General features: G+C 59.2%; 64 protein-coding genes (1 of these 64 running past the window's edge). 34 read left to right on the top strand and 30 right to left on the bottom strand.

Features of this window, described 5'->3' with window-relative positions:
* Positions 1 to 710 precede the first annotated feature (710 nt).
* Positions 711 to 1307, top strand: a complete 597-nt coding sequence (locus tag AC24YW_RS28800; RefSeq protein WP_487485877.1) for a GNAT family N-acetyltransferase — start codon at positions 711 to 713, stop codon at positions 1305 to 1307.
* Between the two features lie 584 nt (positions 1308 to 1891).
* Here AC24YW_RS28800 and AC24YW_RS28795 read toward each other — a convergent pair.
* The gene (locus AC24YW_RS28795) at positions 1892 to 2233 is read right to left on the bottom strand and encodes a hypothetical protein (RefSeq protein WP_487485876.1); all 342 of its coding nucleotides are present in this window, start codon (positions 2231 to 2233) and stop codon (positions 1892 to 1894) included.
* 54 nt (positions 2234 to 2287) lie between these two features.
* Between AC24YW_RS28795 and AC24YW_RS28790 the strand changes: the two genes are divergently transcribed.
* Both AC24YW_RS28790 and AC24YW_RS28785 read left to right on the top strand, forming a co-directional pair.
* Positions 2288 to 2416, top strand: coding sequence for a hypothetical protein (locus AC24YW_RS28790; RefSeq protein ID WP_487485875.1), 129 nt, complete (start codon positions 2288 to 2290; stop codon positions 2414 to 2416).
* 473 nt (positions 2417 to 2889) lie between these two features.
* Complete coding sequence (locus AC24YW_RS28785) at positions 2890 to 3090, top strand: hypothetical protein (protein WP_225156185.1); 201 nt, start codon at positions 2890 to 2892, stop codon at positions 3088 to 3090.
* 861 nt (positions 3091 to 3951) lie between these two features.
* Here AC24YW_RS28785 and AC24YW_RS28780 read toward each other — a convergent pair.
* On the bottom strand, positions 3952 to 4308 hold the full coding sequence (locus AC24YW_RS28780) for a hypothetical protein (RefSeq protein WP_487485874.1): 357 nt from the start codon (positions 4306 to 4308) through the stop codon (positions 3952 to 3954).
* Between the two features lie 151 nt (positions 4309 to 4459).
* Here AC24YW_RS28780 and AC24YW_RS28775 point away from each other — a divergent pair, with 151 nt between their 5' ends.
* The 4 genes from AC24YW_RS28775 (at position 4460) to AC24YW_RS28760 (ending at position 8004) form a co-directional block, all read left to right on the top strand.
* A complete protein-coding gene (locus tag AC24YW_RS28775) occupies positions 4460 to 4648 on the top strand; it encodes a DUF6894 family protein (protein ID WP_487485873.1) in 189 nt (62 codons plus the stop codon).
* Positions 4649 to 5013: 365 nt separating this feature from the next.
* Positions 5014 to 5187, top strand: coding sequence for a hypothetical protein (locus AC24YW_RS28770; protein WP_487485872.1), 174 nt, complete (start codon positions 5014 to 5016; stop codon positions 5185 to 5187).
* Between the two features lie 1131 nt (positions 5188 to 6318).
* On the top strand, positions 6319 to 7770 hold the full coding sequence (locus AC24YW_RS28765) for a hypothetical protein (protein ID WP_487485871.1): 1452 nt from the start codon (positions 6319 to 6321) through the stop codon (positions 7768 to 7770).
* A 42-nt stretch (positions 7771 to 7812) separates the two neighbouring features.
* The gene (locus AC24YW_RS28760; RefSeq protein WP_439402603.1) at positions 7813 to 8004 is read left to right on the top strand and encodes a hypothetical protein; all 192 of its coding nucleotides are present in this window, start codon (positions 7813 to 7815) and stop codon (positions 8002 to 8004) included.
* A gap of 10 nt (positions 8005 to 8014) precedes the next feature.
* Here the strand turns inward: AC24YW_RS28760 and AC24YW_RS28755 are convergent, their stop codons facing one another.
* Positions 8015 to 8401: a helix-turn-helix domain-containing protein gene (locus tag AC24YW_RS28755; RefSeq protein WP_487485870.1), complete on the bottom strand. Its 387-nt coding sequence runs from the start codon at positions 8399 to 8401 to the stop codon at positions 8015 to 8017.
* A 79-nt stretch (positions 8402 to 8480) separates the two neighbouring features.
* On the opposite strand from AC24YW_RS28755, the gene AC24YW_RS28750 reads away from it, so the two are divergent.
* The 5 genes from AC24YW_RS28750 (at position 8481) to AC24YW_RS28730 (ending at position 11387) form a co-directional block, all read left to right on the top strand.
* Positions 8481 to 8972 carry a multiubiquitin domain-containing protein gene (locus tag AC24YW_RS28750; protein ID WP_487485869.1) on the top strand — a complete coding sequence of 164 codons (492 nt, stop codon included), beginning with the start codon at positions 8481 to 8483 and terminating at the stop codon, positions 8970 to 8972.
* A 12-nt stretch (positions 8973 to 8984) separates the two neighbouring features.
* Positions 8985 to 9371 carry a hypothetical protein gene (locus AC24YW_RS28745; protein ID WP_487485868.1) on the top strand — a complete coding sequence of 129 codons (387 nt, stop codon included), beginning with the start codon at positions 8985 to 8987 and terminating at the stop codon, positions 9369 to 9371.
* A complete protein-coding gene (locus AC24YW_RS28740) occupies positions 9371 to 10741 on the top strand; it encodes a HesA/MoeB/ThiF family protein (RefSeq protein ID WP_487485867.1) in 1371 nt (456 codons plus the stop codon). The genes AC24YW_RS28745 and AC24YW_RS28740 overlap by 1 nt, the downstream gene beginning before the upstream one ends.
* Before the next feature lie 233 nt (positions 10742 to 10974).
* Positions 10975 to 11250 carry a zincin-like metallopeptidase domain-containing protein gene (locus tag AC24YW_RS28735; RefSeq protein ID WP_487485866.1) on the top strand — a complete coding sequence of 92 codons (276 nt, stop codon included), beginning with the start codon at positions 10975 to 10977 and terminating at the stop codon, positions 11248 to 11250.
* Positions 11251 to 11264: 14 nt separating this feature from the next.
* Positions 11265 to 11387, top strand: coding sequence for a hypothetical protein (locus AC24YW_RS28730; protein WP_439402608.1), 123 nt, complete (start codon positions 11265 to 11267; stop codon positions 11385 to 11387).
* Between the two features lie 96 nt (positions 11388 to 11483).
* Here the strand turns inward: AC24YW_RS28730 and AC24YW_RS28725 are convergent, their stop codons facing one another.
* Together AC24YW_RS28725 and AC24YW_RS28720 are read right to left on the bottom strand one after the other, a co-directional pair.
* Entirely contained in the window at positions 11484 to 11717 is a 234-nt protein-coding gene (locus AC24YW_RS28725; RefSeq protein WP_487485865.1) for a hypothetical protein, read from the bottom strand.
* A 130-nt stretch (positions 11718 to 11847) separates the two neighbouring features.
* On the bottom strand, positions 11848 to 12549 hold the full coding sequence (locus AC24YW_RS28720; protein ID WP_487485864.1) for a hypothetical protein: 702 nt from the start codon (positions 12547 to 12549) through the stop codon (positions 11848 to 11850).
* A gap of 412 nt (positions 12550 to 12961) precedes the next feature.
* On the opposite strand from AC24YW_RS28720, the gene AC24YW_RS28715 reads away from it, so the two are divergent.
* Both AC24YW_RS28715 and AC24YW_RS28710 read left to right on the top strand, forming a co-directional pair.
* Positions 12962 to 13267, top strand: coding sequence for a hypothetical protein (locus AC24YW_RS28715; RefSeq protein ID WP_487485863.1), 306 nt, complete (start codon positions 12962 to 12964; stop codon positions 13265 to 13267).
* A complete protein-coding gene (locus tag AC24YW_RS28710) occupies positions 13264 to 13749 on the top strand; it encodes a M4 family metallopeptidase (RefSeq protein ID WP_487485862.1) in 486 nt (161 codons plus the stop codon). Before AC24YW_RS28715 ends, AC24YW_RS28710 begins: the two co-directional genes overlap by 4 nt.
* Positions 13750 to 13819: 70 nt before the next feature.
* On the opposite strand, the gene AC24YW_RS28705 is transcribed toward AC24YW_RS28710, so the two are convergent.
* The 9 genes from AC24YW_RS28705 to AC24YW_RS28665 form a co-directional block, all read right to left on the bottom strand.
* Positions 13820 to 14365 (bottom strand): hypothetical protein, encoded by a 546-nt coding sequence (locus AC24YW_RS28705; protein ID WP_487485861.1) that lies wholly within the window; start codon positions 14363 to 14365, stop codon positions 13820 to 13822.
* Positions 14365 to 15750, bottom strand: a complete 1386-nt coding sequence (locus tag AC24YW_RS28700; RefSeq protein ID WP_487485860.1) for a tyrosinase family protein — start codon at positions 15748 to 15750, stop codon at positions 14365 to 14367. Before AC24YW_RS28700 ends, AC24YW_RS28705 begins: the two co-directional genes overlap by 1 nt.
* Positions 15751 to 15785: 35 nt before the next feature.
* Entirely contained in the window at positions 15786 to 16427 is a 642-nt protein-coding gene (locus AC24YW_RS28695) for a cytochrome P460 family protein (RefSeq protein WP_487485859.1), read from the bottom strand.
* 35 nt (positions 16428 to 16462) lie between these two features.
* Entirely contained in the window at positions 16463 to 18082 is a 1620-nt protein-coding gene (locus tag AC24YW_RS28690; RefSeq protein WP_487485858.1) for a WD40/YVTN/BNR-like repeat-containing protein, read from the bottom strand.
* A gap of 353 nt (positions 18083 to 18435) precedes the next feature.
* Positions 18436 to 18825, bottom strand: a complete 390-nt coding sequence (locus AC24YW_RS28685) for a hypothetical protein (RefSeq protein WP_487485857.1) — start codon at positions 18823 to 18825, stop codon at positions 18436 to 18438.
* Positions 18826 to 18844: 19 nt separating this feature from the next.
* On the bottom strand, positions 18845 to 20419 hold the full coding sequence (locus AC24YW_RS28680) for a tyrosinase family protein (RefSeq protein WP_487485856.1): 1575 nt from the start codon (positions 20417 to 20419) through the stop codon (positions 18845 to 18847).
* A gap of 33 nt (positions 20420 to 20452) precedes the next feature.
* Positions 20453 to 22405, bottom strand: coding sequence for a multicopper oxidase family protein (locus AC24YW_RS28675; protein WP_487485855.1), 1953 nt, complete (start codon positions 22403 to 22405; stop codon positions 20453 to 20455).
* 134 nt (positions 22406 to 22539) lie between these two features.
* A complete protein-coding gene (locus AC24YW_RS28670; protein ID WP_487485854.1) occupies positions 22540 to 23052 on the bottom strand; it encodes a hypothetical protein in 513 nt (170 codons plus the stop codon).
* Between the two features lie 81 nt (positions 23053 to 23133).
* Entirely contained in the window at positions 23134 to 24351 is a 1218-nt protein-coding gene (locus tag AC24YW_RS28665) for a trypsin-like serine protease (RefSeq protein ID WP_487485853.1), read from the bottom strand.
* Positions 24352 to 24709: 358 nt separating this feature from the next.
* On the opposite strand from AC24YW_RS28665, the gene AC24YW_RS28660 reads away from it, so the two are divergent.
* Positions 24710 to 25075, top strand: a complete 366-nt coding sequence (locus AC24YW_RS28660; protein ID WP_487485852.1) for an I78 family peptidase inhibitor — start codon at positions 24710 to 24712, stop codon at positions 25073 to 25075.
* Between the two features lie 597 nt (positions 25076 to 25672).
* On the opposite strand, the gene AC24YW_RS28655 is transcribed toward AC24YW_RS28660, so the two are convergent.
* From AC24YW_RS28655 to AC24YW_RS28645, 3 genes are all read right to left on the bottom strand, one after another.
* Positions 25673 to 26251 carry a tyrosinase family protein gene (locus AC24YW_RS28655; protein ID WP_487485851.1) on the bottom strand — a complete coding sequence of 193 codons (579 nt, stop codon included), beginning with the start codon at positions 26249 to 26251 and terminating at the stop codon, positions 25673 to 25675.
* A gap of 479 nt (positions 26252 to 26730) precedes the next feature.
* Positions 26731 to 27039: a hypothetical protein gene (locus AC24YW_RS28650; RefSeq protein ID WP_487485850.1), complete on the bottom strand. Its 309-nt coding sequence runs from the start codon at positions 27037 to 27039 to the stop codon at positions 26731 to 26733.
* A gap of 30 nt (positions 27040 to 27069) precedes the next feature.
* Entirely contained in the window at positions 27070 to 27393 is a 324-nt protein-coding gene (locus AC24YW_RS28645) for a hypothetical protein (RefSeq protein WP_487485849.1), read from the bottom strand.
* 1619 nt (positions 27394 to 29012) lie between these two features.
* On the opposite strand from AC24YW_RS28645, the gene AC24YW_RS28640 reads away from it, so the two are divergent.
* Positions 29013 to 29888 carry a hypothetical protein gene (locus tag AC24YW_RS28640; protein ID WP_487485848.1) on the top strand — a complete coding sequence of 292 codons (876 nt, stop codon included), beginning with the start codon at positions 29013 to 29015 and terminating at the stop codon, positions 29886 to 29888.
* A gap of 4 nt (positions 29889 to 29892) precedes the next feature.
* On the opposite strand, the gene AC24YW_RS28635 is transcribed toward AC24YW_RS28640, so the two are convergent.
* Positions 29893 to 30324, bottom strand: a complete 432-nt coding sequence (locus AC24YW_RS28635; RefSeq protein ID WP_487485847.1) for a hypothetical protein — start codon at positions 30322 to 30324, stop codon at positions 29893 to 29895.
* A 98-nt stretch (positions 30325 to 30422) separates the two neighbouring features.
* Between AC24YW_RS28635 and AC24YW_RS28630 the strand changes: the two genes are divergently transcribed.
* Positions 30423 to 31949: a M6 family metalloprotease domain-containing protein gene (locus AC24YW_RS28630; RefSeq protein ID WP_487485846.1), complete on the top strand. Its 1527-nt coding sequence runs from the start codon at positions 30423 to 30425 to the stop codon at positions 31947 to 31949.
* Between the two features lie 51 nt (positions 31950 to 32000).
* On the opposite strand, the gene AC24YW_RS28625 is transcribed toward AC24YW_RS28630, so the two are convergent.
* Together AC24YW_RS28625 and AC24YW_RS28620 are read right to left on the bottom strand one after the other, a co-directional pair.
* A complete protein-coding gene (locus AC24YW_RS28625) occupies positions 32001 to 34016 on the bottom strand; it encodes a S8 family serine peptidase (RefSeq protein WP_487485845.1) in 2016 nt (671 codons plus the stop codon).
* Entirely contained in the window at positions 34013 to 34837 is an 825-nt protein-coding gene (locus AC24YW_RS28620) for a trypsin-like serine protease (RefSeq protein ID WP_487485844.1), read from the bottom strand. The genes AC24YW_RS28625 and AC24YW_RS28620 overlap by 4 nt, the downstream gene beginning before the upstream one ends.
* Before the next feature lie 183 nt (positions 34838 to 35020).
* Here AC24YW_RS28620 and AC24YW_RS28615 point away from each other — a divergent pair, with 183 nt between their 5' ends.
* The 6 genes from AC24YW_RS28615 (at position 35021) to AC24YW_RS28590 (ending at position 39314) form a co-directional block, all read left to right on the top strand.
* Positions 35021 to 35398 carry a hypothetical protein gene (locus AC24YW_RS28615; protein ID WP_487485843.1) on the top strand — a complete coding sequence of 126 codons (378 nt, stop codon included), beginning with the start codon at positions 35021 to 35023 and terminating at the stop codon, positions 35396 to 35398.
* A 27-nt stretch (positions 35399 to 35425) separates the two neighbouring features.
* On the top strand, positions 35426 to 35563 hold the full coding sequence (locus AC24YW_RS28610) for a hypothetical protein (protein WP_487485842.1): 138 nt from the start codon (positions 35426 to 35428) through the stop codon (positions 35561 to 35563).
* Between the two features lie 11 nt (positions 35564 to 35574).
* Positions 35575 to 35859: a hypothetical protein gene (locus tag AC24YW_RS28605; RefSeq protein ID WP_487485841.1), complete on the top strand. Its 285-nt coding sequence runs from the start codon at positions 35575 to 35577 to the stop codon at positions 35857 to 35859.
* A gap of 83 nt (positions 35860 to 35942) precedes the next feature.
* Positions 35943 to 36329 carry a hypothetical protein gene (locus AC24YW_RS28600; RefSeq protein ID WP_487485840.1) on the top strand — a complete coding sequence of 129 codons (387 nt, stop codon included), beginning with the start codon at positions 35943 to 35945 and terminating at the stop codon, positions 36327 to 36329.
* Complete coding sequence (locus tag AC24YW_RS28595) at positions 36326 to 37504, top strand: hypothetical protein (RefSeq protein WP_487485839.1); 1179 nt, start codon at positions 36326 to 36328, stop codon at positions 37502 to 37504. Before AC24YW_RS28600 ends, AC24YW_RS28595 begins: the two co-directional genes overlap by 4 nt.
* A gap of 91 nt (positions 37505 to 37595) precedes the next feature.
* Positions 37596 to 39314 carry a hypothetical protein gene (locus tag AC24YW_RS28590; RefSeq protein ID WP_487485838.1) on the top strand — a complete coding sequence of 573 codons (1719 nt, stop codon included), beginning with the start codon at positions 37596 to 37598 and terminating at the stop codon, positions 39312 to 39314.
* Between the two features lie 490 nt (positions 39315 to 39804).
* On the opposite strand, the gene AC24YW_RS28585 is transcribed toward AC24YW_RS28590, so the two are convergent.
* The gene (locus tag AC24YW_RS28585) at positions 39805 to 39996 is read right to left on the bottom strand and encodes a hypothetical protein (RefSeq protein ID WP_487485946.1); all 192 of its coding nucleotides are present in this window, start codon (positions 39994 to 39996) and stop codon (positions 39805 to 39807) included.
* Between AC24YW_RS28585 and AC24YW_RS28580 the strand changes: the two genes are divergently transcribed.
* The 6 genes from AC24YW_RS28580 (at position 39960) to AC24YW_RS28555 (ending at position 45436) form a co-directional block, all read left to right on the top strand.
* Complete coding sequence (locus AC24YW_RS28580; RefSeq protein ID WP_487485837.1) at positions 39960 to 40187, top strand: YbfB/YjiJ family MFS transporter; 228 nt, start codon at positions 39960 to 39962, stop codon at positions 40185 to 40187. The two genes, AC24YW_RS28585 and AC24YW_RS28580, sit on opposite strands and share 37 nt — an antisense overlap.
* Before the next feature lie 205 nt (positions 40188 to 40392).
* The gene (locus tag AC24YW_RS28575; RefSeq protein WP_487485836.1) at positions 40393 to 40743 is read left to right on the top strand and encodes a YbfB/YjiJ family MFS transporter; all 351 of its coding nucleotides are present in this window, start codon (positions 40393 to 40395) and stop codon (positions 40741 to 40743) included.
* A 437-nt stretch (positions 40744 to 41180) separates the two neighbouring features.
* Complete coding sequence (locus AC24YW_RS28570) at positions 41181 to 42572, top strand: ferritin-like domain-containing protein (RefSeq protein ID WP_487485835.1); 1392 nt, start codon at positions 41181 to 41183, stop codon at positions 42570 to 42572.
* A gap of 1 nt (position 42573) precedes the next feature.
* Positions 42574 to 43998 carry a LodA/GoxA family CTQ-dependent oxidase gene (locus AC24YW_RS28565; RefSeq protein ID WP_487485834.1) on the top strand — a complete coding sequence of 475 codons (1425 nt, stop codon included), beginning with the start codon at positions 42574 to 42576 and terminating at the stop codon, positions 43996 to 43998.
* Positions 43999 to 44102: 104 nt separating this feature from the next.
* Positions 44103 to 45074, top strand: coding sequence for an NAD(P)/FAD-dependent oxidoreductase (locus AC24YW_RS28560; RefSeq protein WP_487485833.1), 972 nt, complete (start codon positions 44103 to 44105; stop codon positions 45072 to 45074).
* A gap of 221 nt (positions 45075 to 45295) precedes the next feature.
* Positions 45296 to 45436 carry a hypothetical protein gene (locus AC24YW_RS28555; protein ID WP_487485832.1) on the top strand — a complete coding sequence of 47 codons (141 nt, stop codon included), beginning with the start codon at positions 45296 to 45298 and terminating at the stop codon, positions 45434 to 45436.
* 91 nt (positions 45437 to 45527) lie between these two features.
* Here the strand turns inward: AC24YW_RS28555 and AC24YW_RS28550 are convergent, their stop codons facing one another.
* Positions 45528 to 46166, bottom strand: coding sequence for a hypothetical protein (locus AC24YW_RS28550; RefSeq protein WP_487485831.1), 639 nt, complete (start codon positions 46164 to 46166; stop codon positions 45528 to 45530).
* Between the two features lie 43 nt (positions 46167 to 46209).
* Between AC24YW_RS28550 and AC24YW_RS28545 the strand changes: the two genes are divergently transcribed.
* Positions 46210 to 46710, top strand: a complete 501-nt coding sequence (locus tag AC24YW_RS28545) for a hypothetical protein (RefSeq protein ID WP_487485830.1) — start codon at positions 46210 to 46212, stop codon at positions 46708 to 46710.
* Positions 46711 to 47010: 300 nt separating this feature from the next.
* On the opposite strand, the gene AC24YW_RS28540 is transcribed toward AC24YW_RS28545, so the two are convergent.
* On the bottom strand, positions 47011 to 47265 hold the full coding sequence (locus AC24YW_RS28540) for a patatin-like phospholipase family protein (RefSeq protein ID WP_487485939.1): 255 nt from the start codon (positions 47263 to 47265) through the stop codon (positions 47011 to 47013).
* Positions 47266 to 47478: 213 nt separating this feature from the next.
* Between AC24YW_RS28540 and AC24YW_RS28535 the strand changes: the two genes are divergently transcribed.
* The 4 genes from AC24YW_RS28535 to AC24YW_RS28520 all read left to right on the top strand — a co-directional run bounded on the left by AC24YW_RS28535 (position 47479) and on the right by AC24YW_RS28520 (position 49969).
* Entirely contained in the window at positions 47479 to 47712 is a 234-nt protein-coding gene (locus tag AC24YW_RS28535; protein WP_487485829.1) for a hypothetical protein, read from the top strand.
* Positions 47713 to 47965: 253 nt separating this feature from the next.
* Entirely contained in the window at positions 47966 to 48763 is a 798-nt protein-coding gene (locus AC24YW_RS28530) for a hypothetical protein (RefSeq protein WP_487485828.1), read from the top strand.
* 86 nt (positions 48764 to 48849) lie between these two features.
* The gene (locus AC24YW_RS28525) at positions 48850 to 49023 is read left to right on the top strand and encodes a hypothetical protein (protein ID WP_487485827.1); all 174 of its coding nucleotides are present in this window, start codon (positions 48850 to 48852) and stop codon (positions 49021 to 49023) included.
* A 19-nt stretch (positions 49024 to 49042) separates the two neighbouring features.
* Positions 49043 to 49969, top strand: coding sequence for a hypothetical protein (locus AC24YW_RS28520; RefSeq protein ID WP_487485826.1), 927 nt, complete (start codon positions 49043 to 49045; stop codon positions 49967 to 49969).
* A 203-nt stretch (positions 49970 to 50172) separates the two neighbouring features.
* Here AC24YW_RS28520 and AC24YW_RS28515 read toward each other — a convergent pair whose 3' ends face one another.
* From AC24YW_RS28515 to AC24YW_RS28485, 7 genes are all read right to left on the bottom strand, one after another.
* A complete protein-coding gene (locus tag AC24YW_RS28515; protein WP_487485825.1) occupies positions 50173 to 51006 on the bottom strand; it encodes a restriction endonuclease in 834 nt (277 codons plus the stop codon).
* A 275-nt stretch (positions 51007 to 51281) separates the two neighbouring features.
* Positions 51282 to 52451, bottom strand: a complete 1170-nt coding sequence (locus AC24YW_RS28510; RefSeq protein WP_487485824.1) for a hypothetical protein — start codon at positions 52449 to 52451, stop codon at positions 51282 to 51284.
* A 71-nt stretch (positions 52452 to 52522) separates the two neighbouring features.
* Positions 52523 to 52789 (bottom strand): hypothetical protein, encoded by a 267-nt coding sequence (locus AC24YW_RS28505; protein WP_487485823.1) that lies wholly within the window; start codon positions 52787 to 52789, stop codon positions 52523 to 52525.
* Entirely contained in the window at positions 52786 to 53379 is a 594-nt protein-coding gene (locus AC24YW_RS28500) for a hypothetical protein (protein ID WP_487485822.1), read from the bottom strand. The genes AC24YW_RS28505 and AC24YW_RS28500 overlap by 4 nt, the downstream gene beginning before the upstream one ends.
* Positions 53380 to 53466: 87 nt before the next feature.
* Entirely contained in the window at positions 53467 to 54294 is an 828-nt protein-coding gene (locus AC24YW_RS28495; protein ID WP_487485821.1) for a metallophosphoesterase, read from the bottom strand.
* A 2-nt stretch (positions 54295 to 54296) separates the two neighbouring features.
* Positions 54297 to 54497: a hypothetical protein gene (locus tag AC24YW_RS28490; RefSeq protein ID WP_487485820.1), complete on the bottom strand. Its 201-nt coding sequence runs from the start codon at positions 54495 to 54497 to the stop codon at positions 54297 to 54299.
* 1 nt (position 54498) lies between these two features.
* Positions 54499 to 54945, bottom strand: the 3' portion of a protein-coding gene (locus tag AC24YW_RS28485; RefSeq protein ID WP_487485819.1) for a hypothetical protein. It continues 99 nt past the right edge of the window; only the last 447 of its 546 coding nucleotides appear in the window; its start codon lies beyond the right edge, outside the window; it ends in the stop codon at positions 54499 to 54501.

The following is a 54945-nucleotide window of genomic DNA, read 5'->3' as shown; positions in this document are numbered from 1 at the left end:
GCTACAGCATACCGACGTGTAGAGTGCCATCTCGTCAACCTGTATCACTAATTGTCGCGCCACTCGCGCTTGCGATCTGAATCCTCGCACGAACTTGATTTCCCGAATAGGCTTAGCAGCGCAGCGGAGGCCTGTCGCCCCCGCGAGCGGCTGCGGGGTTTAGCAACATTATATATTGAGCGGCTAAATTTACAAAAGGATCGAGAGAAAATCGTCAAGGAAGCGAGAGCGCTCTCGGAAAGGCGAATTGGCTCGTCCTGCAAAAAAAATCTCCGCACTGTGAATCTTAGAAAGCCGGTTTTCCGGTTGCGCCGGAAAAAGAGTTTGTCTTCGACTGGCTTGGTCGGTCGTTGTCTGAGACTATTCGTTCATCAATTAGTGCTCTCCTGAGAGGAGCGCTGATAAACTGGAATGAGGTCGTTTACGAATCCGTGTAGAGGGTAGGCGCGGGCAAAATGGTTCGTGCTGTCACGTGCATCAATTCGGGACGAACCTTCGGATGAATGAGGAGGCGTCGCGTTCACTTTCAAGCTTCTCGTTGTCCTTACAGCCGTCAGCGACATCAACGCCTATTGTCTCCCCATGTTGTGAACAGGGCGTCATCTGAGCGTCAATATGGAGGCATATCTGCACGAGTACGTATGCGGCGGCACCTTTTGGTCTCAGGCTGAAGGTGCGGGACGTCTCTGGTTGATGAAGGAGCTTGTGGCATGGTGAGCACGCGTGAAGTTTCTGTCGATGACGCCACAACCGTGACCCAGATGGTTGGAGCTCTACTTACAGAACTCGGCGCTCGCGACGTGCAGGCCGAACTGGATGCTCGGCTGGTGGCCAACCTGCTTGCCATGAAAGAGCGCATTCATGGATTTCTTGGTTTTGTCGAAGAGCGCGCTGTGGGCATTATCATGGTGGCGGAAAGTATCTCGCTTTTTGCGCGCGGCCGCTACGGAATCATCACCGAACTCTATGTCGTGCCGGATCACCGCTCGTCTGGGGTGGCGATGAGCCTCATCGAGGCGGCCGTGGCCCTCGGTACCGCAAAGGGCTGGGGGCAACTTGAAGTCGGGGCTCCCAAGCAACCGGTGTGGAGTCGCAGTCCGAATTCGGCGTTGTATTTGAAGGCCGGCTTTGCTGAAGTGGGTCCGCGCCTTAAATTGCCCCTCCACGACGTAACTAGTTCACGACCTCCGGCGAAACCTCCGACCCCTTCGCGATTAGAGCGTAGGCGACGACATGTGCTGCGCCGCCAAAATCCGGACACAGCTGTTGCACGGGCGGGTTGGACTGGGCCCAATTTAACCTGGTGAGATTTGCAAGGCTGGTTTGAACGGGACCGACAACTAGGGCAGGGACCGCTACCAACCTGCTACATTCCATGGAATGGAGTTCGCCGGCGCAGGGCCTTAGGCGCCGCGGCTGGCGTCTGTTGTGTCGCTCTATACGGGGAGCCATCATGCGGGTTGCAAGAAGCTGGAAAACGATCTCCTATGGCACGATCGCACGCGCGCCGGATGGCGGACCTGCCATCCACGGAGGTCAATAGAGGGGGCCAGAGCCCCTTTCGAAGTGGCAGCAGGGTCTTGGCAGCGAAGTCGAGACACCCGACTATATTATCAGAATTGCGGAGCAATAGCCTTAGGAGGATGGAGGAGGACGGTGTTCGGACTTTCTGACTTTCAGGGCACGCCTTTTCATGGTCGCGGTCAGTTTCTTGGTTTTGGATCTTTCCGGTAGTTTAGGACCTGGCCGCTCAGACGATCCAATTGACTCTCCCTCTTGATTCCTCTTCATCCGTCCCTCTCTAACAAGGGGCTTACGCCCGAGTGAATCATCAAAACATCAGGAGTCGAGATCACACAAGAATACGCCGCGCATTCAGAACATTGTCGGATTACACCTCAGGATTCTTGTTGTCTGCCAGGCAAGCTTTCTGCAGCCGGTGCCTCATCGCGGTAAGTCTGTTACCCAGCTTGCCCACCTCCTGAACAGCAAGGTCTCCAAAAACGAACCGATCGAGCGTTTCCTGCTTCGCGGCGATAATCGCGAGACGTTTGCTGGCGTTGTCTGCCAATGAAAGATGTATGACCTGGGCATCCCGCGTGCATGGCTTGATGACGCAGCAATCTCTTCCTCTCCAGCAGCTTCGATTGCGTGGTGACGAAGATGGATCAACCTTCATCAGCTTTGCAAGCACGTTGACCGGAATACCGTCGTCGTCGTCCAGGTCCCCCAACCATCAAGAGCATCATTTGCGTTCCGGTAATGCCAAGCGCGGCAGCGCGCGGCAATGAAGAAGATCATCCAGGCACGCATTGATCAACCGGATCTCGCGCGTGAAGCTACGGACCTCCTCGCCATCTTCCGCAAGTCTGTTTCCGGGGTGTGTTGTTGGGGCGAACGAGTTCAGCGCCATTGATTGTATGAAAGGTGCTCGATCCTCAACTTTGTTTGGGTTCAAAATTCGACAGAGACCAGGCTGTTGGGCCGACCGACTGCGAGCTGCGGAGTACCGGGCCTAGGTCACTATCCTATCGCTCCGCTCCCGGTAGCCGCCGCTTCGATGCACATGCGCCGCAGCTTCGCACGATCGCCAAGGTGGAATTCGCCGAAAACCTCCACTCGAGCGAGGAATTTTGGCGTTTAGGGACGCCGCGTGCGCGATGGCCGTCTCGCTAAGGCTGCAAGACTACAAGTCAAGAGTGAAGCATGGGAATTGGCCCAGCAGGCGGTAGGCACAGACCGGGAAAGGGTGGGCGGAGGTACAGGGAGCAGGGAGCTGAGGCAGACGATCGATCGAAAGCAAAGCGGTATTGGATTTTCGGTTACTCGATCAATTCAACTAGGAAACGCGCTGTGCTATCATCCCCTTCAAGTTGGGGGGATTCTCCGATGTTGGACGCCACTACCACCGCGCTTCTGCGGGAGATCCTCGAAACGGTCTGTGTAAACGTGCCTGGGAGTGATGGTGGCGTGCGGGCACATGTCGCCTCGAAGCTTCTGGAAGCAGCCAGCAAAGGTGAGAGGACGCGCGAGCGTCTCGAGCAGATTGGCCTCGATGCGCTTCGCCACGCGCCGAGCATGTGGCGGTAAGCACTAGAATGATTCCGTACGTCAGGTGAACATTCCGAATCTCAGAGTCGACCGTCTCCGAGAAAGAAGGCGCTCCACGCAATCTTAGGACAGACCGCTTACAAGAGCTCATTCACTGAACTCAGCGTTGTGGGCAGATTAAAAGCAGCCGTCCACCCAACCGACCAGGCTCCGTGCACTCGGTGTACTTGGTACTCCTGTCGATGATGCGATATGGGGTCAGGAAATCGAACTTGTGAAACTTACCAGAGTCTCAGCTCCCACGTGCTGTCATCTTGCTCCCGTTCCGGCGATCACCGTCGCGATGAGGTCGGGGCTCCCGCAAACAGGCCAGTTTCGAACGAGTTGCAACTGCCATAGACGGCGGCCATTTCGGAAAGTTGAGCTTAACGGGAGCTTAGAGGCGAGATGCCCTCGACGTAGGGCTTAAGTGCCGCTGCGCCAGTTCTGCATTCGTAAAATGACCTGGTTGACCCTGGCGAAGGCGGGCCGAGTGCTCGCGACGAAAGCTGCGGTGCAGATTCGGAAGTATTGTGGGGGGTCGCTATGTTCCCTCGGGTTTGGAAGCCCACTTAAGTTGCTGCGGCTCCAAACCTCGTTGAGCTACGGTGCATTGACCGGCGGCATGGGCGCAGTCGGTCGCGGCACGAAGTCTGTAGGGAGCTGACCGCGTGCGGACACCATGATCGCAAATGTCACAAGAAGAATGAAAAAGCTGCGCATTTGACAAAATCAATCTGAAAGTCATGTAGCAACTATGAAACGTCTCGCTCCGATGCTTTCACAAGGGCCGCGAAGCGAGAGCTACGAACCCGTGGCTCGTGAGGCGCGAACACCTTCGTTCGCAAAGCCGGTAATGCACTATGCTCGTAGTCCTGCCGACAAACAGCAAACTCGCACCTGAGAACGACGAAAACATGCATTCTCAGCCGAGAAGAGAAGGAATTTTGCGTCGGATTTGAAAAAAATGCTGATGAGCGGGAAAGCAGCGGCGGCTGCATTCGCCTCTTTGGCGCAATCGAGGACGGCTCCATGCGCGATCACGACCTTGTTTCGGGTAGCTTCTTGGCCCTGACCGCTGTCGGTATCGCGCTTCTCTGCTCTAGCTTGCTCGCATTTGCCTTGATTTAGAGAGCGGTAGCTGTAGTCAGGGAAGCGGTAGAGTTCTGCCTGCCCACCGGGGTAACAAGCGGATCGTGAAATACTCGTGGTGGACACAGCACTGCCTCCAAGAGGTAACTGGACTGCTTCGGACACGACGAGAGGGCCATCGCTATTTCGATGTGGGCAGCAGCAGATCTTCTGGAGCCGCAAGAGCTGCTTGAGTGACCATGAAAAGATATTATTCTGATGTTCGGCTCGGTGGCAATTGATCCGCGACGATGAAGGGTGTGGAGCGACCCATATCAAGGCTGCGCGCGAAGGGGCGACCACTGCGCTCTCGGAGTTAGCCCGCGAGTGGGCTAGAAGCAGGCCGCATCACTGCATGCCAGTTGAGGTTCGCGATGACCATGGCTCTGTCCTGCAGCTGGCGTTTCCAACGTTCAAGGGAGTGTGATGAACAACACGTTCCCATCCGGAGCGTTGATGCTGTTTCAACACGCGGCCGCCCCGATCTAAAGGATAAAGCAAGTCACGCACACGACAAGGCGTTACGTGTTGTCTCGTGAATTGCCGGAACTGGCAGCGCCAACACGTTTTCTGCTGCTGCAGCGGCTGGAAGGTCAAAAACATCGTGTTGCGCTAGGGAAAACGGAATTGGATGGGTCGAGACTGAACTTGACGAGTGGCTCGGGGAACAGTTAGCGGCAAGAAAGTGCCGACTCGATGAGCAGAAAGACGGCGAGTGATCGGCCATTTTCGCCGCTAATCGTCAGGGACGCAATGCTAAGTTGTTCCGCCGCGAGCGGCTGGGGGAGCAACATGGTCAACGCGTTTCGCAACACGGTCATTGCTGTCACTTTTATCGCAAGCGCCAGCGTCAGCATTTTGTGGGATTTTAACAGCTACATCGCCTGTGGCCTTGCGCTATTAGTCTCATTCGCGGCTGGCTATTGCGTCGAGCGCGCCTTCATCCATCGGTCCCATCGCGAGTGATCCACCTCCACGGCGCGGACTGGCATTCGGCAGATGACCGATACGACGGGTACATGATCGCCATCCAAGCTTGTCGGATGAGCGACCTTGAGACACGTCGCCCAGTTCACGCTGATCGGCCTTTATACCGGTACGCGTGCCGGCGCCATAGCGACTGCTTCTCCGTTTCGGGCCGAAGGGAAATCATTCGTTGACCTCGAAAGCGGATTTTCAACCGGTTGGCGATTGGCAAGCGGGCAAGCACCAAATGTCAGCCGCCCGTGCCTTTGCACTTTTGCAGTCCAAATCACGGGCGGTCTGGACGTAAGATATTCGCTCGCTTCCCCGATCTGGAATCCTGCTCAGCTCGGAGCTGCAGCCTCGTCAGTCCGGAGCAGCCAGATGTCGATCTACACAGCGGAGACGATGCAAGCTTGGCGGACGGTGCAAAGCTTGGCCTAGCGGTCAACGGTGCTCCAAAGGTGATGACGCTGGCCCGGCATTCCATACGTACGCGAGGGCGACAGCGGACGTAGCAAGCAACAGGACGCCGTCAGGTCACGGCACTCGAAGCCAAACTCAAGGATCTCGATGCTGCCGTTGCTTTGCCGGAATTGGCTGAAAGGGCGCCGGCCGATCGGGCAGAATTGCAAGTTCAACTCGACGCTTGGAAGCGCATCCAGGAGAACTTGGATCAGACCCGTCCCGTTGCGCCTGCATCATCCGGGCCGCGAAGTGCGCCCGCGGGCAACAACGTGGGTGTCTCAACGCTCCAGTTGTATATCGCCGCCACCCTAGTTGTCTCGGTCTTACGGGGCGCGGGTCTGAAAGCGTCGCAATCAGTAGTTAAGCGAAAGAACTATTGCACGTTCCATTCGGGATGTTGTACAGGAGACGAGCGGCGGTGAAAGCTGGGCGATTAAATCTGTGGCTTACGTGCGGCGTGCGACGAAACGTATTCGGTCTGCGGTTGTTGCTGGTTCATTGGGGGGGCAGTCAACGTCGACCGCTGAGATTTGACCAAGGTCAACTCGTAGCTTACACCTCCGCCTTGCCGACGATAGGAGGGAATCGTCGTGTTTTTTGATCAAGGGATTTTCGATGGCAATTTCCACGATGCATACGCATCGCTTTTAAACGCGCGGGCTTCTCATGTATAAGTGGATTTCACTGGCGACGAGCACTGACCTCGCGCAGTTGCTCAATCACATCACCTCCGAGTACAACCCGGGCAAGGTCGCCAAGACTTTGAGCCTGGGGATCTCGGATGCGGTGAAGGGCGTCCTCATCGAATATAATTACATCGATAAGGACTATCGCAGCACCTACTATAATTTCTATTCGAAGAAGGGGCAGTATTATCGCAGCGACTGCGTGCGGCTGCATTTCTTTGACCAGACGGTGACATTCGATGACGCCACCTGTGCGCTCGTTTGTCCCGATCGCCAGATCGAAGAGCATTACTTCGGTTACATGGTGTTGCGGCCGACGGGCATCGCCACAATCGGTCGGACCGTGCTTTCTCCGGACATTCGCAAGGGCGCAGGTCGGTTGATCATCACTGCCGACCATAAGGTGCACTTGCTCGGCTATAAGCTTGAGATCCGCGGGTTTCCATCGATGGATCAGCATGTCGATATTTCGGTGTGTGCGCATGCTGCCTGCTGGTCGATCTTGCGCCACTACAGCGAGCGCTACAACGTTCATCGAGAATATCTGGTCCATGAGATCACGATGATGGCGCACGATTACAATCCGGGCGGATTGGTGCCGTCAAAAGGCTTACAGATCGCTCATGCGGAACGAGTGTTCCAGGAAGCGGGCACATTCCCAATTCATATTGCGCGCAATGCTGGAAGCCATGACCCTCAGTTCTATCGGCAACTCATCGCCTATGTTGAGTCAGGCTTTCCTCTCTTTGCCGCGATGCATTCGCGGCGCCATGCCGTTGCGCTCGTGGGCTATGAATGGCGTCAACCTGTGAGAGGTCAGTCCGGGCTTCGGTATGCCTGGGACGAAGTCGAAACCCTTGCGGTTGTCGATGACAACCATCTGCCGTATCTGTGTATTCCGAAGTCTACTGGAAGTCCGTACGCCGCGGAAGCGATTGATGCCTTTATCGTGGCGCTTCCCGAGAAGGTCTACTACCCGGCCGATGCCGTCGATCGGCTGGCTCCCGCCTTGCTAAAGCTTGGCCCCGCCATTGGTCTTCCGCCCGGCAACGACGTCATCATCCGCTACTTCATCACCACTGGCTCTTCTTACCGCCATTTCGCGCGAGAGCATGCCTCGGAATTTGACCCGAAGCTCCTTCAGTGCATCATGACGCTGCCGTACGCCCAATTCATATGGGTGGTGGAGTTTTCGACGGAGGAACAGTGGGCTAATGGAAGGGTTGAGGCGCGTGCGGTCATCGACGCCACGGCCAGCTTGCGCGAGCCAATGCCGATCTGGTTGTTCCATAGCCGCGACGGTGCTCTGATCTTCGACCGGAAGAAGATTGGTCAGACCGCTGCCGGAATGGGTGGCCTGAAACTTGCCAATACCGGTCATGCAGGGTTCTCGCGGATGGACCGCAACCTGCGACCGACACAGACGAAATAGCGGACGGACGGAAAACCCGCTTCAGACTTCAGGGAGATCACGATGGCTGGCGATGCAGACGACAAGATGAATGAAAGACCTGAAGTGCTTCAGGGGCTTGCGCCTGTCGACGCCAAGCTGCTGCAGGAGTTCCTCAAAGAGATGGACGAGAACGTTATTCCCGACATCGTCAAAGTCGTCGAGGAGAGGCGTCTGCAGGCTGCTGAAAGCCGCCAGTGGCAGCTCAAATGCTGACGTGGCGCCCTTACTTGAGTGGTTTTTTCAGCCGCTCGTAGGCTGCGCGGAGGATTGCTTCAACTGCCTCTGCGGCCTCAGCGTCCAGGGCCGGATCAGCCCGCAAGAGGCTGGAAATTTGCACCATCGGTTCCGGCTGGCTCGCGCGGTAGGGCGCGTTGACAAAATTTGAGGGGTTAAGTCCAGCCCAGGCGGACAGCGCCGCCAAGCTGGCGGCATCGGGACGCCGTCCCTGCGCCATCCGCGTCAGAGTTGAAGCGCTCACGCCAGTCGCTTCTGACACCTCTTTCCAGCTCACATCGCGGGCTTGAACCGTCGTTTCCAGCGCCCGAAAGAAGGCGTCGCCATCGAAGCCTTTGGCATCGTTAGCGTTTCTTGCGCTACCGTGAATTGCCATTTAGCAATTGACTTTCTATTTCGGTTTGACTACTTATTGCTTAATAGCAATTTGAATTCGAAATCGCAAGGAGAAAGCTATGGGAATTGGTATCCTTGAGGCGGAAGGTTCCGGGCATAGTCACCTCGTCAAGGGGAAAGTGAACGAGCACCCGGTAAAGCTGCTGCCCCCGCATCAAACTGGCGAGCAGATCAAGATCGCAGCGATCGACCAAGGCGTTGAAATCGACAAGCACTATTTGCTGGATCTCATTCTCGACGACGGCACCCACCGCCGCATCGAAGACGGCGAGCGGGTGGAGCTTCACGATCACATGGTCTTTGTGGCGCGCAAGCCCGAACACATCGTCGCCGTCACCGTCAATGAACAGCCGGTAAGCCTCAAAGGCCACTCCGCCACCGGCTCAGAGATCAAGGCCGCTGCAATCGCTCAAGGCGTGGCGATCCAGCCCAACTTTGTGCTTCAGGAAGAGCTGCCCAATGGCACCAGCCGTATTGTCGGCGACAACGATGTCGTCCATCTGCGCGAACATCTTCGGTTCACGGCGATTGCGCCGGACGACAACTCCTAGGCGAGAATTGCCATGAAAGCGGAAGTTTCTGCCGCCATCGAAGATTTGAGGAAGCAGTTTCCCGCTGCCACCCTTAACACGCGGGACGATGGGCAAGGCGGGGTCTACCTCACGGTCGAACCGGTCGCGTTGAGCGACCGGTTCGTCCCAAACAAGACATGGGTGGGGTTTCATATCCCCGCGCAGTATCCTTATGCCGACATCTATCCCATGTTCATCGGTGGGGACGTCCGACGTGCGGACGGTCAGGGCTTTGCGCCGCCGGTCACTGTGGGGCACGCCTTCGAAGGAAGACCGGCTTTGCAGATCTCTCGCCGCAACAGCATGGCCCAGAACGGCAAGCAAAAAGTTTGCGCCAAGGTGCTCAAGGTTTTAGATTTTTTGGAAAGATCAGCGTGATGTCCAAGTGCAGGCTCCACATTGCCCGTTCGGACTACGAGTTACTCTGGCATCATCTCTATCAGGAAGACAGAGATGAGCACGGAGCCATCTTGCTTGCCGGTTTGTCCGAACTCGGCACGATCCCGCTCCTCACTGTCCGTGAAGTGCATCTGGCCAAGGACGGAATCGACTATGTTGCCGGAAAAATCGGTCACCGTGCTCTAACGCCCCAGTTCATTCATCGGTTGATTACGCGCGCGCGAGACGAGCGGCTTGTCTATTTGGCCGTTCACAATCACGGTAGCGATCGGCATGTCGGATTCAGCGATATCGATCTGCAATCTCACGCGCGCGGTTATCCCGCTCTGCTGCAGATCGCCAAGGGCATGCCGGTCGGTGCTCTGGTGTTGGGGCAGCGGGCCATGCAGGCAGATCTCTGGATGCCAGATGGCAGCCGTCGCGAACTCGACCAAGCGAGCGTCGTTGGTATGAAGATCGATCGCCTCGCTCCCCACCTATCGAGAAATTTGGGTTCGATGGACGATCAATATGATCGCCAAATTCGGATGTTTGGCCGCGTAGGCCAGCAGACCTTGTCGCGCGCCCACATTGCGGTGGTCGGCCTCGGCGGGATCGGTAGCCTTCTTGTGGAATATTTGGCGCGCCTAGGCGTCGGCCATTTCACGCTAGTTGACGACGATGCGGTTGAAGCGTCCAATCTCGCGCGGTTGATTGGAGCATCGCAAGCCGATGCTGAAAATCGAACACCCAAGGTTCAGCTGGCGCGACGCCTGATCCAGCAGGCCAACCCCTCCGCGCATATTGTACACTTCAATGCTGATGTGGCGAAAGCTTCAGTCGCGGACCGCCTCAAAGGCTGCGACTACGTCTTCCTTGCGGCGGACTCGATGCGGGCACGCCTGGTCGTGAACGCGTTGGTCCACCAATATCTCATTCCAGCCGTCCAGCTGGGCTCAAAAGTCCGGGCCGATGAGCAGGGGCAAGTCATCGATGCATTCAGTGCTATTCGACCTCTTCGTCCTGGTGTGGGTTGTCTTTGGTGCAATCAGCTGATCGATCCCAATCTCCTCGCGAAAGAGGCCAAGACTGATGCGGAACGAAAGGCCCAAGCCTATGGCGTTGAGGAGCCTAATCCGAGCGTGATCAGTCTTAATGCGGTCTCCGCAGGACATGCGGTGAATGACTTTCTGATGGATTACCTGGGTTTACGAGCTGATCGGCCGTTGCGCTACCAGCATATCAATGCCCTGACCGGAAAGATGCAGCTGGTCGAACCGCGTCAAGATGTTGATTGTCCGGAATGCTCGAAAGGCGGGATGCGGTTCGCGCGAGGTGATGGCGTAGATCTGCCCTGTATTGAAGGCTAACACCCGGCCCGTCCTCTTGACCTAGATTGTAACCAACGCAGCCATAAGGTATGCCTCTCGGGAAAGCCGCTTCGCTTTTCGGATATCTGCGGGGCGATCGAGCGCTTGCGGTAATCCGATAGCGCCTTGAGCCCATCCTTTGGCGGGGCCCAGCGCGGAGATCGTTAGAGCATGCGCACGTCTGCTCACTTGAACTGAGGGGACAATCGCCTCCCTCGAGGATCATCGCGACGGTGGCGACAAGAGTTCGAGGCAATGGTTGCAGGGTTGCCTCAGGAAATCATTCGCTGATCTCCGGAGAGTTAGATTACGAGCTGGAGCGGTGGATTGCTGGCGCGACCCTCGCGCACGAGACAACGCATTGGACGCGCGATGAGAAGCGTCTCAATCGCGAATCTGGCCGCAGGCGCTTCGGCGAGTATGTGGTGGAAGAACTTGTCGCCGAACTCGGGGCCGCGTTCCTTTCGGCTGATCTCGAACTGACACCGGAGGTGAGGGACGCCGCCTAGTCGGATTGTGAAAGGTGCTGAAGAACGACAAGCGCGCCATATTCACCGCTTCATCGCACGCGCAGCGCGCGGCCGATTACCTGAATGGCTTGCAGCCGAATACCGACGAGCGGCGAGGGGAGACCGAAGCCGCCTGATTGTGGATGCCAATCCGCGATAAAAGAACCGGCGAGCGTCACCGCTCGCCGGTTTTGATTTTCGTACGCGTGCACGCGACGTGGAAGGCTGAAGTGTTAGTGCGTGTAGCCCTTCACAAGCACCGGGCTCTCATTCAGAAAATCATCCGACTTCAGGCGGTTCAAGTCATAGTCGGACTGGGCAACGATGATCGGGCTCTGCACGAGGTCCGTGTCTGAGATGCTCCGGTCGATGCCGACAAGATGGCCGGCCCACACCGAACCATCCTTCGAACGCAGGAGGCTCAACTCGCCCATCACGACGCCCTTTTCGTTGCGATAGGTCAGCATGGCGCGCTTTCCGTCCGAACGGCCCGTGAGGTACCACCAGCGCGGATCGGGTTTGCCGTCTTCCGAATAGCCACGGAAGCGGCCACGAACCACGCCGGCACTATCGAGGTTCGAGATGCGGAATCCATACTTAAACTTGGTGGTCGTGTTGATTTTGCCCTGGCCGGGGGGGCTGTTCGCCCGGCTCGTTCGTAAACGCCGCCATATCCTGACGCAGATACAGGTATTCGGCGGCCGGATCCACCCACTGCGGTGCGTGGGTGGCCGCGACCTGCTGAATGCCGCCGGCCAAGACACCCGCGATGCCAAGCGTCTTCCCCAACACCAGCCCCCTGCGGACCGACGGATTGCGGATGAGCTGGCTTGCTCCCGACTTCGCCCAGGCAAGTAACTGCTTGAGCGGCGAAACCGTCGCCGCCGCTTGGGCGGCGGCCGAAGCTTCGGCGATCTCGGGAGTGGCGACTGCCGCATCGCCAGAAGCGGTCACGACGGCGGCATGCGAGATGCGCAACGTAACTTCGACCGGCGCGATCACAGCGGCATCGTGCAAGATGCGCGCGGCTGTATCGTCCGTTGCGGTCGCCGCTGTGTCGCGGGAGATACGCGCGACAGCATCGTCGGACTGCGGCGCCGCGGCATCACGGGACAGCGGCACGACCACGGCATCCATTGCCGCGGCGTCATGCGAGATGCGCGCGCTGGTATCACCCGGCGCGCGCGCCGCAGCATCGTGCGAAATCCGCGCGACTGGCGGGGTAGTGTTGGGGGAGAGTGACGCCGGCGCGTCATGCGAGATGCGTGCGGTAGAAGACTTATTCCCAAGCTTGGCCATGGCCAATCCTATTAGGGCGGTGTTGAACCTCATACCGCTGCCCTCGACGCGTATGAGGACCACGCGCCAAGGTTAAAGGATCGATTCTGAACGCAAGCTGTCCGCATCCTTAACGTGTGGTAATGATGCGCTAGGCAGACACGCGGATTTCCGGCGGCAAGTCATTGATCCAGCGGCATCAAAGCCCTTGTGGTAAAGCCCGTGGAGGTAGTGGGCGCCATCGTGTCGCATTTGGCGCAGGCAATGAGAGCGTTGGTATCGGCTTACGTCGTCATGATGCGAACCCGCTGCTATCGCGCCACCGCGCAGAAGCTCTGATTCTCCATAAGAGAGCGGCGATGCCGTTCCTTATCGTCTCAAACCAAATGGACCGGCTGATCCGGCCGGCCGACCCGCGACGTTTATAGGAATCGTGGCTGCCAAGGACCTCCTACCGGCTGCCGCCGGCGTGGCCGAATTGACGAAATTCGTGCAGCTGGACTTTGTGCGGTCGTTGCGTAATGCATGTTCGGAGCCAGGCGATCCGCTGGCGGCCCGCAGCGGGCGCGAGTGGCGCAATGCCGCCTGGATCCCCGGTCAGATGATCTGCGGTCAGCGGCAGGTCAATGGGCAGTTCCGCTCTTACGCGGCGGCTCTGGACATCATTGCGCACGAATTGCTGCATGGCTTGATCGGTTCAACCGCGCGTTTGAATTTCGATTTCAGTCGGGCGCGTTGAACGAAACCTACTCGGACATCTTTGGGATCATTGTTTCCAATCGCCACATCCCAAACATCGACAATTGGAATTGGGAGATGGGTGAGGATCTCACCGAGACCGGGCTGCCAATTCGCGATTTTCGTGAGCCGACTCGGTTCAACCAGCCCGCTCATAGGGACGACTATCTCGATGTTTCGATCGACGAGGATTACGGTGGAGTACACACCAACAGCGGCATTCACAACAAGGCGGCGTTCAACATTCTGACCGCAAGGACCGGCGGCGAGCAGCTATTCACCCCTGTCGATGTGGCACGGCTTTTCTACACGACGCTCGTGAATCATCTAACTCGCACCTCCGAGTTCTTCGACAGCAGGAGAGGGGCGATATTGGCGACAAGATCGCTGTTCCAGTCCGATCGGCACCGCGATCAAAAGGTGAAAGCCGTCCAGACCGCATTTGACGACGTCGGCATTGTCGATGCGGGCGTAGGGGTTTGAACTTCCTCACTGCCACACGCTCAACGGAACTGAATTCTGCGCTATCGCGGAAATCGCATTCGAGTGTGGCCTAGCTGGTTGGAATGCCAAGCGCATGTCGTCCGGCGCTATCCAGCACTACGACTTCATTCGTGGTGAGCGGGCCGCGAAGCCGCTCCTCGATCGTGATGGTGATCGGAGCGGGCGAATCCCCTTCCGGCGGCTCAAGGACGATCTCGTAAACCTGGGCGTCTGCGGTGGCCTGAATGATGCTGAACCAGGCCGATGCGCTGCCATCAGGTAGCAAAACATCGCAAGTAAGGGTGAAGCGGTCCGGTCCTGTCAGGGCGAGATCGAAATTCGAGCCGGCCGGCTTGATCAACCGCCCGAAGCCGGTCGTCTTCCAACGCGTGAACAAGTCGATCCATTCCTTCGGCCAGGGGCCCCCATGTGACTTCGGCGGCATCGGACTTGCCGCGTTCAGGAAGTCAAGGACGTCCTGATGCTTGTCTTTCAAGTCGTCGTAACTCGCCAAGTCCACGCGCTTTGCGGGTGGCAGCCGCAACATGTGTATCGCGTCAAGCGCGCGAAACATCGGCAGGATGTGCAGCTCGAATAGCGGGCGTCGGTCAGCCATCATCGCTCTTCCAGTGACAGAGTGCCCCAGAGTGGCCGCTGTGCGATCCGCTCGTTGGCGCTTGCGCGCGCACTTTCGAACTGATTATCAGAAGCCGGCTTAGCGTCGCTGATCAGCGTGACGGTGAACTCGTTCCCGAGCGCTGTGACGGCGTTGGTAATGTCAAAGTTCACGTTCGTGGGATGATGCGCGTGACCGTGCCCTTTCCAGACTGTCGCGGAGTCAGCGAGATAGCGCTGGCGCTCCTGCTCGCCGAGCGTCGAGATGTTTACAGCGGGCGGATGCACATAGGCGCGAATCGCATAGGTCGTGTCCGGCAGAACCGCAACGTCGCGGACACGCAAGATTCGCCGCTTCTCGCCTGCGACGCGCACTGCGCCCGTCGTCGTCATGCGCGGGCCAGCTTGCAACGACTCGAGATCCCGCTGTGTGCGGGCGGCGCTCGCGACGGGTACGGCAGGCGCATCGATCGAGAAGTCATACTGATAACCATAGGCGAAGCCGGCCGGCATTGTCGCGGTCTGAGCGGTGTCCGCCATCACCGGAGTGAACGGTTCGACCCAGATTTTGGTGTTCGGCGTCGTGAATGGTTGCGGAGACGTTGCACTGGTGTGCACACGCTGCCAGCGCGCCCAGATGAGGTCGATATATGCATGGAACGACCAGTAGATCGGATCGCGAGATGCGCTCTCCGGATTTCCCATCGTGGGGCCGATGTCGCCGTGGATGGTGTTGTGTGGCCCCTTCTCCACCCATCCATAGCTGCCGCCCGATCCATCCGGAGCAAGCGGCTCACCTGCGAACAGGAGCCAATCCGTTTCCTGCACCATCTTGATTCTGATTTCGTCCGCATCCCACTGAATACGACGAGTCAAAGGCGTAACCGCGTGCGCGCGGCCGTCATGGAATAGCGGCGAGGTCCTGTCCTCGAAGGCCGTCGGAAAACGCATCCCCGACGCTGGCTTCGTCCAGTCCCAAAACGGCAGGCTTACGTCGGCGGTACGTGGAGGATCCGCAGCGCGCAACAGCGCCTCGAAGCCAGCGAGATGCGCCCGATGCCAGGGAAAGAAAAGCTCGCTGCGGTGCTCACAAGCGCCGATAGATCCGTCTGGACGGACGCGCTCAAAATCATTGTGCAGAGCTGCCTGCCACACGTAGCCATCCTTGGCTGTGGCTGACGCGAGCCCGCGTTGGACAATAATTTTGAAGGCGTGCTTGTAATTGTCGAGCTCCGTCGGCGTGAGGTCATCGATGTTCTTGCGCTGCGGCATCGCGGCGAAGGCCGGCGTACTTCCGAGGCCGACAGGAAGCAGGGCTGCAACGCCCGCCTGGCAGGTCGTTCTGAGAAGGTTGCGCCGCGTCAATCTGCCATTGTCGTCCCGCATCTCAGCCTCCGCAGTTAATCGCTATGCAACATTTGTCACTTCAGGAGTTTGCGCAACGTCGGATAGAACTGCACCCAGACGTTATCCATGCTGGCATGCTGCCGGTGACAGCTCCCGCAGACCTGATCGGGAAATGCCGGTGCAAACTCGCGAATGTTGGACGACCGTTGTTGGTCGCTGAAATCGTAGTAAGCCCATGGCGTCGTCTGGCCGTCGGGACGCGCCGAATTCTTGACAGCAACCTCCAACCCGCGCCGTTCACCGTTGAAAACCCCGCTCGACAGTACGCCGTCCGACTCCTTGCTTGCGGCGCTAAAAACTTCCATCACGAGTATCGTCGGCTCCGGGAAAGTCCTGGTCCTCCGGAAATGCTCATAAGCCTCCGGATTGATGTAGACGTTATGGAAGAGTTGAGGGGCGGCGCGCGCGGCTTCGACGGAGGTCATAGTCGGAAGCTCCTCCTTATAGGCAAGACCCAAGTTGGAGCCGACAAAAACCCAACCCTCGAAATCGATCGGCGCTTTCAGCCTGCCGTCGGGGCCGTATTCTGGTTTCGTAGCTGACTGGCCTACAGCGGAAGAAGACGATGCAAGCCATGTAACGGCGAAAACCAAAAAGATATGGATGGAGCGACGATGGCGCATGACCGCATTTACCACCAGCAGCATGTAAAACATTGCTCACCCCCTTCCGGTATCCTTCGGGAAGTCCACTAGCTCATTGCTTGCGGGATCGGGGCTCCTGCCGTAATCCAATCTGACAGCAGCTGGATATCGGCCTGCGCCATCACGCCCTGCATGGGCCCTGTCCCGATGATCGCAACCAGAAACATGCTGCGATCGGGCTCGCCCGGAATGATCCAGCCGCCGCGGATAAGCGCGGCCATCAAATCCAGCGGTATGTCGAACAGCGATTTCAGTGATACTGGCCTGCCGTTGACGTCGGGAAGTACGAGGTCGTCATGCGCGCGTCTGGCGCGGGGGGCGAAACGCCTGATCAACTCCGCGACCTGCGCGCCGAGGGCGTCGGGAGTTGCGCGCGCTGGGCGGACGATCATGCCAGTTGTCGGCTGGCCGTCGACAAGAATGCGGTACATGAAATGGCCCGTGCCGGCATCCACGCCGTCATCGGTCTTAAAATTCCAGGAGAAGGTGCGCGCGCCCGATTGTGGCGTGTGTTCGTCCGTCACGACCTTCACCAGCGTCTGCCTGGGATCGAAGATCGTGATCGCCAGATGCCTTGCGTCTTGAGGGACCTGGGCGGTGATGTCGAGCGTATCCCACGCCTTTGGAATCGGCGGCTCCGCGATCCGCGGCGCGGCCGCCAATGCGGCCAGCGCGGCGCCTTCCGCCGCGATGCATTGATAAATCGTTCCGCCGGAAGCGTAAGCGACGATCGGTTCCGTCTTGGTGAAACGAAAGCGATTGAGGAAACGGCCGACGCCGTTGGCGTCGAACCATGTCGCGCCGCCATCAATCGTCCCACTGGTCGTACCATCTGGATTGCCTGACGTGAAGCCGTGGCCCCACCCGCCGACCCATCCGACCTTCTCATTAATGAAGCCGATTCCCTCCAACTCCACGTTCCGCTGCGGATCGGTGATCGGGATTCGCTTCCAACTCTGGCCGCCGTCAGTCGTCTTCAGAATTGCGGCTGCAGTGTCGTTCTCCAAAGACACAAATCCGACTTGCGGAGTCAGGAACTGGATCTTCCAGCCCCATTCGCCGGTCGGGAAGTCGATCCCGGAATTCTGCAGCTTGTTTTCCCAGGTCTTGCCGCCGTCAGCGGTGAACATGATCACGGGCTTCAACTTGTCGTAGGTGGTCCCGCCGTTGCCGCCGACCACCCAGCCATGCAGATCGTCCACAAAATAAGTATCGATCAGAAGATTGGCGTGCGCCGCCATAGAGATCGAATTCCAGGTTTGGCCGCCGTCTGTCGTGTGCATAATCGCGGCTTCCCGATTCGGATATTGCGTCCCAGAAGCAAAGACGACTCCCTTCGAGGGCGAGGAGATCCCGCAGATTGCGCTGGGCAGTGGCGGCAGGCTAGCGGTTACGTCGACCCAGGTCTTGCCGTCCTCCGTCTTCCACAGGCGCTGCCGCCGCGTGATCGAGCCGACCCAACCGTCGGTCGGGCTCGTAAAACTCATGCAGCGGAGCCAAGTATCGGCATCGACCGTGTGCTGGACCGTCCAAGTCGTGCCAGCGTCTTCGGTATGCACGATCTGGCCAGCACTGTTCACACCCCACCCGACCTGCGGGCTGATGAACCAGATATCGTCGTAGCGTGTTTGGACTGGAGCCGTCGTGGGATGCCAATTGAAAGCCATGGGTCTTCCCCCCGGCAAAAACAAAACTGCGCGAGCCAACCGGAAACATCAGCATTCTATGCAATCAGGCAACTCTAATACAATTACAGGATGCAATCAAATCACTTCATCTTAAGCGCGCATTTGCCGCAGCCCTCGCGGCTTGCTTCGCCCTGCGTGGGGCTTTTCGCAGCCTTACGGCGTAATTCAGGCGGTTCTGCGCAGCGGTAACAGCCTTCCTCTGATTGCGTTCGACCTCGATCACATCTCAAGCAGATCAACGGTCTCTTCGCCGGCATGGTCGTAGCGCTACGCTGAGCGGGAGAAGGAGCACACCTCTTTCGCAGCAATAATTAAGCCTAATCCATCATGCCTTAGCGGCTTGCCGGCACGGTCACGAGATTGACTTGCCGGATTTCGCTCGGCTGCGGTGGACGCGCCGCGGCACCGCTTTGTACGATCTGCAGACGCAATCGCAACCGCCCCTCTACAAGAGCCGCCCGTGGTACGGGAATCGTGGCGGTCTCGCCGCGGGGTGCATTCGGAATGCCAAGTGATCTGACCGTGCCGAGGAGTCCACCTTGCTCGGTCATAACCTCCAGGCGGGCGCCGCGCGGCAAACGCCCGGTCACGAGCTGAATTTCGACCGCTTCATCGGCCGCTAGCGGGTGCAGCACCTGCAATTCGATCACGCCGCTCTCCTGCCCGATCAGCGGGCCCGCAAGCAGCACGCTGGCGCAGATCAAAAGCACTCCGGTCGGCAAGCCAGTTCGCATCCGGTCGTCAGTCTGTCCTAATTCGGATGGCGCTGACAAGAGGTGCGGGCGCTCCGGCTGCAGTCGGAGCCGCCGCGGGACGAGGCGGAGTCCCGATCGGCACGACACGCACATCAAGCGGAACGGTTGCCCCCGTCGTAGCTGAACCAAGCGAATCCGGCAGCGGCACCGTGAACGTGGCTGGGCCGTGATGGGGATGGCCGAAGACGGTGATCGCGCCGGCCGCAACCGGTGCGCTGCCCGGACCGGCGGACACCAGCACGCGAAAGCGGCGGCCGGCATCGTCATGACCGAGGTTCAGGGTGACCTCCACGACGGGGTTGCTGTCCGCGGAAGCACTCGATGCCAGCGCAGCCGCCGGCACGTCGGCGATACCGCCGGCTGCGGTCGCCGCCCCGACCGCTGCGGAAGTCACCCGGGCGGAAAATACCTGCGGAGAAGCCTCGGCCACGGGGCCCGGCGCAGGCACCTGATCGTCGCCCGAACCCGGCGAATAGTCGTAGTCGAACAGCACAGTCGCGGCGTAGTCGCCGGCCTTGGTTTGCGAGACCGGCTCGCCCTTTGCATTGCTGAAGAACAGGAACTTCTCGTCAGACCAGGCGGTGAGATCGGCGCCCTGCGGAAGGATTGGACGTCCCAACGCAGTCTGCCGGCGCGTCCAGACCGTCCAGAGCCGATCCAGATTGCTATGATGCAGGAAGAAGATGGGGTCTACCGGCGAGAAGAAGGAGATCATGAAGGCATCGCCGCCGCCGCCCATGGCGCCATGCACGTTGTCGTGAGGACCGCTCTCGAGAATGCCCTTAATGCTGCCACCGCTATGGTTAGCGGCCTTCGCGCTCTGGAAGCCAGCCGGAGCACCGGTAGCTCCGCTGCCGGCAAACTGCGACGTCCTCAACGCGCTGCGTATAGTGCTCATCCCGACTGACAATTTCGTGTTGGAATCGAGATCCGGATTGGACGCCGTCAGACCTCGCGCACTCGGCTGGTCGAAGAACACTTGCGGCAAGACCTGCCAGAAATCACCCGGCGTGGTGAATGGAAACGGCCGGAGCGCCAGCAACTCCTTCTGTGCCGGCGAAAATGATGCATAGAGCGCCGTGATGGCCGGTTCGAAGGCCGTTTTGAATTTTTGGAAGGTCGGAATGAATGCGCCGTTGTTGGGATCGAGCACATCGTCAAACATCGCCGTCGGGACGCGCGGCGTCTTGGTCCAGTCCCAGTAGGGCAAGGCGAATTCCGGATCGCCAGAGAGATCGCGCAGCGTCACCTCCAGCCAGCCGAGATAGGCCCGATGCCAGCCCAGGAACCACCAATTGCCGTGCGGGCAGTCGAAGAGATGAACGATCGCGTTGCGATACCAATTCCGCGGATCGGTGGGCGGCAAGGCCAGCATCTTTGTGATCCCTGCCTTGTAGCTGGCAAGAACACGCGGAGGCATCGCCGGGTCGGTGATCTCCCAGCGGCGGAATTTTGGAGTCTGGGCCGAGGCGCCGGACGGAAAAGCCTGCGATGCCGCGAGCGCGGCCCCTGCAGCTAGCAGATCGCGGCGAGTCAGAGAAGGACGAGCGGCACGGATCATAGTTTTCTCCAATCCATTTGGCGTTCGTCGCGCTTAGTGATCGTGATGTGCCGCCGCGATCCCACCCGTCCCGTCGGGAATACCGATACGGACGTTCTGCATCATGCCCTGGTCCTCGTGATCCAGGATGTGGCAATGCAAGACGAAGTCTCCGATGTAGCGGCGATAGCGGGTGTACACGTAGGCGGTGTAGCCTTGGCGGATGAATAGCGTGTCTTTCCAAACCCCCTTCAGATTGGCATATTGGGGCTCGTCGGCATCGCCGCTCACGCTCACATCCTGGCCGGTGGAGTCTTTGATGATCTTGGCGACCTGAAACGGATTGACGTGGATGTGGAACGGATGTCCGAACGCATTGACGGTGGATAATTTCCACTCCTCGATGCCGCCGAGCGGCAGCAACTGGTCAATGCGCTCCGGCTTGTAAGGCTTGCCGTTGATCTGGAAACCCGCCGCCCCGATCTCGAATTTGGCTTCCCGTTGCGGTGGCTTGATATCGGTATCGGCGATCGAGGCGTGCGGGATGAATGAATCGAGGCGAAGGCCGTTCGTCAGGTCGTTGCGCACCTTCTGGCGCGCAGACAGCGGCATGAAGTTTTCCGCCGCCGCGACGAGCTGCGCCTGGACGTACGCCTTGGGATCAGCGACGGCGACGCCCGCGGCAACGGATACTTTGCCGAGAAACTGACGGCTCTTCACCTGGCTGTTCACGGTGCTGGTGGCGGGCGCCGCTCCGTCGAGCACACAATACTCGCCGCCCTCCGGGAACACCACGAGCAAGTCCTCGCGATAGCCCGGCTGAAGTGTGCTAGTGGAGCGCTCGACGACCTGCGAACGCGTCAACCCATCGGCGGCGAAGGCGAATTGCGGCAGCAGATCGTTGCCTGGACAGTTGCGCGTCACCCAGTCCTCCTGCTGTTGTGCTGCAATCACCGCATAGGGATCGGCGTTCGCCCGCATCTTCTTGAATTGCAGATTGACCGTATCCCTCACGCCGGCATGGACGACGCGCCAGCGCTCGATCGCACCGGCACGGGCGCCGGCAAAGGTCGGGATCACTTCACCATTGATGCTGGTGTAACGGCCGGACTTCCGCCACGTCGTCGGGCCGAACTGATCATAGCCCTCGATCCCCCCGACATCCGTCGAGGCGCAGATGTAGAGACCGTTGGCATCCTGCTTGATTTGCCCATTCGCATCCCGGCACGCGTACTGGATCTGCTGCAGCAGGATGACTCGTTCGCGGTACTTTGCTCCATCGCTATTGCGCAGCAAGGTATCGATGTCGCCATGACCATCCGGACCCGGCGGGCGGTTGCCCCGGACGATCAACACGCCTGCCATGCCGCTCGACACCTGAAGCGCGGTCGATCCATGCCTGTGCGGATGATACCAGTATGTTCCCGCCGGATGATCCGGCGGCAAGTTGTACTCGTACTGAAAGCTGACGCCCTGATTGATACTCAGCAGCACGTTGTCGCTGTTGCCGGCGGGGCTGACCCACAGACCGTGCGCATGCAGGTTGGTCCGGTTAAAGCAGTTCGGATTGTTGACGTCCGGATCGGTCGGCGGGCATCGCGGGTCTGCGGGCAGCTTGTCGTTGTTCAGCGTGATGCGTACGGTCTCGCCGGGGTCGATCTCTATCGTCGGTGCGACGAACGGGACTTTCGGAGCCTCGACTTCCCGGACGTCGCGATACGAGCGCAATTTCACCGAGTCGTATTGATTGCGCCCCGGATTATAGATCCTAGCCTCCGTGTATTGGATGTTCAGGTTGATCACCGCCCCTCCGCCGGCGACCGGCGCGGCTCGCGACGGCGCTCCCGCCGCCGTCGGCGCCGGCGCACCGACGCGCGGCGATAGACGCTCGATATTGGCAACCGGGGGATCGACGGCAATGCGCTCCGTGGCCTGCCCCGATGCGATCCCGGTGCCGGCGAGTTGAGCAGAGGCGAGCAGAAACGCGCCCTTGAAAATCCTGCTCAAGACGGCGGAACAAGATGTCCTTCCAAAATCCGTTTTCGAGAAGAGAGCGTGCGATGAAAGGCAGGCCGGCATGGCGCGATACCTCGAATGATCGGTCTGGTGCGAGCAATCCTTGAAGCCGGTGATCGTCGCGTCTAGGGCCGCTTCACCGCGATGAACGAGGCTACATAGCCGGCTGGGGCCCCATCATGCGGCTTCGCACGGATGACGCTGCCGACGAGCGCAGGCACCTGGTTGACGCCGGCCGGCCAGCGATAGTTGAGCTGGCCGCGATAATCATATTCCCAATTTGCGGTGCCAGTGCCGGGACGCCCGAGACCCACGATCTCCACCGTGGGCACTCCAGTGGCGGGATCCGGCTTGACCGTGCCTTGCAGATTGAGCCCGCCACCCGGCCAGTCGATCGCTCCCTTCAACGTGGTGCTCGTCGGGATCTCGAAGGTGAAGACGGCTTCGGCGAAAATCAGCGCCAGCGCCTTCTCTGCCGCCGTGTTCGGATCATCCGCGACCGGCGTCGGGTTGTTGTGAAAGCTTCGATAAGTCCATTTCCCCGCCAGGCTGCTCGCCGAATTTTCTTCTGAATGCGACAAGGCCGGCAACAACACCAAAGAGAGCGCCGCAATGGACGCGAACAGATGTCGACGCATATCACGCTCATAAAATTTAGAGTTGAAACATCGTCAATATACCCCTGTGCTAGCACAACCGCAACACGTCATTTTCGCGCATCAGCATCCGCCGGCTTCAAGATCGGTTCGCTCGCAAATCCAGTTTCGCCTCTCCTTGATCGTCACATCCTGCATAGCCATCGATTCCGCAGTCATGCAGGCGTGCGCCCATTGCATCTCCAGGCTGCCGAACTCAGGACGAACCAGCGTGTTGTAGGAAATGACGCCCTGGATGTACCGTGGACGAAATTCCCTGCTCTTGTCGGTTCGTCGACATCCTCGATTGCGCCCTGCCAGCACCGGCCCCCCGGAATCACCCTGGCAAAAGGCGCTCTGATGATGGTCGCCCGGGCCAGGCTTGAACTTGTACTGGCCGCCAGCATCTTTCTGCAGTGGCACCGGCCAGGTCAGATTGAAGCGACCGAGAGTGCCCTGGTCGGCGTTCGAGAAACCGTAGCCTGCGATCGTCGCGTCAGGAAGAAAGCCTCCTGCGCTCGCCAGGCGAGCCGTTTCGACCGGGTCCGCAGGGTACGGGGAGGCCAGTTGCAGCAGCGCCAGGTCATCGGCGTAGTAGACATTGTTGGTCTTGGCGGAGCCGCCATAGCGGCCATAGACGATCGCGCGCGACAGCTTGCGCTCGCGTTCAGCCGCAGTCAGCGTGACGGCGTTGTCCGCGGTGATCCGGAATTGGACGAGTTCGTCCACGCCCATCATCAGGTCGGCGCCCTGATCGGCGCCTCGCATGCTCGGGGGATCGTCCCCGATCAGGCAATGGGCCGCCGTCAGCACCCATTGCGGCGAAATCAGCGTGCCGGTGCACAGCGCATCCCAACGGCCGGCGGCGCTATTGTACTGGCTCATCTGCACGACTTCAGTGAACTGCGAAAGGGAGTATTGCTCGCAGCGGCGGCCGGCGGCAGTCGGGCCGGCTATGCAGGACTTTGCGCGCGTCGCCAGTTCTTCGAATGGAATGTCGCAGTCGGTCAGGCCGCTGTCGAAGGTCTGCGGACCGGCTCCGTGCTGCGGCATCGCCGCCGCAGCCGGCGCTGGCTGCGCAAGCTGGGAGACTGCGACATTCGAGTGAGCGCTGATCACGGCCGTCGCGCCCTGCGGTATGACATGCGTCGTCGCGGACGCAGATTGCCGATCCGGATCAACGCTCGATCGTGGAGACGGTGGGGCGGGTGGAGGGCCGACCGGCGTACCCGGCACGACGATGATGTTGGGACCTATCGTACCGGGAGGCTGCCGGGTCGCCGGGACCACGATCACATTCACGCCTCCGTCGGCGGATCCCGCAACCGGGGGCGGAGGAGCTGCAGCACCGGCGGGCGACGCTGCACTCGTAGCGGCCCGGCTGCTCAAGCGCCGCGTGCAACTGGGCCCAACGCAGGTGCCGCTATCCACGATGTCGGGGGCAAGGCCGCTACCTGAGCGGGCCGGTGCCGCCGCGCCCGCCGCTACTGCCCGGGCGTCGTGCGCCCTGAGGCAGCCCGGCCCGACGCATTCGCCGGGATCGGTGATCGGATCGACCGGCCGCAGTCCGGTCTGTGCTACGACAGCAATACTGCCCGGAACGAATGAAATGGTTCCGAGGGCGACCGCAACAAAAAACCGCTTTCCGATTTTCAATTGCATGGAAAAATTCCAAATTGACAATGCACAACCTTTAGCGGCACTGCTCGGTTGTATCAACAGGATTGCGCACGGCGAATCGAAGGCGGGAGCGTGTGCCTTGAGTCAAAGGATCGGGTCGCTGCTGGTTGCGCTGCTGTTGGCCGTGCCTACGCAGGCGGGCACCGCCTGCGACCCGGACCCGTGCCGCGGCATGATAGGCAAGCCGTTTTCAGTAGAATTGGCCGAGGAAGCGCGGCTTATCGCTGGCGCGAAATCCGTGAGACCGAGCGGACCGGGCATCCCGACCAGCGCCGACGTGCGCGGCGATCGGCTCAATGTTCTTCTGGACGAGAAGCACATTGTCGTCGGCTTCAGGTGTGGATGATATCTGATGATCGAGTTCAGATCGGCTGATCGCGCTCCGGAAATATGTCCTTCTAGCTCGAACAAGGTGCGGGCGGCTGACGTTGATCGAAGGGCATCAGCCTTAAATCTTGCCCGCTCGTTCAATCCGGCTTCCGTGGGGTTGTACGCACGACCGAGCGCACGCCTCGGCCTTTGCAGGACACATCACACCGTCATCGATCAGGACGATAAGACCTATACCGTCGATCGCTTGCAGGATATGAAGCCCCTCCATGAGGCAGATAAGCAGACGAGGTTCGAGATCAGCGACAATGAGGCGGACCGGCTTGCGCTCTTCGCCGGTGGAATGGCGCTCGGAACTGTAATCGGAGTCGTTGCGGCCGGTTTGGCCGAACTATTCAAGGCCGCAAAGCCGACAGAGCCTGCAACTACGAAGCCAGAGGAGGAGAAGCCACACATTCCGTTTACCGACGCGGCCGCTGATCCGCGTGCTCGAGCGGATCGGGCCAGGCAAAATTGCTGTTGCAGGCCGTCGCCCTTTTCCTGCCAATCTCGGCAATATGTTCGCGACCCAATTCGCTCTCAGTGGACGTTGGCAGCAGGCCGATCCCCGCTACTACTTCCAGGGCGAACCGACAGAGTCCGGCGTTCTCATGATCTTGAAGCATCCCAATCCGCGTGCCTTAGCGGAGCTGTTTCCGCATATCGAGCGGCTGTTGTTCGTGATGGGATCCAAACGAATCAACGATGCGAAGCACACCGCATGGGAAAGCGAAGAATATGGTCCGTGCGTGATAAGGTTCGTGCTGGTGCAACTGCGTCCCGGACAGCGCCCTTCCTGATCGTACGTGAAGGTTTTTTGCTTCCAAGCGGTATCATTCGGATTGGTGTGCCCCGCCATTTTCGTCCAGACCGTCCAGAGCCTGTCGATATTGGCATGATGCACCCAAAAAACGGGATCTTTGGCCGACGCCCGGATATTGCCCATGTCTCCGCCGACCAGGTTGTGCACGGCTCCGTGCGGATGTTCGAGCGGTACTGAGAAGCACTTCCGCCAATCCGCCGGCGACGCCAGCAACAGAGCTTTCTGTTCGAGCGGAGACCGGGACAACGCGCCGCTGTTGATGCTGTCATTCGCCCGGGGATGTCTAAGTGGATTCGATGCGTCCGTGCCTTCAGTGAAGATCTGCGGCACGTCGTCATCCCCGGTAGGGCAGCTCGAACGCCGTCGTGGCGCCGGCCTCTCTTGAGCGGCGCGCTTGAGCGTCGCCTCGAAGAAAAGAGAAACGGTCGATGCGAGGAGATGAAATGCTCCGCCACGGTACTCGGACGCAGCGGATTGGTCTTGAAGCGAGTGTGTTCGCACTGGTTGTACAGATTTCCTACATTGCCCGGGTCGTCCATCGTGCCGTGGACCGCCGACCAATAGTACTACCCGAGGGGATCATCCCGCTTTGCTTGTGAACGGGCCTTCATCTTGCCGACCCCGGCTCGTAAGGCGGCGACCTTCTGAGGATCCTGCGAGAACGACTTGATGTTTTGTCGCGTTCTCACGGCGCCGGTCTCCGCTCTAGCCGGTCCCGACGACGACTTGAGGAAGACCGATAAGCGCGGCGCAGGAGAGCAACGTCCTTCTAGTGAGAGTCATCTCGCCTCTCCTAAGGTTCGGGACGGTCAGTCCGGGCACCCTTGCGTGATCCAATCTTCGATAATCTTGATCTGATCATCCGGTATGAACGGCCCACCCTTGGGCATACGTAAAGCCGGGCCGGCAATACCTGTCCTTAGATCGATTATTAGGTTCGTGGCTGCTCCGTTTTGCCCGATCAGTTCGGGTTGAATGAGACGTTTTCCATGTCCTGACGCAGCGAGAAGGTTTTCTTTGGTGTCCCAATTGAAAGTCGCGCCGTGGTTTTCCAGTTGCGCCGGCCTACCCTTGGCTTGCACCCAAGCGGCCATGCCGACTTCGAGAATTCCTTTCACTTGGTCGAAACCCAGGTGCCCCTCCCGGCGTCACTTGAGTCGACTGCGAACTTGGCTGACGTTCAGCTTCTTAGCCTGCAAGATCACGTTTCCGTTGCTGTCCGTCACCGCCTGAGTGTCGTGACAGCTGAAGCAGTTGACGAAGCTGTTCAGCGTAAAAGACTCCATGGCCAAACTGGAGAGTCCGTCTTCGCCAGCGACGATCGCTGCCGGGTTGTCCGTGTCCATTCCCGCGGGGTTTGCGATCAACATGTTTGTCTTGAATTGATCGGGCTTGTCCATCCAAATCGCACCGACGAGCCGATAATTGCGGCGTGCATCGTTTGGAGCGCTTTTCGCAAACAGCGCGGTCATGGATTTGTTGAGGTCTACGATATCGCCGTCCTCGTCCCAACAGATTTCGAACCCGGAAACATCCGGTAGATGGAAGTTTGAATTGGCTTCCCGCCCGTCGTCTGGGATTTCTCATCGAATGCGGCTGCCATCGCAGCTTCGGTGAGAAATTGATTAGCCGCAGATGCAGTAGTCCCGCTTTTGTACAAGACAAAGTCCTGCGTGCTGATCGGACCATCGAGCCCGCTAGGTAAACCGTTCTCGACCGATGGCTGAGCGGCGGCCGCCGGAGCGAGATCGCGAATGCCATTACCGTCGACGTGCTCGAATGTGGCCCAGACGAATTCAGAGTGCCCCTCGGGAATGAATACGACGTGGAGTGCGAGCAGAGCGACAGTCTCGGTTCGAGGTGGTGCGGACTCATCGACAACCAATTCGAGCCGTCACTTTTCAACGTGGGCACGCTTGTCTCAGCGAGTGTTATGTAATCAGCAGGCGGGTTGTTTTTCGGAACGACTCGCCAAGCCGATTTGAGCTCCACAGCTCCTTTCGGCAGCTCGAGTTCAGGGTCAGCACTCTGGACCGCAGCCTTCGTCGTCAGCTTCTTTGCCGACACGAATTCGGCGAACGTCTGATTGATGTGAATGGCGTAGAAGATCGGTTGGCCAACTTGATCAATCAGAAGGCCGGCGAAACCGGCTTGGCGCACGCCTGCGTTTATCGAGCCCGGATCGTTCGGGCCGGGAATTCGCACCGTCGCGACGTCGAAATTGTTGGAGCCTTTCAGGTCACGAGGCGCCACCGCCAGCAAATTCAGCCTCTTCGCCGCGAACTGAGGGACGATCTGAGGCCCGAATACATCGCCGATCGCCGGATACGATAAGAACGCTGGATCTCCGTTCACGGGGGAGCGGCAAAAAGTAAATTGTGCCAAGCCGGTTTGTAGAAGAACGCAATCCGGCTCCGGATGTGGCGGCGGGCGATCAATGGCGGGAGCCGGCGCAATTGGTAACCATTGCGACTCCGCAGGGCAGTCCGCGCAGCCGAGTGTGGGAAAGAGAAGGGCGAAGGCGATCGTCGCGGCCGCTCTCAAATCTTGGCGAAACGAAATACGATAGTGTCCACGGAAAACCTCCGCGATGACTGCGTTGAATGATCTGTCCGAACCTCGAAGGCGTCTGAAACTGGCGCGTCAGAAAATAATTGTCGATCCCTGCTAAACGTTAATGTGGTCAAACGGCATCTTGGGCCGGCAAACGAAATTCAAAGCCTGGCAATAAACCGAGGGTATCGACTGACTGATTGTTGCGTCTTTTTACGGCAATTTGCAATTGTATTTTAAGGGGACTCATAATCTTGGCCAAGCGGAACGCTTAGCTATAGTTCGATATCGATGATGTCGCCGGCGAAACGTATCTCTCTTCAATGGAAGGGATTGGCGCATGAGTTGTGACCGAGGAGTTTCCCTGGCCTCAACGTCGAGGGGTAGAGTCCGTCGAGACAGCTCGCTGTCGTTCGTCTCGCCTGTCTTTCTTGTCTTTCAAGCCTCAACAAGACGGCTATCTCCAAACAGCGCGGTTGTCGGGGCCTTTACATTTATAAGTTGTTGCGACATCCTTGCTTTAATCAAGGGGGGCAGGATGAAGAGTGTTCTGGCGTTGTGCGCCGCATTGGGTTTATGCGGTTGCGCGTTGTTGCCATTGGACGAGCGGCACGGCGCCGCGACGATCGAGACATTCAAGCAGAGCATCCAATGCGAGATCGCGGCCGTCGCCACTGACCCACGATTTGCACACTTTCAACTCTCGAAATGGCTGGTGAAGACGTCGTTGGATATGACGTTGATAGACACGTTGTCTGGAGATGCGAAGGCTACCGTTCCCATTCCGAATCCTACGCTGCCCAACATCTTTCCGGGTGGGTCGCTCAGCGGAAAGTTCACCCACACCGGCCACGTCGATTTCGCCGTCTCGATTCCGGAAGCCATCGCCATCTATGGCGACAAATGCCAAGGACCCGATCCCTCCCAGACCCATCTCGGTCTTGCAGCCTGGATAGCTGCCACTCTTGACCAAATCCGGCCCGAGAACCACGGTGGGCTGAGCTACACCGTCGACGTAGACGTAATCGCCAGTGTCGGATCCCGTTTTGGATTCGTCTTCAGCATCGTCAATACAGTCGATTCCGGCGCCGGTTATCAGCGGGAAGGCGTGCATCATCTCGTCGTAACGATGTCGGAGCCAACACCGCCGTCAGGCCCGTTGGCCGTGCGGGTCGTTGGACCGGTACGCGTCGTCGACAGCAGGCCGGTTAGACAGCCCCAGCTACAGCCCGACGCATCGTCAGGTCAGCAAGGCGAGGTAACGCCGGAGCCCCCCCATGTCGCGAGCAAACCACGGGTGCGACGCGTGCCACAACTGCCCTATCGCAATCCCGCTCTCGAAGATCCGAACTTGAACAGGATGCTCCAGCAACAGGCTCCGGTCAGGCTTGCCCCGGGGACCGTCTTACGATGAAGGTCTATTCGATCGATGGGGGCTGGGCGCTCTCCAGCACGACCGCTCGGCCCAGCCCTCTGACGAACTGTTCCTTCAAGACGCCCTGAATTTTCACCTTCTTGCCTAGATAATCAGCTTGGGTAGGCGGGATGCTCTGTTGGCTGCTCGGTGGCCGTTGTACTTCAAGCGGTGTTCTCAAACGCACGACGACCGATTTGTCCGAGCCGGGTTGCTTGATGACCAACCGCGAATTAGTGAAGTAGTTCGTGCCTTCGTTTTCGAGGACGCCCTCGACTACGAGATTGCTGTTCAAGAGTTTGTCTTTGTTCTGGATGACTTGCGAAGGGGTAAGCACCTGGGACGAGCCGGTAGGACCTGATGTCTGACCGTGCGCCGGAGCCGAGGCTGCAAGCAGCAAGGCGATGGCTGCGAAGCTTGGAATGCGATCGGGCAAGCCAAATCTCCTCGATGAACTGATTGACAGCGCCATCTTTTTAAGGTTGCATTGGAGCTATACTACAACATTTTTCATAGTGCGCGGATGGGCTTGTCATGCGCAATTTTCTCCTCGTCAGCTTTACGCTTTCCGTTGTGGCCGTTTCGGTCCCGACCGCATGGGCTACAGAGCCGCCCGCCGGTGGAGGCGAGTATCCCAACACGGAATTCGCTGACCGCTTCCGTCGGTTTACCACCAAACGCGGCTTTCTGAACCTTACAAAATCGATCGTTGCAAATCGTGTCGCCGTTGAGACAGGCATATTGACCGTGGACGGGGCGGACGAACGCGGAGGAACCCTGATCAAAGGCCGCAGGTCGATCCCCGTGATCGCGCTCAAATACAAGGACACGGCACAAGACCCCTATCCAGTCTACAATCTCGAGCAAGAGCTTTTCAAAGGGCCTTGGCCCACCGGCACTATGTCGGATTACTACAAGCAGATCTCGTACGGGCAGTTTTCGGTCGAAGGACAGGTGCTTCCTTGGTGGAAAGCCAGCAAGCCGGGTTCCTACTATGAGGGCGTCGTGCAGGAGCAGCAGCAGGGTGGTATCACGAAGAGGATCCCTTGCAATGGCATGTGCTCGACCGCAAAGCTCGGCGAACTGCTCGTCGCAGCACTTACCGCAGCCGAAAAGAATCTCGATTTCTCGAAGTACGACAATGATGGACCTGATAGCGTGCCGAACTCCGACGATGACGACGGTTACGTCGACTTCGTCGCGTTCGTCCATCCGGGGCGGGGAGGCGAGTGTGGTGCCCCTGACGGCCAGGTCAATAACAACATCTGGTCACACCGTTTCAGGCTCACGGATCTGAACGGCAAGGATTACGAGACGAAAGCCAAGGCGAAGGATGGTCGCCGTATCAGGATAGACGATTACGTCATCATGCCCGCGCTGGATTGCGACGGAAAACGTATGATCGAGATCGGCGTGTTCGCTCACGAGTTCGGGCATGCGTTCGGTCTTCCCGATCTCTACAACACCGGCAGGTCGGCCAAATCGCAAGGCGTGGGCACCTGGGACCTCATGGGAGCGGGCTCGTGGGGAGGCGACAACAAGACGCCGGGGCGGCCGTCGCATATGTCGGTGTGGTCGAAGGCGTTTCTCGGGTGGGTATCGCCGCTCGTGGTGACTGAGGACATGACCCATGCGACGCTTCGGCCGGTCGAGGACTTCCCGGACGCGTTGCGGATTAACGTTTCCAACGACGTCTACTATCTCCTCGAGTACCGGACGAAGAAGGGCTTCGACGATTCCTTGACGGGCCCCGGCGTCGTCATATGGCGGATCAACAACGCGGTGACCCAAGTCGGCTTGCTCAACAACACCGTCAACAACGATCCCAGCAACGAAGGCGTCGCGGTCATCCAGGCTGATGGATTGCTCCAGCTCGAAGACATAAAACAGTTCAACCGAGGTGATGCCGGCGACCCGTATCCGGGTACTTCGAACAACACCGCTTTCGACAATGGCAGCAAGCCCGCGAGCACCGGTAAGATCGCTATCTGCAACATCAGCCTGACGGCGGCGGCCGCATCATTCGACGTTCACGTCGGGGCCGGCTCCTGCCGGAAGTAGAGACCGGCGAGCAAACTTAGCGGTGGCGGGGGCTTCCATTCAGCAAGGGGCCTACGTCAACCTCATGCCGGGAACGAAATCGAACAATTCGCTCCACGGAACGGTCGCGATGCCGCCGGTGATTTGGTCGATCACGATCCCAGTTCCCGCGGGCGAACAGAAGAACGGTCTCACCCGGTGATCGTCGTTCTCGTAGAGCACCCGAAGACGCGACGGGTCCTGAGGCAGGACCGTGATCTTGCGAATTCGATTCGCTTCGAGCTCGTCTCTGTCGGAGCAGAGGTTGACGAAATTCGGTCTCTTCCACCGTCCAGTCAGCCACGCCGCTCCCTTGTCGGACTTTTCGACAACGTCCTCGTAGACGCTGACCGCCTTCACAGGGTCGAGAATGCCGGCTGCGGCGACGAGCCCGTCTAGTTTCGGTACATACCGTGACGATGCGATGAGCCGATTCTTTATCGCGTTCGGGTTTTCCACCCCGAGCGACCGTATCAGAGCCGCGGTGAACGACACGAAAGCGGCCGCTACCGAGGTGCCGAAGTTCTTGACGCGCGCGCCTTGTCGGGAAGTCTGATCGATGGCACAGCCGGGCGCGGCAATATCGACGTACTCCGGAGAGAAATTCGAGAAATTCGCCCGGCGCCCATCCGGTCCGTGCGCGGCGACCGTAATGGCTTGGTCCTGGAGGCGGCCAAGCTGCCCGCCGAAGAAAGCGGGATACAGCGGCTTGATGTTCAGATCTTTCCCTCTATTTCCCGCGGCTATGACGAGAAGAAGTTTTGGGTAACCTCTCGCGGCAGTGACGACGTTGTCCATGCTGTTGGGTGAACCGACACTCAGGTTCACAATGTCCGCATAGCTCGAAGCGTACTGAAGGCCGCGCAGAATTGCACCCTCGCGGATTTCAAATTTGTTCTGGTCGGCGAGGACAAGATTGACGACCTTCAGCCGGAGATGCTGCGCGAGGCCCGTGAACTGCCGGGTCTTCGCTCCGCCCGTCGCGAGATCGGCGACGTACCACCCATGTTCGGCGGCCTCGTAGCTGGCGGCGGGCGCAATCTTTCCCAAGCCCCGCGCATCTATTCCGTACACGTCATCGATGAAGCCGTTTCGGTCGTCATCGACGTTGTTGTTCGGAACTTCGAGCAAGTTACGTTCAAGCAACTGAACGGGAATTTCTGCAGAAGGCAATTCGACGCCAGTGTCGAGAACCGCTATGCGGGCTGGCTTTACAGTTGCGCCGGCCGTCTCTAGGGCGAGTCTATTTCTCGCCAAGGCCGCCGAAATAGCCCCCTCGTTGATCGGCCATGCCGCATTGGGGTCGGCTGCACTGCAATCGGATTTGTCGACGAATCCCGTCTCGAAGTTCAGCGGTTTGATGAGCTCAATGTCCTCTACTCCGGGAGCCGCGGACTGCGCTTGCACGTTTGGCGGGGCGGCAGCGGTCGTGGCGGTAAGTCTTCCGAGCTCATTGACGACGGTTTCGGGCGAGGGAGCGGCTTCGTTAAGCTGGATCGTCGTGAACTTGCTGACGACGGGCAGCACGACCTGCTTCGCGTCCTTCGGGTCATCCAAGTTGAGGTCTGGATTGAGAATGCGGACGAGTTGTCGAATGGTCTTGTTGCACCGGAGGTCTTTGTCGTTGGGCCCGCAAGGCTTCAGAATGGCCTCGGAGTCCGTGCCTATTTCTCGCTGAATGACTGTGTCGATCGTGTCGTTCGGTCTCAATGGTACCTTGGCGTCGCGAGCCCATTGCACGCATCCAGGCACAAGGACGTTTCGCGGCCTGTTTACCGGCGCTCTCTCGAAACTCGCTCCGTTGAGCTTGTAGAACTCTTCCTGGTAAGTGTTGGACAGACCCCCGCCGCAAAACGCCCGCATGAACGTTTCCGGTTTGACGCCTGCAGGTATCGTCAACTCCTTAGGTTTCGAAACGCCTGCCAAGTATTGGACTGCCTGATCTGACAGCGCTGAGGTCGCACGTACGGTCACCGTTTGGGCACGGCCGGTCGACGTCGCCGAGAAAAATACCGAGATCAAGGCTGCGGACGCGAGAAGCTTCCTCATCTGCATCCATCCGGTGCGTTTGGGAGGCCACAAATGCGCTGATCGACCGCAGCATCCGACCATTGTTTGATCCACGCCATCGCCTTTTCCGACGTCAGACTGGACATGTACGAGCGGCGCTGTACCGGCGAGACGCGAGAGTTGACGGAAGCCACCACCCTGGCGGAGGACATATCGCTTTCGATGAATGCTGGGCCTCCACTGTCACCGCGGCATAGGATTGCATCTTCGACGACCGTCGCGGTCGTGATGATACTATTCGGCTCGTGGGGCAGTTCACCCGGCAATGCCGTGATCGGGGAGTTGCCGACCCGGTAAACGTTGTCGATAGGCCCGGTGCCACTTATGCTGACACACCCAAAACCGGTCAGGCGAAGATACATACCAACCTTGAGCGCCTTAGGGTTCGTGTTCACCCTTTCGTACGGAACACCCGGTACTGGCTTCGTCATCTTGCATAACGCATAGTCGGCACTCGGATCTGCCGGATAGTCAGGGTGGTGGACACAGGTTCCAGAGTAGGGCACGTCCTCGACCTTGATGGAAGCCTCCCGACCCGCCCCGACACAGTGTGCGGCGGTCAGCAGGCTCTGGGGGCCGATCAGGGTGCTCGTGCAGCCATGTCCCGCAGATCTTGAATAGAATGATGCGCGCCATTCCGTCGGTTCCGCGACTTCGGCGTTTCCGAGCCGCGGGCCAGCGGAATCCTGTGCCAATTCGCCAACCGATTCAAACGAGATGCCGCCCGTATTGGGAGGCGTCATTGTCACGGGTCTGTCGGTGGCGCAGGCTTGGATCGAAGAGGTTGCAACGGACATCATTGCCAGTGACACCGCAATAACGTACCGGGCACGCGAAGCATTAGACATGAGACGGAACAATTCATGTGCAATGACGTCTAAATGAAAATTGATTGATGGATTGTAGCACACCCGGATGCAATAGCTAGTTGAGTCTTTGCAAAGGACCTGAGCGCCGTCGCCCAAAGTCACGATGAGATACTGATGGACGGCGGAAATAGCGACAGCCCCTTTTACCACGATGCCGTGACAGCAGCGATGAAACAGCCGGGCGTCGATCCAAACCGGGTAGCGCCGTTGGGTATCGGCCACTCGGGCGGTGCCGTCATGATAGCCGCCGGCGACGATCCGCGGGTCAAGGTCGTGATCCTGAACATGCCCTTCTACTCGGGGGCTCAAGATGCGAAAGGCTTTACTCCCGACATCGTGGAGATGGCCTGGCGTGACCGCGGGGAGCAGACCGGCTCAAGAGACCCCAAGACGACCTACGTCACGCCTTGGCCGACATCGTCGGCCAAGGCGATGGGCGAAGAGGGCGCCCGGACCTTCTTATCGAGCGAGCACGCCTGGAATTTCCGTTGACCGGGCCCGTCGAGGCATACCCGGGAAGTGTTCGCGAAGGCCGGTGCGAACGCGGAATTTGCCGTTCTGACACTGCACCATTTGGCCACCTACTTCGGCGATGCCTTCGAGCGCGCGATCGATACTCAGCTGCAGTTCCTTAAGCGCACGCTGTTGAAGTCGTGAGATCGCCGCCGATGCAGTCTGAAAGAGTCGACAAAACGCGATTAGCCGGATCGATCCCGCGCTTCTACGAGACGTATCTCGTCCCGCTCATCTCGAGCCTTACGCGCGCGACATCGCCTCGCGCGTCGCAGCAGTGCCCGCACGTACCTGCGCTGGAGCTGGCCGCAGGCACCGGCGTCGTGACGCGTAGGCTTGCCGACCTGCTGCGGCGCAATCGGCGCTCGTTCGCAGATTCGGGGCCGGGCCGGTTGAGTGGCAAGATCCAGGCTTTGGTTGTTGCGCTGCGACGCGACTGATTTTTGGCATCCACCGGTCGGTCCGGCACCTCGTCGCTCGGAGAAAATGCAGTTGCATAGCGGCGCAACTCGCCGGATGATGGTTGAGTGGCGCCGGGCATGCCACTGAAGAGGAAGATTTCATGGACCGAAGAATTTACGCGAAAGGGGTCGATTTCGCCCAAGTGGAGCAGGCCATCCGCGAAGCGCTGCGAGATGCCGGCAGCTCGAAGGAGCTCGCGGCCTCGGGGGTCCAAACGCCTCCCGGTCTTACCGACGAATTGAAGATCGCCAAGGGGCAGGGCATGTCTCCCGGCGAGTGGACGGAGATCATCGCGACTTTCGGTCCCCTCGCGGCCACCGTCGCCGAGGATGTCTGGACCATCGTCGTCGTTCCGTTCCTGAAGCGGAAATTCCGCGACGACCGGATCGCCACGAACAACCCGAACAGCACCTCACCGGCGGACAAGGGCGCGAACGAAAAGAAATGACTGACGGTCGGACGGCGCCGGAGCCGAGTCATCTCAATCTCGATGACCGGAAGATTTTCTCGCTGCGTGCTGCATACCTTCGAACCCTCGCCGATCTCTCTCCGGATGCATTGCCCTCGGACGAAGTCCAAGGTGAATTCGACGATGAACTCCGGAAAGTGAGTGCGCGAGTGCTGGGAGAGCATGCGCACGACCCGTTGGACACGTTTCTGATGGCAGTTCTGGATCGGACCTCGCGCGCGAGCCAAGCCGCGCTCGGAGGAGCCTACGACGAGATAAGGCCCGTCGTCGACGCGCTGCGAAAGCGGATCGACGGGGTCAAATGCGGTCTTTGCGTCAAGGGCGACATCTGTAACGGACGAGCAGGCGACGATCGCATCGTCGCTGAAGGGGGGCGTTGCATCTCCGATATCAAGGAGGCAATGAGAAATGCGAAGGATGACGCGACCCGCGAATACGGTCGGGTGCCGGCCGTCGCCGTCGTGGTCTGCACCTCCGGAGTGTCCCAGGCGCCGACCTGCATCCCGGGCCTCTCCCTCGCGGTGAACGGTCGAACCTGGTTCTCCGACGACGCGACGGCCAAAACGAGTATCGTGACGGTCGAGGTCGCGAGTTCGCTGCTCGACGGCCAGTCAATGGCGGCGCTGAACTACGTCGCGTTGCACGAGATGTTCTGTCATGCCTACCAGATGTCAGCTCGACCGGAAGCCCGTGAAAACGAGGGATTGTTCGTCGATCCGATTGCCGAAGGCATGTTGGATGCCGTGATCGTGGGCCTCATGGAGGAAAAAGCGCAGGCTGCCGGCGTATCGGATACCGGCGCTGCCTTCGAAGCCGACATGGCTCGTCGCATTCACCTTGCGAGGAAAGCGACCCGCGACAGGCCGCGCTTCAGTCAGGCGCCCGAGGTCGCGTTGGGAGCCCTTGTCCATGACGGGGTCCTTAGCCTGTATTCGAAGGAGGTCGGCAGGAACAAAGCTTCTCAGGCGGTTCGCAGGCTGGCCTACGATCTCAATCTCAACGGATGGGATTACCGCCAAAGGCGAGACGCGTTCGTGCGATTGCGGGCCCATTTTTTAGGTAAACCTCGCGATGCCAAGCTGATCGACCTCTTCATTGGGTATTTAAATACCTCTTCTGTTAATGAGTTGGTGCATTATCTCACGAACAATTGAGAGGACACTTGTCCGATGAAAAAGAGTTCTATATGGACGGTCTGCTAATCCTATCCCGTGGCTGCTGATTTCCTCAACGGAAGGCCCTGAAATGCTGGAGCAGTTTCGAATTTTGGCAGCAGCCTTGCGGTTGCGCGAATTCGGCACGGCCGACCTCGCGCGAGAGAGCGGCGTTGCCGAAGGAACGGTCCAAAAGACGCTTTATCGCCGGAAGGATCTCTTCATCGCCGAAAAGGGCGCCCCCACCGGGCGGCGAGGCGGCCAAACGAAGCACTACCGGGTCAACGAAGACGCGCTGCGAGGTGCCATTCAACGGGAAGTCGACGAACTCGAGCTTCCGGATCCGGACGACGACCTGGGTGCGGCACTCGCCGAAGACACGATGTGTCGGATCCTTCCGCGCGTACGCAAAGACGAGCGCGAGCCTGTCTTGGCCGGCGTCGGCGAGCAATTGTTCGTCGGGGGGCGGCGGTCAAGCGCGACCGATGCGCTTTTCGAACTGTATTCGGCGCTCCGCTATCTGGTACAGATGGAAAGATGGTTCGCGAAGGGCGCCGACATTTCCGGGCGCCTCGGATGGATCGTCAACGCGATACTCTCGGCCGAAGAAGCTGAGCACCGGCGAAAAAGTCCCGAGCACCTGCAGCAAACTGCCGCGAGGCTTCGCGCATTGCCGCACGACGCCCTGCATTTGGCTTCTTTCATGGGTGTCCTGGAGCCGAAGGCGAAGCCCGCGCCGATCGACCGTTGGTGGCTGGTGGTACCGGCCGCCGTCTGGACCGTTCTGCGAAGCGACTTTTGGCGGGATTTAGCGGGAGATCTCACACAACCTACGCTACTGTTGGCCTCCGGCACCTCTCCCGGCCTTCCGGTCCAACCGACCAAACCCGTCGTCATAACGCCGCCCGGTGACCCGCTCTCGCGGACCGCTTATCATATAATCCAAACCGAAGACCGACCGCGAGAACGGTGGTTCGAGCGCGTTCGATTGAGAGGCCTCAAATCCAGATACAATCCCGTGAAAGGCGATGAAGAGTATCCGATCGTTGGACTGTCGCACGTCCTCCCTTCCGATGTGCACGACTACGCACATATCGCAGGCGGTTTGACCCGCATCGGAGCGGACTATTCGCGGTCGGAGCCGCTCTACGCGATCAACGACGCCCACAAGGGATTTTTCGGTCAAGGCCCAACGTCCGTCATCGAAAGTTTCGACTTTCACTTTTCATTGAGACGGGTGGTCGGCTGCACGATCAGGCCAAACACGGCTTCGCAGTTCGGGTCGGACGCGCCCGTTGCCGCCGAAAGCTCGTGGATCCAGTTCGGAGAACTTCGCTTTTTCGGCGACAGATCTTCATTGGTCCCAAAAGGCTTCGGGTCCGATCCTCGTGCTTTTCACGAGCCGCCTCTACCGCCCAATTTCTCGGACCATATCAGTCTTCTCGCGCGTCATAACGGGGTCTTCCTGAAGTCACCTTCGCAACGGATTCTTCAGGTACGACTTAATCCCGGCCACGCGATCAGCGTCTACGAAAACGCGATCTTGAACAGTCAGTCGCTCGAAGAGGAAGCCAAATCCGGCGAAGTATGGTGGCTCGATTTCTCCATGGACACCGGACAGATCGTCGCCGCTCACATGCATCAGATGAGCGGGGGAAATCTGATGATTCCGATTCCGTTCGACGACCTACGTTATGATCCTCACCGACAGGGCTTTGTGCTTACGAAAGTTCCTGGCTTGAGCGAAGAGCCCAGCGTTGCTGCGGCGATAGCGATGGGAAAAATCGAGCCTAGGCCGGATCTGCACTGAATATCCGGCCGGCCACAATTGAAAGATGTTCCGCGCCCGGAATCCAAGGGGACTCTAGAACACTCATTCCGGCGTTCTAGATGACGGGGTCTCTCGACATTCGATCGTCCGGCCGCGACTAATGCATCGAAGCGGAGACGAAGCATGGCCACTACCCCGAACAGATGAAACTCGTCCACGAAGGCTGGCATCGCGCCATCGTCGCAACAGAACTAGACAAGCTGATGGACTTCTATGCGCCGGACAGCTTGGCCGTTTTGGTGATTGAAAAGGACCCGTCCGGTCATCCGCGGTCGGGACAACATTCGAAAGCACTTCGCCGGCTTCTTCGCGCTGAAGAGCGACGGCAAGGATTGGTATAGGCTGAAGAACTATCGTTGGGACGGAAAGACCCTTCTCTGGGATACCCGAGCCGAGGTCCTGACGGCGATCAACTTGACGTCGTGGAATCGTTCGATCTCGAGGACGGTATCATCGTTTACCATCGGGTCTACTGGGTCCGGGTCGGATTCAAGATGCTTAAAGACGCGGCTTCCAGATAGCTCGCGTCCTTGAGGCCGGATCGTCGGAGTGCCCGCGCCTCGACGGTCCGCTTCAGTTGGGCGGAAAGGCTTTCGATGAGAGACGACCCGCTCCGGATCGCCTTTGCCCCCATGTTCACGTTGGCGGCGGCGTTGGGCATCGATCGCTTCGTGTTCGCCGCTGTTGCCGGTCATGCAGGACGCTTATGGAGTGACAGCCAGTGAAGCGGGCATCATCGCGTCGGCCAACTTCGCGCGATACCTCACCGGCGCTCTCGCGCGTCCGCAGCGCGCTTTCCCGGAGATCGTCCGGCCTGGCTCATCGGCACGCTCTTCCTGGGCGGATCGTTGACGGGAGCGATGGGCGTGGGGACGGGCGTCCCTTTTTTTCGTCCTCGTACGGTATCTCGGCGGGTATGGCGGGCGCCTTCGCCATCGTCGTAGCTACCGCAACCATGGTGGAACCGTCGCAGCGAATGGTCGAAGCTCGCTGCTCGCGGTGCACTTCGCTGGTCGTCGCATCGGCTATAGCCCTCGCGATACTGAGCGCTCATCGGATGCCCTCGCCTGCGCTTTGTCTGGCGACCGGCCCGTCCATTCTCTTCTGGAACTGGGTGACCCGCGTCACGAGCCTGCCCTTGGCCATGTGCCTGGCGTATCTTACGGAGGCGACCGGTGTCGCCACCAGCCTCGCCGAACATTACGGGCTTGCGACGCTGCTCGCGGCGTCATGCGTCGGCGCGACCTTCATGGCCAAGACATCTCAGGGCATGGTGGCAGCGCGCGCGTTGTGGATCGGCGATCTCCGGCGGCCCGTGGGCATCATGACGGTGGCTTTCGGACTCGGGCAAATCGTCGGGCGGCAAATTCGCCCAAAGAGTGTAAACTTGACAACGCGCTCTGGTTGAGCATAAATTTTATCGATAATTCTGCAGTTCATAATGGGTTCTTTTTGGAGGACGATGCACGCGGATGCGGGCCTCGAATCGATTGATGCGCCAGCACAAGCGGCCTTTAGTTGTGCTTACATTGCGGGCGACGATGTGGCGATCACCATCGCCTAAACGACCGGCGGCAAGATTGTCTGCAGTTCATCGCACCATCTGTCACAACCGACCGGACCGCAGGGCGCTCTACACTGTGGCCGCGGCCTGCAGCTAAGCGCTCTAGTGATACGGCCGGCTGTGCAATCGAGCATTCGTTGGCATATCTGCGGCAAGGCAGGACCAATCAAATGTTGCCGCGCTCCGCCGAAACGACAGTAGAGAGCGCCGCGAAAGAGGTCGAGCGGATAGTCCGCAGAGCTTAGCGTAGGGACGCTTCAGCGCGCTGTCGGGAGAATGTCATGACGTTACCACGCATTGTCTGGAACGCCGCGGCGTCTCCGCATCTCGAGACCTTTTGGGAAGCGCGCGAACAGCAACCTCTCAGTCCAACGTTGGAAAAGCTCGCAAAGACTCTCGTTCAAATTGGTATTCCCCGGGTTGAGGCTGCCGCAACGCCAAAAGAGGACGCGATCGGCCTGCTGATGCTGGCAGCTGAGGTGGAGCACGCCCTCATGGTGCAATATCTATATGCGGCGCAGTCCGTTCGGGGTGTTGCGGGCCGGATCATTTCGCATATCGCCGTGCAGGAGATGGGCCACCTGGTGACGACGCAGAACCTTCTGCTTTGTCTGGAGGGAATTAGTCCGGAAGGCCTGCCGGCCCGCATCCATCTCGGCCGCGACGTGTTGCGACGGGGCAGCACCTACAATCCACTTCCATTTGTTCTCGAGAGAGTGTCGCGCACCGCTTTGGCAAAATTTATCGTCATCGAGCGGCCTGCGGCGATCGCGGATAACATGCTTCGCGCCCGGGTAGAGGCGCTGGAAGCCGAGGTGACGGCGCTCGGCGTCGATCCGAACCCCGTTTATGCGCTGTACGCGGCCATCCGCTGGATTTTCCAGGCGAGCGATGTAGATCCCGCCGGCTTGCCGCAGAGACTCGGATTCAAGCCTGGCTGGCACTTATCTGATGCGGATTTCGTTGACCCGGAGCAGATAGCGTCGTTCTGGGCAGAGGGCAGCGAGTGGGGGTCGGTGCCGGGATTGATCGTCGCTCCCGTCCGCGACAGAGCCGGTGCTTTAGCGGCGATCGATGCCATCACAGCACAGGGCGAAGGTGCAGCGAACTCAGAAGAATCCCATTTCCAAGGGTTTCTCGGCGTGCTGGACAGCTTCGAGGCCGGGCAAATCGTCGCCGCCTCGTTGCCGCGCACGCCATTCACGCGCTCCCAGCTGGAACCCGAGGATGATGAGGCCGTTGCGATCGTAAATCCTTACACTGTGCTTTGGGCCGATCTGTCTAGCATTGTTTATGAACTGCTGGTTCTCGACTTGGCTTGGGCGCTGTCGCAATCGCGGACAGCCGCGGTGCGGGCGGCAATGATCGATGTCTGCATCGAAGGCATGAATCGCGTCGTCCAACCGATGGCAGCACAACTGGCGAGGCGCCCGCTCGACGCCGACCCCCAAGTGAAAGCTGGCCCTCCGTATGGGCTGCGCCGTCAGGAATCGCCGACGACCCGGTCGGAATTCGCTGCGCGCTACAACACCGTGCTCGCGGAGCGGGACGGGATCATTGGCGTTATCAGGACTGCGAGCGAGTATTCTTCGGACATCACAGGAAAAGTCATACTGGAGAGCATCGCGGCGATCGATCTCCAGCGTGCGCCCAATCTGCCGCAAGGAGAGTGACATGCCCTACGCGATATATCCGCCGATCGGTCTCGCAAGGCTGGGCAATAGCCCGGAAGAGTTTTTCGTCGGTCGCGAAGAGCCGGATGGGCTCGGACTAGAGATCAATGCGGACGAATCGGAGCGCCCCGTCACGCGTTTCAAAGATATGAATTTCCGGATGAAGCGACAGGGCGCACGCTTCCGGATATTCGACGTCACCGACCCGGCAGCGCCGATCGAGGCCAATCTCCCGCTGGGTACCGTCGTCCGTTGGACGGTCACTCTCTGCAACAGGAAGGACGCGATCCAACGTCCGGGTGGGCCGCCGGCGCAACCGCGTGCCGTGATCGACGATCCGGCTCGCCTCGACCGCGCCATGTTGGCCACCGCGAATGTGAGTGGCGCAAACGCCGCCCGCGTGGCCATGGGGGCCTCCTACCGGGCCGTTGCGGTCAATCTGGGCCATCTCCTCACCGACCGTGCACAGCGTCTCATTGTCCTGGGCGGCTCGGGACGTTCCGAAAGCCCAGACAATGCGCCGATCGGTGACAGTTTTTATAACAACCCAGGCTGGTTCGACGACGTGGCGGATGGTCCGGTAATGGCAACCATACAACTGCCGAACCAGCAGCCGGTGGACGCCGTCGGCGCTTGGGTCATTGTGGGGCCGCCTGACTTCGCGCCGCCGGCCAACGGCGTTGTGACCCTTTATGACGTCATTCGACAGATGGCGATTGATCAACACTGGCTGCAAGCGCCAGCTCCTCCGTACTTCGACACTGACATCCGCCCGATGATCGCGCGCGCGTCGTCGTTGCAGCACGTGGATCCGGAGCCGACCTGGCCGACTATCAGCCAGGACTGGGCGGCTCTCTCCGACGCCAGCGCGGCGTTCCAGCCGCTGAGAGAAACGACGGCAACGCTCGTGCGCGAAGTCGAGAACGCCTTCCATGACTTCGAACTGCGAACATGGCAGATCGATGCTCTCGACTCGTGGGCAGCGGGACAGTTTCGGGCCGGCGCCGCGCCGTCACGGGGGCTTTGCGATACGCTGACGCGCGCGGCGTTGGACGGCGCGCTCGGACAGGGTTTTTTCCCGGGCATCGAAGCCGGCATCAACATGACCGATCCAGGACGCTACGAGAATGCCGCCTTCGAATTCCGCCTGTCCCACCAGGCCTCGCGTGCCGGCGACCTGACCGCGCTAATGGCGCTTCCGTGGCAGGCAGATTTTCTGAAATGCGGGGACAGCTGGTGGCCGGCGCAACGGCCCTATCGCGTGCTGACTGAGGAAAATGTAAAGCGGCCTTGGCTGCGGCCGGCGATGGACCATAGCCGGTTGGCCAAGGACGTGCAGAAGCTCGGAGTCATGACGCCTACAGGCGGGCAGGTGGTCGAGAAGGACCGTGATCCTGCGCTCGATTCTCAAATTGTTCAAGCGTGAGCCTTAGCCCGCCGAATTGCAGCGTTGCGGTGGTTGGTGCGGGGCCTGCCGCGTCGGTCGCCGCGGCATGTCTGGCGCGCCGTGGATGGGATGTCGTTCAATTCATGGACACTCCGGAGCGACCGCCGCGCCCGCCGGAGATACTCAGCCCATCAGCCCGCCACGTCCTGATGCGGCTGGGATTTCCCAGTGCTGCGCAACTCGGCCTGCCCTGTATCGGGGCACTGCGATGTTGGGAGTGCGAAGAGCCGGATTTTGTCGACTTCGCATTCTTCCAGGCGTTGGAAGCACGCTCGGTCGATCGCCACCCCTTGCACGAAACCCTTGCCCATCAAGCGAGCCTCGCCGGCGCCATACAAGTTAGCGCTAGGATCAAATCGAGCCATCAGGACAAGCTGAGTTGGGTAACATCCGACGGTTGTGAAGGCCAGACTCGGGCGGTTTGGATACTCGTTGCCACCGGACGCCGATCGAACTTGCGACCCTTCAACGTAATGCGTCGCATTCGTAGCGACCGGCTCGTCGCTCTCGCCTTTCCATGGACGCGTCGTGCACACGACGGATCCCTGATCTTGGAGGCGGTCGCAGAAGGCTGGTGGTATGCGCCGCCGCATCGCGGTGCCCTCGGCACGTTGATCTTCGTCACCGATAGTGATTTGCTTCCGGGGGACGCCGCCCAACGCATCTGTATGCTCCGAGAGGTTTATGGCGTATCCGCATTAATGTCTAAGGTGGGTGAAGCTCCCGATTTCTCCGATTACTTGGGTATGGATGCCCAGACCGGATCGGTTCGAGACCCCGTAGCCGGCAAGCTTGTCGCTATCGGTGATGCGGCCATTTCGTTGGATCCACTCTCAGGATCGGGTGTTCAAAACGCTGTCGAAGGAGCCTGGACGGCAGCTACCGAACTCGCCGATACCCAATCGATCGGTCCAGTCTATAGACAGTGGCTAACTGTATTTCGGGACAGGCAAATACAAATGAGATACAGGCAGTATGAAGATGCTGCCCGACGCTTTCGCAACTCTTCGTTCTGGCAGAGACGAATGGAGGTCGCGGCGGAGTCGCGACTCTAGGTGAGGCTCTGCACCGCTCTCCTGGAGAGGGAGCCTGGAAGCGGTCGGAGGAAGCATGAACGATTTCGATACTGACAGCGTTGTCGGTGGCTTCGTGATCCTCGCAATGTTCCTTTTCGGCCACTTCAACCGGTACATCGCGACGGAATTTCCTGGCTACCGGGTCGCAGTCTTCAGCCCTAATGGCGGGAGACGGCCTTTATCTTACGACGACGGTTTTGATGAATGCGCTGATCGGTGTTTTAGTCGCGTCCTTCTACACCATCTCCTTCGGGGTCTGCGTGTTTATCCTGATATCAGAGACGCTCTTCCGCGGCGGCGCACGCACGCTCTATCACATGATGGCGAAGCAAGTGGATTAAGCGCATCGATTACATCTATCTGATTGTCGGAGCGATCGGCGCGGTTCTTTCGGTAAATCGGTTAGCGGCGGTGCAAAATAATCTGCCGCTCCTAGAGGTAGCGCCGAGCCGTCCGCTCGATATCGTCGCGCATCTTTCCTCGCCGCATATGACCGCTGCGGGCCGTTTGCGGCGCGAACAGGGCCTTGCCATAACGCCGTCCCGTCTCAAGTCCCCAGAAATTCGCCGCCCTCATGCAGACGACCATCCGGTCACCCCGCTCGGCTTGTGCAAACAGGACCGACTGCACCCAATCGAGCATGACCCGGCTGGACGGCAGCGCGGCGAGAACATGATGATCGGTGAAGGTGCGTGAGTGATAGGCGCCGATGTTGGCGATGGCGACCTTGTCTCTGATGGCGTCCGGTTCACCCAGCCAGGCCAGCCGCGCCTTGCGCCATCTGGCGGCTTCCGGGTGACCGTCCGTGAACCCCAGCCGGCCGGTGCGTTGCCTGACGTAGCGTTCCTGACCTTCCTTCGATCTGGCGATTCGGACATCTGTTTCCGAGAAGCCCGGCGACAGGTAGAGCAGCACGACGGGGGCGGTTCGCAGCTTGCCGCCGAAATTGCAGGGGAGGCAGCGCAGGTCGAAGCCGTGGCAATCGCTTAGGCGATCAAAGATCGGCCGATCCAGCGGATGTATCGTCTCGGTCTTGCCGATCATCGACCAGAATTTGAAGATGTCCGTCATGGAAATTCCTTAAGTGGCCCTGAAGTGATACCTGGATGGCACGATGACTGAAGACTTGATTCTCTTACCGCGGGATCGCGCTCTCTATGAGAAATTGCACGCCTCACATGGCGACCTGGCGATAGCCAGTTCCAGCGCCCAGTATATCCTCAAGAAGGGGTGGCATTCCCTGTCGTTCCTGCGGCGGGGAAGCATGCCGATTCAACAGATCGCCTTCACGACCAGGATGATTGTTGCCTATGCCCGTCCATTTGCCGGAGGGCGGGGGAAGGGCATCAATTTCCCGGAGAGACTGTTGCAATACGGCAAGGCGCAATGGGCTTTCCATGAGCGCCTGCTCAACCTGAGAAACCAGGAATACGCGCACACCGATGCGTCAACGATCTCGGTGCGGCCGCTCAAGGGCAGCGCGGTCACCGATATACAGTCGATCCGCGATGTGTCCTTCTCGCCCGACGAATTGAAGCTGCTCCTGGTCATGACGCAGGGCGTGTCAGGCCGGATTAGGCAGCGGCTCGCCGAGATCCGGCGCAACGGAAGCTAGGGCAGGGCAGCCGAAGCCGGCCTGGGGCCTGGCATCAAGAGCCCAGGCTTTGGATGAAGAGGATCAGGTAACCCAAGGTCACCAGTCCATATGCAAATGTATGCAAGTTTAGATCCTTTGATCGTAGAGATTTGGGCCTCAAATCGAGGGAGACGATCGCCGACCGTTCCGACTATTCAGTTGGATCCGAATCTCTGACCGGGCGCATTTGGCAGATTCTCGCGGAAATATTTTTTACTGCAGGCGCCGGAAAACCTGTCGGCGCAGCGGCCCTTCGCGGTGACTGCCGCGAACGGGCCTTCAGCGCGCCACCGTCAGCGGATGGACTTGTATTCGGCCGGGTAACCTCTGCCGACCCTCTTGAACGTCGTCTCGCCGGCGGTATGAACAGCGAGGATCGCGGGCACCCCTAACGGCTCTGAGTTTGCTTATTTCTTTGACGGTTTTTCCAAGTGCTAGCAGCGCGGCGATGATCGCGCCGGTGCTCGTACCGAAAATTAAATCGAACTTCTGGAGTAGAGGACAGCCGACTAAGCCTTCGATTTCACGGAGCACTCCCAGCGTATAAAATCCTTTAGCACCATCGAGGCTCAGATCCGACAGGGTTTCTCGGCAGAAAACTCGGCCATCGCGCCCCCTCAAAGCTCAACGAAGTTCAATTTGCGGATTCGCCGACGCCGCGCAACCCGTGATATGCGCGGCTGACCGCTTCTACCCGGGCATCTTGACTTTTGTTCTAGGTTTGTTCAACCAACCGCAGGTTTCGTCATGCCCACACTCGAATACATCCCTTCCGAGATCGAGCGTATGCGCGCGCAGATCGGGCGGCAGCGGAAGGAAATCCTTCAGCTTCAACGGGCAGGAATAGGGACGGCCTCGGCTGAAGCTCTTCTGGCCCGCATGCAGGCGAAGGTGGACCATCTCGTCGTTCAGCGTGACGAGATGAAGAAGGCTAAACCGCCTGAGACCAAGAAGCGGGTGTTGGGCAGAAGGAAGTGGTGAGGCGCTTCCCAGCGCCATGGGCGAGCGAAAAGGTGTTCAAGGTGCCGGTAATGATATGCTCTATCTTTGTTGGCCTAGTTGGCCGTCCTCCCCGGCGTACTCCTGCCTCTCGACACGGTGCTGCTAATGGCTCGCGCGGGATAACCCGACATTTCGTTTGAGTAGTGGGGATCGCGGGTTGTGAAGCTACTTGTCTCAACCGATTTTGATACATTGGCAGCACGGTGATTTGCGGCAGCTTATGGACTGGCCGATGGTCGTCAAACCGAAAGAAGTAAACCTCCGTGACTTTCTAACGAACAGCAACCTGGCTGTTCCGAAGAGCCCACCCTGGATTCACAGTACGGCTTCGAGCCATCTGCTTCCGATCTTGGAGGAAGAGAAGCTTCTCGCTATGAAGTGCAACGTCTTCAAAGGCGAGAAGCTGTGTTACCTGTTTGTCGGCCGCGCTGCCTATAAGGGCAAGGACGCGCTGAACCCGGAGTCGTGGCAACTGCCATCTGTGTTCGTGATGCGCTTCAGCACCCCACCGCCGCTAAAGCGAATACATCCGTTCGATACGGGCGCCTACGAACGGGGAAGAATGCCGGACTATCTCACCGCCTTCAAATTGGATGATTTCAACGTCGGCGCCGATCAGGACCAAATCGGCCGGCTCATTTCCCTTTATTTCGAGACGCCGCGCCGGTACGTAAACCGAGATGCCAATGACCAGAGAAAGCTCAAGGAAGAGTATTTGCTCGACATGAGTCATGCCAAGGTGCTGGCGGTTTCAAAACTGTACAAGGAAGGCTCGACCACTGATTGCGATGATCGGGGTGCGGCAATTGAACTTCAGGTGGAGCAGGATATCCCACTGAAAAAGGAAAATCTGCTGGGTGTCGTCATTCCAGAAGAGTACGCGAGAACACCCCACGTGATGGAGTCCTTGAAAGAACTGACTAAGATCGTTGAGACCTATCGACTCCTGCCGATAAACATCAGTCAGCACTACGGGCTCGTTTATGAGTGCGTGGAGCGAGTCTACAAGCGCGCAGGCATCAATCTGTGATACCCGACGCTCTAGCCATGTGTGCTGCTATTCGGCTTTCATCAGTCGATTCAATCGGCGTGCCTGTCTTCCTGGCAGGCAACTCAATGTACCTGCCCGAGATGGATGCTGATTTCAATATTGGCTCTTTTCTGCATTTTGAAAATGCAGAAGGCTACGAGCTGACCGGGCTTGTGCCTGATACATACCGGCAGCGATTGTTCCGCATTGGAGATCCTGCGCCCATCATCTTCGGTAGACCAGGCTCCGTACATCGTTGAAGGCGACGCAGAGAAAGCCATGCTGGAGGAGATGTTCGGCGTCAGAGCGCGCACTCACCCTGTCTTGACGGACCTAGGTGGGATGTTGCACGACGCTCGAACCGGTGTGTTCAAGCGTCAGCAGGAGGAATGGCTCGCGCGGAAGCTGGAGGTGGCTTATGGCGACGTGTTCCTGGAGCGGCCAAGCCGCACGAAGTACTGGCTGCACCGCTACAGGGTAGCGCTCGAAAACGCTCGAAAGCTGACGCAGCCTCCGCATCCCATTGACGTGCGCTTGCGCCGTGCCTCGACCGAATGGCTGGAAAAGTTCGCCACCAAGGCTGAACTAACTATGATCTCTGCGCTTTTGGGTGAGGCATCTCAAGGCGTTTATTCGGTTCGCCAGATCGCCGAGATCATGTTCGCTTATCTGAGCAACAAGCTAGCTGCTGCTCGTCCGGTCGAGATAAATAAAATCGCAGGCGACAAAACTATCCGGTCGCTGTTTCCGCACGGCATGTATGATTTTTACATCCAGAATGGCTGGCCCCACGCACCGTTTCAGTACGGCAAGGCGAGCTTCGTCGAATTGATGAAGGAGAGATTGGTGCAAGGAAGGGAAAGCGGGACGTGGGAATCCGCCCTTCAACACACCAAGCTTTTGTTTGGCGATAAAGACGTTCCTCCCGAAGTCGAGGATGTCGCGTTGATGTTCATGAGGCCGCTCCTTGCGGACTACAAAAGGTTGTTGGATGAGGTCGAACATATGTACACGTACAAAGGCGAACCAATATCCAGCGAGGGCATACTGGAACGCTCGAGCGAAATCCTTGATTGCTTCGACCGGATTCAGGAGTTGGGTCGTGTAATCGTGGGTGCTGACCGCGATAAGGCTGCAATGATGGACGGGCGCTATCAGGTCAGTGAAAGCCAGATCAAATGGCATCGGCAGTATTTGGAAAGCTGATATTACATCGCTAACTTCCGGAAATATTAGGGCGCGTTTGGTCTCAGCGAGAGCTTTTCCGATTTTTCCCCTTAGCGGACCTTATCCCGGGGACTCCATCGCGATCAGTGACAGCCCGGAGCCGCCTGCGTCAGGTACGTCGGACAAGAGGAGCGTTATTCAAACTTTATGCATTTACAAGCGTGAATGAGACGAGCGTGAGGTCACCTCGTCGCTTTCTTGGTCAGCCCGATTAACCAACTCTTCAGTTGAGCGCCATTCATTAGTTCCAGTCGGGTAGGAAGGAACGGCTTGATGAATGGATCGGTCTGTATTCTGGGGGCGAAGTCAGAGGTTGTTGTAAGTATGCCCTTCGAGGTGTTCTGTTCTCCACTCATCACACCCAGCAACGACCGCACATCATCATGATTGACGAGGTGACCCGGACTATAAGCCTTCACCGAGCCAATGATCTTTATGCAGCCGATGCCATTCCGAATAGCGATCACATCACGGCCAAAATCGCCAGAGCGAGGCGTAAGGATCACCTCATCAAAGCCCGCTTGTGAATACGCGCCGGCGATGATTTCTTCCCAGATTCGCGGATCAATCTCGTATGCCTTGGCCCAATCGCGTTCCAGTTCGCCGATAATGGCTGCCCATGCAACTGAGGTTGATTTTACAAGCAGGCCTTCCGCGACTTTCTTCTCTGGCACGATAACGGCTGAGATGGAGAACGCGGGCTTGTCCCGTTGTGGGATAACATCGTCCACCCAGCCGAACAGCCGGCTAACGTTACTCGGTTCAAACTTGTCGTCATCGACGGCTAGGAGGTGCTGGAGCTCTTTTTCTAGAGCAACCAGCCTCATGTCGTCGCCAAGTCTGTGAGATATGAAAATGCGATTGACGAATTTTCCGTCATTTTCTTGGACGCGAGAAGAGAAGCTAGACACGACATCTTTGTCGGTCAACTCAACATCGAATATCTCCAGCTTATCTGGACCACCCTGCGCTTTGACCAACAACGAGTGAACCCGTCTCCTGTCTTCTTCGTCCATGAGTGCTCCCGCCCATGCTATAATCTATTCGATACCCAGATTGCCCTTTAATATTTTCTAAGGCGAGCCGTGCCACGGCCAGGAGCGGGACGACCGATAGGCAACATGATACGGCCGTAGCATCCCGATCCACAGAGCAGGCGACCGAGAACGCTGACGCGGAGGCGAACCCAATCTCGGTTTGCGGCCCATCCCGGACATTCGCGCCATTTCCTGGATACGCTCGTCGGTGACAGGGCGAGCGCAAATTTCCCACCTCAATTGCTTGGTTTCTGCTATCGGACTCTAAGCCTTTTCGGGACCGGGACATCGCATGCCATGATGGTCAGAAAGACCTCCCGGTTATGGTCCGAAGGATTGCCAAAGATGTAGCGCAGGCGGCTATCGCCTTCCTTGGTCGGTCCGCGCTTCTTGTGCGGGTGAGCATCGGTTGTCTCCTCGATGCTCTTCAGGACGCCAGAAAACTCTTTGTTACGGCTGAAGATGATGACGGCCGCCTTGGTGTCGCGCCAGCTCAAGTAGCCAAGGAGTTGGTCGATGGTCTCTGTAAACGCCTTTGGGCCGCTCCAAAACTTGCACTCGGCGATGAAGATGTTGCGACCATCCACCCGGACAAGGATGTCGGTCTTGCCGGTGAAGTTAAACGTTTCGCCTGAAGCCGCGCCCTCAAACTGCCCGTTCAACTGGACGAGAAAGTGCTGCCGAATGTCCTCCTCGCCCATGGACGCGAATGCAGAGGGGCTCCGCTCCATTACCAGCGTCATGTTCTCGATGATCTTGAGAATGTCGTCATAGCTGGCATCGTCCAAGACCGGCTCGGGCTTATACGGGGCTTGAGCTGTCTTGGGCGGCATCACCGGCACGATTTTCCTACGGGTAACCGGGGCCACATAGGTCCTCGGCGCGTCCGCGCGTCCCTTCAGCTTGAAACCGAGATTTGCCACGGAGTTGCGGTCCTTCAGGACCTTCGCCTTTCTAGCTTCAATTGCTTCGCGCAGGCCCTGCTTTAATCGTTGATTGAAGGGGTCGGCCGTACTGCGTTGCCAATCAAGGTACTTCTGAATCGAGTTGAGCACGTCGTTCAAAGCCTTATTGGTTTGCTCGGCGTTAAGCTCGCGTGACGAATGCCGCAGGACAACGTGGTTCTTGTCGATCTGCGCGCGGGGTGGGTTCATGTCATAGGTGGTCGGCTGAATGTAAAAAAATTCCTTGTCCCCGATGAAGGGCACGCTCAGTTCGACGATGCTCCCCTGGACTGTTCTCCGTCCCTCTGGGCCACCGCCGTAATCCCGTGAGAAATATGAATCAAAGACCTCAACTGGGCCTTCGGAATGGTCCGCTTCGGCATTCTCCCGATCGAGTACGGGGACATCCATGCGGAATTGCTCCGCCAGCCTTTCAACCAGATCGTCAGTCGGGGTGTTCAGGATGGCATCGTCGTTCATGCTGCAACCTGGCGATGTGCGCAGTCGTCCACGTTCCAAGCACGGCCTGGGTCACCCCGGAGCCGGCGCCGTTAATCCGGCGTCGTGGCGGCTTCGAAGGTCGCGCCGACCAGTGCGGTCGTCGCGTCGGGGCGGTCGTTGCCGGGCGGCCCGTCTTCCTCGTCGAGCACGATGCTGTCCTCGATCGGGCGCTCGTCGCCGTCCTCGAACTGGCCGAGCTTGCCGTGATACACGCGGTCGATCAGGACGGTACCCGAGGGGCCCGCCCGGTCCTCGGGCCGTTTAGGGGTCATTGGGATGACGTTGTCGGTCGGGCGGCGGCCGGTGGGCTTTTTCATGTGCGAGATCTCACCATGCTGGAGGGACCGAGTGGTCCGGACGTCAGGTCGATTTCGAGGAAGTCAGCGCAGGCCAGCGCCATCACAGCGAGGGAGGGGTCGTGGTCGCTGTTGACGAGCTCGACAAGGCGGACGAGCTCCATCGGGCCGTCGTCGCGCAGGATCTGCACGATCCGGATGCGCAGGCCCACCGGCACGAAGCGGCCGCGGTTGGACCAGACGATGCGGGCGTTGCTGCAGCGGGGCTCGCGCTGGAGATCCTCGGCCGTGACGACCAGAGGCGAGAGCTCGAGCTCCCGCAAGGCGATGAGGACGAGCCCTTCGTCGTCAAGCTCGCGAACCTGACGGGCCGGCACCACGTCGAGGTAGAAGCGGCCGTCGTCATGCGTGAGTACGACGGCGTCGATCGCGACGGGCTCTAGCGGTGCGGACGAAACATGCGCCGTCGGAACGTGAGCGATGGAACGCACCCGCGGATCGAGGCTCGCCTGCACGAGCGCTTCTCTAAGAGCAGGGTGTCGCGCGGGGATCGGCACGGGCGCTTTCGCGGAAACGAAGAGGTCGGGACGGCGGGGTTTGGGCCTGAACATGACGAGACACTCGAAACCTGGAGGAGGAGCGACGGGTTGGCTTCGGTGGTCGTCTGGTTGTCGATGTCGGTCATGGGCCGCTCCCTTTCAGATTTCGATGATGAGGCGTTCGTCGAAGTGTGGATTTTCCCAGGTGCGCCTGGAGGGCGTCCAAGGCCCGTACCCCTTCGCGTTGGACACGACACGGGTCTCGCCGACCATGGCGTCGCAGGACTCGTGGGTGTGGCCATAGATCCAAAGGTCGGCCGGGCGGCGCGGCGCCCCGCGTTCGTCGTCGCGTGCCGGGATCATCAGGTGCGTCAGATCGCTGCGGTAGGCGGGTTCGAGCGTCGGATCCTCGCCCGAGCCGCCGAGCTCATCGGTAACGTGCCGGATCGGAGCATGGTGCGTGACGACGACCAGGCGGTCCTCGCCGCGCTCCTTGCGCATCTGTTCCTGCAGAAACGCAAGCGACTTGAAGTGTCGCGTAAGCGCGTGATGAGGGAGGAAACGCCGCTCGTAGTTCGAGATCCGGATCTTCTTGAAATCGTTCATGCGGTCGCCAGCGACGACCATGGCGGCATGCGCGTCGCCGTTCAGGGCGAAATCCGTCCAGAGGGTCGCGCCCGCGAACGTCACGTTCCCGATGCGAACGGTCTCGTTCTCCAGCACGTGGACGTTCGTGCCGTCCGCCAAGGCCTTCGCTTTTTCGAGCGTCCGCCCGAGATCGCACCCGTAGCCCTCGTGATTGCCCATGACGTAGACGACGGGCCGATTAGGCACGCGCTGCAGCAGCCAGCGGACGCCGCGCTCGGCGCGCGGGATCAGGTCGCCGGCGATGATCATCACGTCGAATTCCGGACGCGCGCTACCGGTCGGCAGGTCCCAGCCGCGCGTCAGCTCGACGTGGATGTCCGACATGACCCACAGGCGCATGGTCAATGCTCCCCGCGATCGCGATCGAGGGGCTCGGCCCCGTCGGCGAGTTCGAGGATCGCGTCCACCAGCGCGTCGGGCATCTCGTCGACGCCGATCGCAACCTGCACCTCGATCGAGCCGCAGCGCGGGCAGGCGTGGTGGTCCGCGTCGTAGACGAACTCGCCTTCCTGGTGGCAGGTGCGGCAGCGGAAAGTCGCCATCTCAATCCTCCTCGATGCCGAGGGAGGCGGGGTCGACGTCCACGAAGACGTCGTTGTCCCGATCGTAGCGGCGGCACACGATCCGCCGCTGCGCGCCCAGGCCGTACCGCACGACATGGATGTTCTCGAAGCCGGGCCTGACCTCGGCGGGGGCGCGGCCCTCCGCATGCAGGTCGCAGCGGGTGCTCAGCCACCGGCCCGTCCGGAGCACGCCCACTTCGCCGCAGACATCGCAAGTGCAGGCGCTGCGGGCCTCTGCCAGCTCGATCGCCGCCTCGACGCGGGCGGTCGCTTCCGGAGAGAGGCGGCCCGACCAGTACAGCCTCGCAGTCCCGTATTTTTCCTTGATCTGCGTGAAACGGAAGATGCCGCCATCGCCTTCGACCGCCGCCCGGATCCGGACGCAGCAGCGGTCGATGAGATCACACCAGCCAATTCCGCACTCCGG

It is taken from the genome of Bradyrhizobium sp. USDA3516, assembly GCF_057651995.1.
Note: the sequence above shows the minus strand (reverse complement) of the source record. Positions and strands in the feature narration are given on the sequence as shown.

Excerpts from the sequence above, each read along its gene's own strand:
- AC24YW_RS28695 (WP_487485859.1), bottom strand. The coding sequence starts at position 16,427 with ATGTTTTACATGCTGCTGGTGGTAAATGCGGTCATGCGCCATCGTCGC.
- AC24YW_RS28490 (WP_487485820.1), bottom strand. The coding sequence starts at position 54,497 with ATGGCGACTTTCCGCTGCCGCACCTGCCACCAGGAAGGCGAGTTCGTC.
- AC24YW_RS28725 (WP_487485865.1), bottom strand. The coding sequence starts at position 11,717 with ATGCTGACCTATCGCAACGAAAAGGGCGTCGTGATGGGCGAGTTGAGC.
- AC24YW_RS28525 (WP_487485827.1), top strand. The coding sequence starts at position 48,850 with ATGTACCTGCCCGAGATGGATGCTGATTTCAATATTGGCTCTTTTCTG.
- AC24YW_RS28705 (WP_487485861.1), bottom strand. The coding sequence starts at position 14,365 with ATGGCTGACCGACGCCCGCTATTCGAGCTGCACATCCTGCCGATGTTT.
- AC24YW_RS28720 (WP_487485864.1), bottom strand. The coding sequence starts at position 12,549 with ATGGCCAAGCTTGGGAATAAGTCTTCTACCGCACGCATCTCGCATGAC.
- AC24YW_RS28625 (WP_487485845.1), bottom strand. The coding sequence starts at position 34,016 with ATGAGGAAGCTTCTCGCGTCCGCAGCCTTGATCTCGGTATTTTTCTCG.
- AC24YW_RS28500 (WP_487485822.1), bottom strand. The coding sequence starts at position 53,379 with ATGTTCAGGCCCAAACCCCGCCGTCCCGACCTCTTCGTTTCCGCGAAA.
- AC24YW_RS28550 (WP_487485831.1), bottom strand. The coding sequence starts at position 46,166 with ATGACGGACATCTTCAAATTCTGGTCGATGATCGGCAAGACCGAGACG.
- AC24YW_RS28590 (WP_487485838.1), top strand. The coding sequence starts at position 37,596 with ATGCTGGAGCAGTTTCGAATTTTGGCAGCAGCCTTGCGGTTGCGCGAA.
- AC24YW_RS28750 (WP_487485869.1), top strand. The coding sequence starts at position 8,481 with ATGGGAATTGGTATCCTTGAGGCGGAAGGTTCCGGGCATAGTCACCTC.
- AC24YW_RS28640 (WP_487485848.1), top strand. The coding sequence starts at position 29,013 with ATGAAGAGTGTTCTGGCGTTGTGCGCCGCATTGGGTTTATGCGGTTGC.
- AC24YW_RS28555 (WP_487485832.1), top strand. The coding sequence starts at position 45,296 with ATGAATGCGCTGATCGGTGTTTTAGTCGCGTCCTTCTACACCATCTCC.
- AC24YW_RS28545 (WP_487485830.1), top strand. The coding sequence starts at position 46,210 with ATGACTGAAGACTTGATTCTCTTACCGCGGGATCGCGCTCTCTATGAG.
- AC24YW_RS28785 (WP_225156185.1), top strand. The coding sequence starts at position 2,890 with ATGTTGGACGCCACTACCACCGCGCTTCTGCGGGAGATCCTCGAAACG.
- AC24YW_RS28575 (WP_487485836.1), top strand. The coding sequence starts at position 40,393 with ATGCCCTCGCCTGCGCTTTGTCTGGCGACCGGCCCGTCCATTCTCTTC.
- AC24YW_RS28645 (WP_487485849.1), bottom strand. The coding sequence starts at position 27,393 with ATGACCGCGCTGTTTGCGAAAAGCGCTCCAAACGATGCACGCCGCAAT.
- AC24YW_RS28565 (WP_487485834.1), top strand. The coding sequence starts at position 42,574 with ATGCCCTACGCGATATATCCGCCGATCGGTCTCGCAAGGCTGGGCAAT.
- AC24YW_RS28495 (WP_487485821.1), bottom strand. The coding sequence starts at position 54,294 with ATGCGCCTGTGGGTCATGTCGGACATCCACGTCGAGCTGACGCGCGGC.
- AC24YW_RS28505 (WP_487485823.1), bottom strand. The coding sequence starts at position 52,789 with ATGAAAAAGCCCACCGGCCGCCGCCCGACCGACAACGTCATCCCAATG.
- AC24YW_RS28630 (WP_487485846.1), top strand. The coding sequence starts at position 30,423 with ATGCGCAATTTTCTCCTCGTCAGCTTTACGCTTTCCGTTGTGGCCGTT.
- AC24YW_RS28740 (WP_487485867.1), top strand. The coding sequence starts at position 9,371 with ATGTCCAAGTGCAGGCTCCACATTGCCCGTTCGGACTACGAGTTACTC.
- AC24YW_RS28700 (WP_487485860.1), bottom strand. The coding sequence starts at position 15,750 with ATGCGGGACGACAATGGCAGATTGACGCGGCGCAACCTTCTCAGAACG.
- AC24YW_RS28765 (WP_487485871.1), top strand. The coding sequence starts at position 6,319 with ATGTATAAGTGGATTTCACTGGCGACGAGCACTGACCTCGCGCAGTTG.
- AC24YW_RS28680 (WP_487485856.1), bottom strand. The coding sequence starts at position 20,419 with ATGATCCGTGCCGCTCGTCCTTCTCTGACTCGCCGCGATCTGCTAGCT.
- AC24YW_RS28520 (WP_487485826.1), top strand. The coding sequence starts at position 49,043 with ATGCTGGAGGAGATGTTCGGCGTCAGAGCGCGCACTCACCCTGTCTTG.
- AC24YW_RS28690 (WP_487485858.1), bottom strand. The coding sequence starts at position 18,082 with ATGGCTTTCAATTGGCATCCCACGACGGCTCCAGTCCAAACACGCTAC.
- AC24YW_RS28585 (WP_487485946.1), bottom strand. The coding sequence starts at position 39,996 with ATGCCCAACGCCGCCGCCAACGTGAACATGGGGGCAAAGGCGATCCGG.
- AC24YW_RS28800 (WP_487485877.1), top strand. The coding sequence starts at position 711 with ATGGTGAGCACGCGTGAAGTTTCTGTCGATGACGCCACAACCGTGACC.
- AC24YW_RS28790 (WP_487485875.1), top strand. The coding sequence starts at position 2,288 with ATGAAGAAGATCATCCAGGCACGCATTGATCAACCGGATCTCGCGCGT.
- AC24YW_RS28760 (WP_439402603.1), top strand. The coding sequence starts at position 7,813 with ATGGCTGGCGATGCAGACGACAAGATGAATGAAAGACCTGAAGTGCTT.
- AC24YW_RS28530 (WP_487485828.1), top strand. The coding sequence starts at position 47,966 with ATGGTCGTCAAACCGAAAGAAGTAAACCTCCGTGACTTTCTAACGAAC.
- AC24YW_RS28535 (WP_487485829.1), top strand. The coding sequence starts at position 47,479 with ATGCCCACACTCGAATACATCCCTTCCGAGATCGAGCGTATGCGCGCG.
- AC24YW_RS28670 (WP_487485854.1), bottom strand. The coding sequence starts at position 23,052 with ATGCGTCGACATCTGTTCGCGTCCATTGCGGCGCTCTCTTTGGTGTTG.
- AC24YW_RS28510 (WP_487485824.1), bottom strand. The coding sequence starts at position 52,451 with ATGAACGACGATGCCATCCTGAACACCCCGACTGACGATCTGGTTGAA.
- AC24YW_RS28515 (WP_487485825.1), bottom strand. The coding sequence starts at position 51,006 with ATGGACGAAGAAGACAGGAGACGGGTTCACTCGTTGTTGGTCAAAGCG.
- AC24YW_RS28595 (WP_487485839.1), top strand. The coding sequence starts at position 36,326 with ATGACTGACGGTCGGACGGCGCCGGAGCCGAGTCATCTCAATCTCGAT.
- AC24YW_RS28560 (WP_487485833.1), top strand. The coding sequence starts at position 44,103 with ATGGACACTCCGGAGCGACCGCCGCGCCCGCCGGAGATACTCAGCCCA.
- AC24YW_RS28660 (WP_487485852.1), top strand. The coding sequence starts at position 24,710 with ATGGAAAAATTCCAAATTGACAATGCACAACCTTTAGCGGCACTGCTC.
- AC24YW_RS28605 (WP_487485841.1), top strand. The coding sequence starts at position 35,575 with ATGCAGTCTGAAAGAGTCGACAAAACGCGATTAGCCGGATCGATCCCG.
- AC24YW_RS28770 (WP_487485872.1), top strand. The coding sequence starts at position 5,014 with ATGGTCAACGCGTTTCGCAACACGGTCATTGCTGTCACTTTTATCGCA.
- AC24YW_RS28745 (WP_487485868.1), top strand. The coding sequence starts at position 8,985 with ATGAAAGCGGAAGTTTCTGCCGCCATCGAAGATTTGAGGAAGCAGTTT.
- AC24YW_RS28570 (WP_487485835.1), top strand. The coding sequence starts at position 41,181 with ATGACGTTACCACGCATTGTCTGGAACGCCGCGGCGTCTCCGCATCTC.
- AC24YW_RS28755 (WP_487485870.1), bottom strand. The coding sequence starts at position 8,401 with ATGGCAATTCACGGTAGCGCAAGAAACGCTAACGATGCCAAAGGCTTC.
- AC24YW_RS28615 (WP_487485843.1), top strand. The coding sequence starts at position 35,021 with ATGGACGGCGGAAATAGCGACAGCCCCTTTTACCACGATGCCGTGACA.
- AC24YW_RS28620 (WP_487485844.1), bottom strand. The coding sequence starts at position 34,837 with ATGATGTCCGTTGCAACCTCTTCGATCCAAGCCTGCGCCACCGACAGA.